Annotated in this window: 48 protein-coding genes (2 of these 48 cut by a window edge); 29 read left to right on the plus strand and 19 right to left on the minus strand. The window is 45.8% G+C overall.

Annotated elements, in window-relative coordinates; translation table 11 throughout:
* From L0659_RS00945 to L0659_RS00955, 3 genes are all read right to left on the minus strand, one after another.
* Nucleotides 1-94, minus strand: the 5' end (the start) of a protein-coding gene (locus L0659_RS00945) for a hypothetical protein (RefSeq protein ID WP_235123645.1). Its footprint begins 953 nt before the window's first position; the window shows 94 of its 1,047 coding nt (coding positions 1-94); the start codon lies at nt 92-94; the stop codon falls past the left edge of the window.
* Between the two features lie 34 nt (nt 95-128).
* The gene (locus tag L0659_RS00950; protein WP_235123646.1) at nt 129-1,283 is read right to left on the minus strand and encodes a hypothetical protein; all 1,155 of its coding nucleotides are present in this window, start codon (nt 1,281-1,283) and stop codon (nt 129-131) included.
* A gap of 223 nt (nt 1,284-1,506) precedes the next feature.
* Nucleotides 1,507-2,295, minus strand: coding sequence for an SDR family oxidoreductase (locus L0659_RS00955; protein ID WP_235123647.1), 789 nt, complete (start codon nt 2,293-2,295; stop codon nt 1,507-1,509).
* A 138-nt stretch (nt 2,296-2,433) separates the two neighbouring features.
* Here L0659_RS00955 and purH point away from each other — a divergent pair, with 138 nt between their 5' ends.
* The 3 genes from purH to L0659_RS00970 all read left to right on the plus strand — a co-directional run bounded on the left by purH (nt 2,434) and on the right by L0659_RS00970 (nt 6,857).
* On the plus strand, nt 2,434-3,969 hold the full coding sequence (purH, locus tag L0659_RS00960; protein WP_235123648.1) for a bifunctional phosphoribosylaminoimidazolecarboxamide formyltransferase/IMP cyclohydrolase: 1,536 nt from the start codon (nt 2,434-2,436) through the stop codon (nt 3,967-3,969).
* A gap of 231 nt (nt 3,970-4,200) precedes the next feature.
* A complete protein-coding gene (locus L0659_RS00965) occupies nt 4,201-5,076 on the plus strand; it encodes a hypothetical protein (RefSeq protein WP_235123649.1) in 876 nt (291 codons plus the stop codon).
* Nucleotides 5,077-5,237: 161 nt separating this feature from the next.
* Nucleotides 5,238-6,857, plus strand: a complete 1,620-nt coding sequence (locus L0659_RS00970) for a sodium:solute symporter family transporter (RefSeq protein ID WP_235123650.1) — start codon at nt 5,238-5,240, stop codon at nt 6,855-6,857.
* 69 nt (nt 6,858-6,926) lie between these two features.
* Here L0659_RS00970 and L0659_RS00975 read toward each other — a convergent pair whose 3' ends face one another.
* Together L0659_RS00975 and L0659_RS00980 are read right to left on the minus strand one after the other, a co-directional pair.
* On the minus strand, nt 6,927-7,370 hold the full coding sequence (locus tag L0659_RS00975) for a peptidylprolyl isomerase (protein ID WP_235123651.1): 444 nt from the start codon (nt 7,368-7,370) through the stop codon (nt 6,927-6,929).
* A gap of 130 nt (nt 7,371-7,500) precedes the next feature.
* Entirely contained in the window at nt 7,501-8,265 is a 765-nt protein-coding gene (locus tag L0659_RS00980; protein ID WP_235123652.1) for a lytic transglycosylase domain-containing protein, read from the minus strand.
* A 478-nt stretch (nt 8,266-8,743) separates the two neighbouring features.
* Between L0659_RS00980 and glp the strand changes: the two genes are divergently transcribed.
* From glp to L0659_RS01010, 6 genes are all read left to right on the plus strand, one after another.
* Nucleotides 8,744-9,934, plus strand: coding sequence for a gephyrin-like molybdotransferase Glp (gene glp, locus L0659_RS00985; RefSeq protein WP_235123653.1), 1,191 nt, complete (start codon nt 8,744-8,746; stop codon nt 9,932-9,934).
* A gap of 49 nt (nt 9,935-9,983) precedes the next feature.
* Nucleotides 9,984-10,223: a MoaD/ThiS family protein gene (locus tag L0659_RS00990; RefSeq protein ID WP_235123654.1), complete on the plus strand. Its 240-nt coding sequence runs from the start codon at nt 9,984-9,986 to the stop codon at nt 10,221-10,223.
* A 34-nt stretch (nt 10,224-10,257) separates the two neighbouring features.
* Nucleotides 10,258-10,707 (plus strand): molybdenum cofactor biosynthesis protein MoaE, encoded by a 450-nt coding sequence (locus L0659_RS00995; RefSeq protein WP_235123655.1) that lies wholly within the window; start codon nt 10,258-10,260, stop codon nt 10,705-10,707.
* A gap of 7 nt (nt 10,708-10,714) precedes the next feature.
* The gene (moaCB, locus tag L0659_RS01000) at nt 10,715-11,623 is read left to right on the plus strand and encodes a bifunctional molybdenum cofactor biosynthesis protein MoaC/MoaB (protein ID WP_235123656.1); all 909 of its coding nucleotides are present in this window, start codon (nt 10,715-10,717) and stop codon (nt 11,621-11,623) included.
* A 9-nt stretch (nt 11,624-11,632) separates the two neighbouring features.
* Entirely contained in the window at nt 11,633-12,625 is a 993-nt protein-coding gene (gene moaA / locus L0659_RS01005; RefSeq protein ID WP_235123657.1) for a GTP 3',8-cyclase MoaA, read from the plus strand.
* A 149-nt stretch (nt 12,626-12,774) separates the two neighbouring features.
* The gene (locus L0659_RS01010) at nt 12,775-13,188 is read left to right on the plus strand and encodes a hypothetical protein (RefSeq protein ID WP_235123658.1); all 414 of its coding nucleotides are present in this window, start codon (nt 12,775-12,777) and stop codon (nt 13,186-13,188) included.
* Nucleotides 13,189-13,242: 54 nt separating this feature from the next.
* Here the strand turns inward: L0659_RS01010 and L0659_RS01015 are convergent, their stop codons facing one another.
* From L0659_RS01015 to L0659_RS01035, 5 genes are all read right to left on the minus strand, one after another.
* The gene (locus L0659_RS01015; RefSeq protein ID WP_235123659.1) at nt 13,243-14,430 is read right to left on the minus strand and encodes a glycosyltransferase family 87 protein; all 1,188 of its coding nucleotides are present in this window, start codon (nt 14,428-14,430) and stop codon (nt 13,243-13,245) included.
* A 57-nt stretch (nt 14,431-14,487) separates the two neighbouring features.
* Entirely contained in the window at nt 14,488-14,937 is a 450-nt protein-coding gene (locus L0659_RS01020) for an RES family NAD+ phosphorylase (RefSeq protein ID WP_235123660.1), read from the minus strand.
* A 3-nt stretch (nt 14,938-14,940) separates the two neighbouring features.
* Nucleotides 14,941-15,372, minus strand: a complete 432-nt coding sequence (locus L0659_RS01025; RefSeq protein WP_235123661.1) for an antitoxin Xre/MbcA/ParS toxin-binding domain-containing protein — start codon at nt 15,370-15,372, stop codon at nt 14,941-14,943.
* 58 nt (nt 15,373-15,430) lie between these two features.
* A complete protein-coding gene (locus L0659_RS01030) occupies nt 15,431-16,360 on the minus strand; it encodes an alpha/beta hydrolase (RefSeq protein ID WP_235123662.1) in 930 nt (309 codons plus the stop codon).
* Nucleotides 16,361-16,428: 68 nt separating this feature from the next.
* The gene (locus L0659_RS01035; RefSeq protein WP_235123663.1) at nt 16,429-17,019 is read right to left on the minus strand and encodes a hypothetical protein; all 591 of its coding nucleotides are present in this window, start codon (nt 17,017-17,019) and stop codon (nt 16,429-16,431) included.
* Between the two features lie 106 nt (nt 17,020-17,125).
* Between L0659_RS01035 and L0659_RS01040 the strand changes: the two genes are divergently transcribed.
* Complete coding sequence (locus L0659_RS01040) at nt 17,126-20,209, plus strand: PVC-type heme-binding CxxCH protein (RefSeq protein WP_235123664.1); 3,084 nt, start codon at nt 17,126-17,128, stop codon at nt 20,207-20,209.
* A 55-nt stretch (nt 20,210-20,264) separates the two neighbouring features.
* Here the strand turns inward: L0659_RS01040 and L0659_RS01045 are convergent, their stop codons facing one another.
* Nucleotides 20,265-20,681 carry a hypothetical protein gene (locus L0659_RS01045; RefSeq protein WP_235123665.1) on the minus strand — a complete coding sequence of 139 codons (417 nt, stop codon included), beginning with the start codon at nt 20,679-20,681 and terminating at the stop codon, nt 20,265-20,267.
* A 372-nt stretch (nt 20,682-21,053) separates the two neighbouring features.
* Here L0659_RS01045 and L0659_RS01050 point away from each other — a divergent pair, with 372 nt between their 5' ends.
* Complete coding sequence (locus L0659_RS01050; protein ID WP_235123666.1) at nt 21,054-23,747, plus strand: PVC-type heme-binding CxxCH protein; 2,694 nt, start codon at nt 21,054-21,056, stop codon at nt 23,745-23,747.
* 78 nt (nt 23,748-23,825) lie between these two features.
* The gene (locus tag L0659_RS01055; RefSeq protein ID WP_235123667.1) at nt 23,826-24,746 is read left to right on the plus strand and encodes a hydroxypyruvate isomerase family protein; all 921 of its coding nucleotides are present in this window, start codon (nt 23,826-23,828) and stop codon (nt 24,744-24,746) included.
* A gap of 99 nt (nt 24,747-24,845) precedes the next feature.
* Here L0659_RS01055 and L0659_RS01060 read toward each other — a convergent pair whose 3' ends face one another.
* Both L0659_RS01060 and L0659_RS01065 read right to left on the minus strand, forming a co-directional pair.
* Nucleotides 24,846-25,157, minus strand: a complete 312-nt coding sequence (locus L0659_RS01060; protein ID WP_235123668.1) for an isoamylase early set domain-containing protein — start codon at nt 25,155-25,157, stop codon at nt 24,846-24,848.
* Between the two features lie 149 nt (nt 25,158-25,306).
* Nucleotides 25,307-27,568 (minus strand): TonB-dependent receptor, encoded by a 2,262-nt coding sequence (locus L0659_RS01065; RefSeq protein WP_235123669.1) that lies wholly within the window; start codon nt 27,566-27,568, stop codon nt 25,307-25,309.
* 193 nt (nt 27,569-27,761) lie between these two features.
* Between L0659_RS01065 and L0659_RS01070 the strand changes: the two genes are divergently transcribed.
* The gene (locus tag L0659_RS01070) at nt 27,762-28,172 is read left to right on the plus strand and encodes a DoxX family protein (protein ID WP_235123670.1); all 411 of its coding nucleotides are present in this window, start codon (nt 27,762-27,764) and stop codon (nt 28,170-28,172) included.
* A 40-nt stretch (nt 28,173-28,212) separates the two neighbouring features.
* On the opposite strand, the gene L0659_RS01075 is transcribed toward L0659_RS01070, so the two are convergent.
* On the minus strand, nt 28,213-29,184 hold the full coding sequence (locus L0659_RS01075) for an aldo/keto reductase (protein ID WP_235123671.1): 972 nt from the start codon (nt 29,182-29,184) through the stop codon (nt 28,213-28,215).
* 159 nt (nt 29,185-29,343) lie between these two features.
* Here L0659_RS01075 and L0659_RS01080 point away from each other — a divergent pair, with 159 nt between their 5' ends.
* The 5 genes from L0659_RS01080 (at nt 29,344) to L0659_RS01100 (ending at nt 33,777) form a co-directional block, all read left to right on the plus strand.
* A complete protein-coding gene (locus L0659_RS01080; protein WP_235123672.1) occupies nt 29,344-30,108 on the plus strand; it encodes a M23 family metallopeptidase in 765 nt (254 codons plus the stop codon).
* Nucleotides 30,109-30,175: 67 nt separating this feature from the next.
* Nucleotides 30,176-31,462: an aminotransferase class V-fold PLP-dependent enzyme gene (locus tag L0659_RS01085; RefSeq protein WP_235123673.1), complete on the plus strand. Its 1,287-nt coding sequence runs from the start codon at nt 30,176-30,178 to the stop codon at nt 31,460-31,462.
* 52 nt (nt 31,463-31,514) lie between these two features.
* Nucleotides 31,515-32,126, plus strand: coding sequence for a hypothetical protein (locus L0659_RS01090; RefSeq protein WP_235123674.1), 612 nt, complete (start codon nt 31,515-31,517; stop codon nt 32,124-32,126).
* Between the two features lie 10 nt (nt 32,127-32,136).
* Complete coding sequence (locus L0659_RS01095; protein WP_235125224.1) at nt 32,137-33,309, plus strand: glutathionylspermidine synthase family protein; 1,173 nt, start codon at nt 32,137-32,139, stop codon at nt 33,307-33,309.
* 135 nt (nt 33,310-33,444) lie between these two features.
* On the plus strand, nt 33,445-33,777 hold the full coding sequence (locus tag L0659_RS01100; RefSeq protein WP_235123675.1) for a hypothetical protein: 333 nt from the start codon (nt 33,445-33,447) through the stop codon (nt 33,775-33,777).
* 259 nt (nt 33,778-34,036) lie between these two features.
* Here the strand turns inward: L0659_RS01100 and L0659_RS01105 are convergent, their stop codons facing one another.
* Complete coding sequence (locus L0659_RS01105) at nt 34,037-34,375, minus strand: cupin domain-containing protein (protein WP_235123676.1); 339 nt, start codon at nt 34,373-34,375, stop codon at nt 34,037-34,039.
* 121 nt (nt 34,376-34,496) lie between these two features.
* Between L0659_RS01105 and L0659_RS01110 the strand changes: the two genes are divergently transcribed.
* From L0659_RS01110 to L0659_RS01155, 10 genes are all read left to right on the plus strand, one after another.
* The gene (locus L0659_RS01110; RefSeq protein ID WP_235123677.1) at nt 34,497-35,051 is read left to right on the plus strand and encodes a hypothetical protein; all 555 of its coding nucleotides are present in this window, start codon (nt 34,497-34,499) and stop codon (nt 35,049-35,051) included.
* A gap of 147 nt (nt 35,052-35,198) precedes the next feature.
* Nucleotides 35,199-35,756 carry a carboxymuconolactone decarboxylase family protein gene (locus L0659_RS01115; RefSeq protein WP_235123678.1) on the plus strand — a complete coding sequence of 186 codons (558 nt, stop codon included), beginning with the start codon at nt 35,199-35,201 and terminating at the stop codon, nt 35,754-35,756.
* A gap of 30 nt (nt 35,757-35,786) precedes the next feature.
* The gene (locus L0659_RS01120) at nt 35,787-36,362 is read left to right on the plus strand and encodes a carboxymuconolactone decarboxylase family protein (RefSeq protein WP_235123679.1); all 576 of its coding nucleotides are present in this window, start codon (nt 35,787-35,789) and stop codon (nt 36,360-36,362) included.
* Between the two features lie 13 nt (nt 36,363-36,375).
* The gene (locus tag L0659_RS01125) at nt 36,376-39,147 is read left to right on the plus strand and encodes a TonB-dependent receptor (RefSeq protein WP_235123680.1); all 2,772 of its coding nucleotides are present in this window, start codon (nt 36,376-36,378) and stop codon (nt 39,145-39,147) included.
* Nucleotides 39,128-40,384, plus strand: coding sequence for an MFS transporter (locus L0659_RS01130; protein ID WP_235123681.1), 1,257 nt, complete (start codon nt 39,128-39,130; stop codon nt 40,382-40,384). Before L0659_RS01125 ends, L0659_RS01130 begins: the two co-directional genes overlap by 20 nt.
* Before the next feature lie 108 nt (nt 40,385-40,492).
* Nucleotides 40,493-41,635 carry a DUF3179 domain-containing (seleno)protein gene (locus L0659_RS01135; protein ID WP_235123682.1) on the plus strand — a complete coding sequence of 381 codons (1,143 nt, stop codon included), beginning with the start codon at nt 40,493-40,495 and terminating at the stop codon, nt 41,633-41,635.
* Between the two features lie 21 nt (nt 41,636-41,656).
* Nucleotides 41,657-43,873: a TonB-dependent receptor domain-containing protein gene (locus L0659_RS01140; RefSeq protein ID WP_235123683.1), complete on the plus strand. Its 2,217-nt coding sequence runs from the start codon at nt 41,657-41,659 to the stop codon at nt 43,871-43,873.
* A 55-nt stretch (nt 43,874-43,928) separates the two neighbouring features.
* Nucleotides 43,929-44,345: a pyridoxamine 5'-phosphate oxidase family protein gene (locus tag L0659_RS01145; protein ID WP_235123684.1), complete on the plus strand. Its 417-nt coding sequence runs from the start codon at nt 43,929-43,931 to the stop codon at nt 44,343-44,345.
* 66 nt (nt 44,346-44,411) lie between these two features.
* Nucleotides 44,412-45,584, plus strand: a complete 1,173-nt coding sequence (locus L0659_RS01150; RefSeq protein WP_235123685.1) for an alpha/beta hydrolase — start codon at nt 44,412-44,414, stop codon at nt 45,582-45,584.
* Between the two features lie 48 nt (nt 45,585-45,632).
* Nucleotides 45,633-46,673, plus strand: coding sequence for an SDR family oxidoreductase (locus L0659_RS01155; RefSeq protein ID WP_235123686.1), 1,041 nt, complete (start codon nt 45,633-45,635; stop codon nt 46,671-46,673).
* Between the two features lie 6 nt (nt 46,674-46,679).
* Here L0659_RS01155 and L0659_RS01160 read toward each other — a convergent pair whose 3' ends face one another.
* From L0659_RS01160 to L0659_RS01175, 4 genes are all read right to left on the minus strand, one after another.
* On the minus strand, nt 46,680-48,260 hold the full coding sequence (locus L0659_RS01160; RefSeq protein WP_235123687.1) for a glycoside hydrolase family 43 protein: 1,581 nt from the start codon (nt 48,258-48,260) through the stop codon (nt 46,680-46,682).
* 129 nt (nt 48,261-48,389) lie between these two features.
* Entirely contained in the window at nt 48,390-50,210 is a 1,821-nt protein-coding gene (locus L0659_RS01165; RefSeq protein WP_235123688.1) for a sialate O-acetylesterase, read from the minus strand.
* Nucleotides 50,211-50,247: 37 nt separating this feature from the next.
* Complete coding sequence (locus tag L0659_RS01170; protein WP_235123689.1) at nt 50,248-51,639, minus strand: hypothetical protein; 1,392 nt, start codon at nt 51,637-51,639, stop codon at nt 50,248-50,250.
* A 23-nt stretch (nt 51,640-51,662) separates the two neighbouring features.
* Nucleotides 51,663-53,105, minus strand: a complete 1,443-nt coding sequence (locus tag L0659_RS01175; RefSeq protein ID WP_235123690.1) for a hypothetical protein — start codon at nt 53,103-53,105, stop codon at nt 51,663-51,665.
* A gap of 474 nt (nt 53,106-53,579) precedes the next feature.
* Between L0659_RS01175 and L0659_RS01180 the strand changes: the two genes are divergently transcribed.
* A protein-coding gene (locus L0659_RS01180) for a choice-of-anchor D domain-containing protein (protein WP_235123691.1) crosses the window boundary here: on the plus strand, nt 53,580-57,671 show its 5' portion. 594 nt of this gene lie beyond the right edge of the window; 4,092 of the gene's 4,686 nt are visible here — the first part of the coding sequence; the start codon lies at nt 53,580-53,582; its stop codon lies beyond the right edge, outside the window.

The following is a 57,671-nucleotide window of genomic DNA, read 5'->3' on the forward strand; positions in this document are numbered from 1 at the left end:
TGCATGATTTCGGTGTTGCATGGTCATCTTTTGAACAGGAAAACGATAGTGCCAAGGCTATCGCGGAGATTAATGTTGATTTGAGAAAGCGCATCGTGTCCTTATGATATTAAGTAAAGGATTTGGATTTACAATGTATAAGTTGCTGAGGTACCCACACTGACCATACGCAGATATTGGTCATAGGAATGCCAGAAGCTAGAATCAAACATTCCGAACCCGCTTTCAGGCATAGAAGTGTCATTTTGAGTTTTTGGGAGAAATGTTCGGTTACGAATTTTCGGATAAATGCCACCGGTGAATTTAGCAGAAGCATTTAATGTAATGCGCTTGGTGATAGCATAGTCGGCGGCTAAACCCGCATTGAGGCCTACCAGATATTTTTTTGAATCTAATTTAGACCATCTATGAAAATATGCCATTTCAGATTGCGGATCTTCTTGATAACCAATACCCTGTTTTATTTCGTTCCTAAGCATGATTGCAATGGTTGGGCCAGCAAATGCATAAGGCTTGAACTTGTTTCTTTCGTCACGATTCAGAACCACATTCATAGCCAGGTCAAAATGCATGGTACTGGATAAGAAACCAGTCGTTTTAAGGTCTGTATCATATTTTTTTGGGATAAGGATAGACTGCGGAAACGGGATACTATGAAAGCCGGTGTTTTCAAGGAAAATGTTTTCGGCCTTCGTTTTGTTAAAATAAGCCCCCAGCTCAATCCCGACTCTTTTAAAAAGATCCAGATCGATTCGAAGGCCAAGTGGAATGGACGAACTGCTATTAAATTCAGTTTTTCGATAGGCAACTCTTCCTTTGACAGTTCCAGCATTAATGTCAAAAGCAGTTTTATTAAAACCATAACCCACATACGGTCCAATTCGGACAGTGGTTTTGAATTGGTTCATGCTTTCCTCGAAAATGAAGGATTCTCCATTTGCGGCTTCGTTTGCGTAAACAGTCAGGTTTTTTAGATAACGCGCTGAATACAGCGGTCTGATATTTGATTTGATATAGTACGCTTGAACAAGCTCTTTTCCAAAGATGATCGGTAATGCGCGCTGGACATGCTTTGGCGCAATGACCAGCAAGGAATCGTTTTTCTCGATATAAAAAATCTTGGTATGGTCATTAAACAGCAGACTATTTGACCCTTTCACCAGTAATGTTAGCATTGCATCCCGGTTGCCAATTGTCCGGTTTATGAAGCGTTTCCCATTCTCATTCCTTATTTCCATCACATTGGCGAATGGAATGAGTTGCCTGCCTTTGACGCCAGACACAGAAACTTGCTGTTTTTTATAACTTAGGACAGTCTTCCCGATCAGAGGAGCTAATTGATTCTTAACAAAGACAGAATCTCTCTGCGCAATAGAAGTGAAAGAGATACATAATAAAGTAATGCAGAGAGCAGAACGAAGTATATGCACAAAAAAATACATTTGGAGTGGTCTCCAAATGTATCAAAGTAAACTCGATTTTACTTAATTTTTTATAAAATTAATACTACATACTCTCCGTCCTGCCACCATCCACCGGCAGGTTCACTCCGCTAATGCTTGCGGCGGCTGGCGAACACAAAAACGCGACTGCGGCTGCAACTTCTTTTGCCTCGCTAAACCGGCGGATGGGAATGCTGGATTGTAATTCCTGAGCAACTTCATCCTTTGATTTACCTGAATTTTTGCTGCGCATTTCCAAAACAGAATCCAGGCGCGATGTAACGGTGTAACCTGGCAAAATGTTATTGGAAGTGATCCCAAACTGGCCTAATTCCAATGATAATGTCTTTGACCAGCTGGCTACGGCTCCGCGGATGGTGTTGGATACGCCTAAACCAATGATCGGTTGCTTCACCGAAGTGCTGATAATGTTGACAATGCGGCCATAACCTGCTCTTTTCATGGACGGAACCACTGCCTGAGCCAGAAACTGGTTGTTGGTCAAATGCATTTGAAATGTTTTGAGAAACTGGTCGGGGTCGGCTTCAATGATCGGGCCGCCGGAGGGGCCGCCTGTGTTGTTGACGAGAATGTGGACGTCCGGTACGAGGCGGAGGTAATTATCAATGGCTTCCTTTACATTGTTATGGTCTGCAAAATCCGCGACGACGTAACGGTGAAGCTGCCCGACCGAGGTGTCGAGCGTGTCGACGGCTTCTCGCAATTTTTCTTCATTACGGGCTATTAATGTCACATTTGCGCCTAATAATGCGAGTTCAACGGCCGATGCAAGGCCAATTCCCTGTGTGCTTCCGCAAACCAATGCCGTTTTTCCACTTAAATCCAGATTCATCGCTTTTTATATTTAATGCTTATAATTCGTAAGTTATCTCCCCGATTTTAGCAGTTTCTGCTTCAAACTTCGTCGTTTTTTCGGCTATCTTTGCGGTTTATTTTTCAGTCAGAGAAATCATTAGTCTAACATTCCACAATGTCGAAAAAAATCCAATCCGCTCTTATATCTGTATATTATAAGGACGGACTTGAACCTTTGGTTCGCCTGCTGCACAACAACGGTGTCAAACTCTACTCCACCGGCGGCACTCAGACTTTCATTGAAAACCTGAACATTCCTGTAACTGCCGCGGAGGAACTGACCGGTTACCCTTCTATTTTCGGAGGACGGGTTAAAACGTTGCACCCTGCCATTATGGGCGGCATTCTTTATCGCCGCGATGATGCAGGTGATGTGGCGCAAGCGCAGCAATACAATATTCCTGCCATTGATCTGGTGGTTGTGGATCTTTATCCTTTTGAAGAAACCGTTGCTTCGGGCGCAGGCGAGGAGGATATTATTGAAAAAATCGACATTGGAGGCATTTCGCTGATTCGTGCTACTGCCAAAAATTTTAAAGACACGCTGATCGTTTCATCACGCAGCCAATATGCAGAGGTTGTGGAGTTGCTGACTGCAAAAGCAGGCGCGACAGACATTGAAGATCGTCGTTACTACGCTGGACAAGCATTTGCGGTTTCGTCACATTACGATGGCGCAATCAATCGCTTTTTCACAGCTGATAAAGAAAAAACAGATAAAGCGCTTTTTGACTTTACAAGCCTGGCTTCGCAAACATTGCGTTACGGCGAAAACCCGCACCAGAATGCCACTTACTACGGCGATCTGGAAGGGATTTTTGATAAACTGCATGGTAAGGAGCTTTCGTATAATAATTTAGTTGACGTTGATGCCTGCGTAAGTCTGATAGACGAATTCGCAGATGCGCAGCCAACATTCGCCATTATTAAGCATACAAATGCCTGCGGAATTGCAACTGCCCCAACAGCGAAGGAAGCTTACGACAATGCATTGGCCTGCGATCCGGTTTCGGCATTTGGTGGTGTGGTGATCACGAATACAAAAGTAGATCTTGCTACTGCTGAGGAACTTAATAAATTGTTCATGGAGATTCTGATCGCTCCGGAATATGATGAAGATGCGTTGCAATTATTAAAATCGAAGAAAAACAGGATTTTGCTAAAACGCAATGCAGTGGTTTTGCCACAAATTATGTTCAAAACCATTCTGAACGGCGTTTTAGTGCAGGATAAAGATCTTTCTACCGAAGTTCAGTCCCAATTTAAAACGGTTACAGAAAAGGCTCCTACCGCCAATGAGCTTACTGCGCTTGAATTTGCATTGAAAGTCTGCAAGCATACCAAATCCAACACAATCGTTCTAGCGAAAGAAAACCAACTTCTGGCCAGCGGAACCGGACAGACTTCCCGCGTGGACGCCTTGCGCCAGGCCATCGACAAAGCCAAAGCATTCGGCTTCGATCTGAACGGAGCAGTAATGGCCTCAGACGCATTCTTCCCTTTTGCCGACTGCGTTGAGATCGCGCATTTAGCTGGGATCACAGCAGTTGTGCAGCCGGGCGGTTCTATTCGTGATAAAGATTCTACGGATTACTGCAATGCGAATGGCGTGGCGATGGTAACTACTGGCGTGCGTCATTTTAAGCATTGAGGCTCGTCAGCAGTTGAATCCCCTTTCACGCTGAGCATGCAGTGTGCAATATTAACATCCCCTGTCACGCTGAGCGGAGTCGAAGCGGCGCGTCGACGTGGTGTGCGGCGCGGGGGCGCCCCGCCCCCGGGCACGCTACTCCTTGGTGAACGCCGCTTCGACTCCGCTCAGCGTGACAGGAGGCTTTGAAGTAACTGCTTCGCTCTTTAAACTTCAACCCAACCCAACCTTTTGAAACCCAACAACTCTTCCCAGCACCTCTATTTCAAGCTGGGAAAGCTGTTTGTTACCGGTTTTATCATTATCACTGCTAGCCTCTTCTTCCTATATCCCCAAATATTTTATTGTGAATTAATCCGTCTGTCTGACTTCCGTTCGGATAGTGGAAAAATTTATTTCAGCCAAGACGTTAAACCGGTTCATTACAAAAAGATTAAATCTATTATTCATCGCTCGGAGGCAAGAGTTGATTCATTTTTCAATGGTAAAAAATCCAATCCTACCATTATCGTTTGCAGCAATCCGCAGGAATATCAGAAATATTGCAGCAGTACGGAAGGGGCGGGGTGTAGTTTGGGGACGCCTTGGGGACATTCTTTTGTGATTTTGAATACACAGGGAATGAATGTGGATGTGATCAGCCATGAAATGAGCCATACCGAATTGCTTGCCCGATTGGGTTGGTGGACCATCGCAACAGAAATTCCGCAATGGTTCAACGAAGGCATCGCCCTCATGCTCGATCGGCGATTTGTCAATAATCCCGACAACATCGGCCGCTATTTCGATTATATGGACGAATGGCTCTACTACACAGGCGGCGGCCAGCAAATTCTGGAACTCCGGGATATGGCTTCTATCAAAGGATTTTTTAATGCCAGTCAAAAGCAGGTCATGCTTGCTTATATGTCGGCTGGGCTGGAAGTTTCTTATTGGCTTATCCTTTCAGAAGAGGATGGTTTGCAGCGCTTGATCGGTGAAATGAAAAATGGAAAATCATTTCAAGAGGCTTATGCGCTTGCAGAGGCCAAAAAACGCGCTTACTGGTTTAAGAAATTACCCACAAATCCGCTCAGATTTCAGGATTCAAAGAAAATATCGGAATAAATACATGTCGATTTAACACTTGTAACTATATTTATGAGCACAATAAAATTTTAGGACTATTATTCCCGTGTCCATTTTCATTTTGCACTATTTTCTGAAAATAATGTACCTTTCGATTTAAACTAATCAACTTCATACATTCATCTATTTTATTATTTGAAATGCAACAATTACAAAGCCTGGATTATATTGTTTTCTTCTTTTACTTCATTGTCGTCTCCGGTTACGGTTATTGGATTTATCAAAGGAAAAGGTCAACAGTTGAGTCAACCAAGGATTTCTTTTTAGCGGAAGGTTCGCTGACGTGGTGGGCGATCGGAGCGTCGTTAATTGCTTCCAATATTTCAGCAGAGCAGTTCATTGGAATGTCCGGAAACGGTTTTTCGATGGGTTTGGGTATTTCAACATATGAATGGATGGCGGCCGCAACACTCGTGATTGTAGCCGTTTTTTTTATGCCTATTTATCTCAAAAACAAGATTTACACGATGCCTCAGTTTCTGAGCCAGCGTTATAATCCGACGGTGAGCTTAATTATGGCCGTTTTCTGGCTGGCATTGTACATTCTTGTAAACCTTACTTCTATCCTTTATCTGGGAGCGCTGGCCGTTTCGGGTATTTCCGGGTTGGATTTCCAGTTTTGTATGATCGCACTGGCCGTTTTCGCGATCATTATCACGATTGGCGGTATGAAAGTGATTGGTTTTACGGATGTTATCCAGGTTTTCTTCCTGGTGATCGGTGGTCTTGCAACGACGTATCTGGCGATTAACCTGGTTTCGGGTGAGGCTGGAATCGACGGCGTAATGACAGGGATTAAAATGATGCGCGAAAATCATGACGACCACTTCCACATGATCTTCCCTAAAACAAGTCCATTTTACATGCAGTTGCCTGGTTTGACGGTGCTCCTTGGCGGGATGTGGATCGTGAACCTGAACTACTGGGGCTGTAATCAATACATTACCCAACGCGCTTTGGGCGCTGATCTGAAAACTGCCCGTAACGGGATCTTGTTCGCGGCGTTTCTGAAACTTTTAATGCCGGTTATCGTGGTTTTGCCGGGTATTGCAGCTTACGCATTGTATAGCAAAGGAATGTTCCAGGCAGAAATGCTTGATGCAGATGGCCAGATCAATGCAGATAAAGCTTATCCTGTGCTGCTGAATTTGCTTCCTGCGGGTTTGAAAGGGCTTTCTTTCGCAGCATTAACTGCCGCCGTTGTGGCTTCGTTGGCTGGTAAGGCAAATAGTATTTCAACAATTTTTACCTTGGATATTTTCAAAAATTATATCGGTAAAAACTCGGACGAGAAAACGCTCGTGCGCATCGGGCGTATCGTTGTTGTGGTTTCGATGATCCTGGCAATCGTCGTTTCTCCTTATATGGGCATTGATAAAAAAGGTGGTTTCCAATTCATTCAGGAAATGACTGGTTTACTTTCACCGGGTATTTTTGCATCATTTATCATGGGCTTTTTCTGGAAGCGCACCAACTCAGCCGGAGCATTATTCGCCATCGTAGGTGGTTTCCTTATCGCGTTGGCCATGCACAACAATTACTTCCCATTTGCCGACTGGACGCAAGTTCCGTTCCTGGATCGTATGGGCCTTGTATTCCTGATCTGCGTGGTGGTGATGGTAATTCTGGGATTGGTACTGCCTGATGAAAAGAAAGGTTTGGCAATCGACACAGCGATGTTCGTGCCGCACCGCAGCTTCATCGTTGGTGCAGTGATCGTAATTAGTATCATTACATTCTTATACGCTTACTTCTGGTAACACGGGAAGGGCAAAAAGAAAAGGCTTGGAGCGATCCAAGCCTTTTTGCGTTTAAAGATGATCAGGAGATTAAGCCTGTTCTTCGATAATGGTAATTTTCTGGATCTTGTCACCCTGGCGAAGCAAGTCAACTGTATCAACGCCATCCACCACTTTGCCGAAGCAAGTATGGTTTCCGTCCAAATGAGCCGTGTTATTGCGGCTGTGACAGATAAAAAACTGTGATCCGCCCGTGTTACGTCCTGCATGTGCCATGGAAAGCACGCCGCGGTCATGATATTGATTGCCGCCAGTAAGCTCGCAATCGATTTTGTAACCAGGGCCTCCGCGACCGGTTCCGGTTGGATCGCCGCCTTGCACCATGAAATCAGGTATAACCCTGTGAAAGATCAGTCCGTCGTAAAATCCTTTTTTTGAAAGATCAACAAAGTTTTTCACCGTTCCGGGTGCGTCCGCATCGTAAAACTCGATCAGCATCGTGCCTTTATCGGTGATCATTTCTGCTTTTGTCATATTGATTTTAAAGAGAATTTGAATAAAAATTGAAGTTGTTTCCAGTCAGTTGATCTGACGTTTCATAACAACACAAAGAAAAGGATAATGTATCCTTTTCTTCAACTTTATGCCAAATAAAATGATTGGATTAAGAATCAGCAGCCACTTTATCAGTTTGCTTAGCCAACTGAAGATCCGCTTTTTTCTGCTCCACCTTGAAGTCTGCCAAACGGTCAACCACGTCTCCGCTAACCCATTCTTTGCTTCTTTCAGGGTTGTTAAACCATTCTTTTACAGCCAGTAATTTATAAATGTAACGGGTGGTTTCTGAGTTTAAACGCAGCTTGAAATAATCGTCCTTGTTCTGGGCATCCAGTTTATTCTGAATGTGCGTTGGTCCTGCATTATAAGCAGCAGCAACGAGTGTCCATGAACCAAGCTGACGATATAGATTGCGCAGATATTTTCCTGCTGCATGCGTTGATTTGACGAGATGTTTGCGGTCGTCCCTGGTTTCATTCACAACCAGCCCAAGAGATTTGGCTGTTGCCGGCATCAGCTGCCAGTAGCCTCCTGCGCCGCGGTGCGATTTTGCGTCGTCACTCATTGCGCTCTCTATCAAAGGAAGATATTTAAAATCGGCTGGTACTCCGTACTTTTTAAGAATCGGTTCTATAATCTTGATTCTTTTTTGGGTCTTTGTCATCAGCTTACGAAAGGTGGGGTTGTCGTAATTTCTGATCATTTTTTGATACCGCTCAGCGATGCGAAGCTCTGATAATGGAATGGCCTCGCCACAGAAGTCAATAGCAAGAAGATCTGAATCTATAATTGTTGTCTCTTTCAGTTCCTTCTTTTCCACCCCCACCTCGCTCACTGGTTCGTTACCCATTATTGCGATTGAGAGGGCCATAAAGATAAGTTTAATCATTCATTTTTCATTTCGTGGAACATAGTATAAAGGCTTAAAGCCGGAGCAAAGATAACGGCATTTGAATTAAAAATATTTCATTCTTTTGTAAAACTTTGATTTATAGGCAATTATGTAACCGCTTTGTAGTATTAATTCAAGACATTCGCATTTGGTGTTTCACGATCATTTCCTAGGTTTGCTTTGTAAAAACGCACAAAATCAAAATTTATCCTTTGCTTAATAGTGAATAACCAAACGCCAAATCTTACAATTGATATAATTTAATATAGAAATAATTGTAAGAACATAATATGGATAGCTGATAATCAAAGTTTTACACGCAACATTCAGTCCATTATTTGACTTACTTATGTTGTGCCGGACTATTTTTAACAAATTCCTTGCCAATGGTATATTGTTTTAAACTTTCAGAATCACAGAAATAGTAACTTGCGTTTTTGCACTATTTTGCGAGATTATGGTCACAGTTAAGGAGGCGAAACAAAAGATCCTGGAAAATGTCAGTTCCCTGCCCGCCAATATTGTGGAGATGGGAAACGCTTTGGGGCATGTTTTGGCGGCGGATATCCTTGCGCCTTTGGCATTACCCTCATTCCGGCAGTCGTCCATGGACGGTTATGCAATCATACACAGCGACATACAGGAGGCGGGCACGATTCTCAAATTAGAAGGGGAATCAAAAGCGGGGCAAACTTCCACACCAGCATTAAGTCCGGGCTCGGCGATGCGCATTTTTACCGGAGCGCCAGTTCCCGAGGGTGCAACTGCTGTCATTATGCAGGAAAATACTTCGTCAGCAAACGGAAGTGTTACGATCCGGGAATTCCCGGTGCCACCAGGTAAAAATGTAAGGAACATTGGGCAGCAGATCCTGGAAGGCGCTGTTGCACTGGAACAAGGCACCTTTTTATCACCTGGGAGCATAGGCTTTTTGCAGGGAATGAATGTATGGGAGGTCAATGTTTACAAAAAACCAAAAGTCGGATTGCTGGTAACGGGCGATGAGTTGCTTCATAAGGGCGATCCGCTTGTGCATGGGAAAATCTTTGAATCCAATTCTGCTATGCTTGCCGCAGCATTACAGCAGGAGGGAATAGCAGGTCTTGAAATAAAATATGCCGCAGACGATCTGGAATCAACTATTCATGGCCTTAGCGAGCTGGCAGAAACGAATGACGTTGTGCTTGCTTCCGGCGGGATTTCGGTGGGCGATTATGATTTCGTAGGAAAAGCAGTTGCGGCATTAGGCGCAGAAACAGTGTTTTATAAAGTACGGCAGAAGCCCGGAAAACCATTGTTATTTGCAAAAAAGAATGACACGCTGTTTTTTGCATTGCCCGGAAATCCGGCATCCTCGCTGGTTTGCTATTATGAATATGTGCTGCCCGCTTTGAGGATTATGGCTGGTAAAAAAGACCCGTTTCTGACAACATTAAAAATGCCGGCAAAATATGCTTGTTCATTTAATGGCGAGCGCGACGAGTTCTTGAAAGGACTAATCATTAATGGCGAAGTGATACCGCTGGATGGACAGGAATCGTTTGCATTGCGCTCGTTTGCCATTGCTAATGCGATAATTTATCTGCCCGTGACGCAAAATGTAGTGGAAAAAGGAGATCTGGTTGAAGTGCATTTGTTGCCTTTCTGAATCGGATTTTGAAAAAATGTGTTAGCCTTTAAAACAGAAAATATAAGCAATGAGCATTCAGGTGTCATATTACGGAATGCTGGCAGAAATTACCGGCCAGGCGAACGAGGTTTGGGTTGCTGATCAAAATCTGACTGTTGGCGATTTTCGTAACCAGATTATCGAACGTTATCCGGCTATGCGGGAGAAAAAATTTAAAATTGCCGTGGATCAAAAGATTTCGCAAGATTACGTTTCCATTGATAACGCATCAGAAATCGCCTTGCTGCCGCCATTCGCAGGAGGCTGAGCCTTATATTGAGCCTAAATCCCAAGAACATTTCATGGAAAAAGAGCATAAGCATAAAAAAGTATTCGTTCAGGGACCTATTAGCCCTGATTTTGTTTCCAAATCGATAGCGAGCCATCAGTCTAAAACGACCATTGGTGCACACGCAATATTTTTAGGCCAGATCCGGGCAGACCAAAAAACGGATGGCGTCGTAACCGGAATCGATTATTCGGCTTACGAAGAAATGGCGGAAAAAGCATTTTACGAGATCAGGGAAGCGGCTTTTGAAAAATTCGAGCTGACATGCATGCACATTTACCACAGTCTGGGCATTGTCCCGACGGGTGAAATCAGCCTGTTTGTTTTCGTCTCCTCGCCCCATCGCCGCGCCGCTTTTGAAGCCTCGGAGTACATTGTCGAAGAAATTAAGGCAAATGTCCCGATCTTCGGAAAGGAACTGTTAGGCGAAGGAGGAAATTACGTCTGGAAAGAAAATAAATAAAATTCCATTGGTAGACATTACGCATAAAAGCAACACATTACGCATTGCCACTGCGCAGGCCATTGTGCAGGTAAGCAAAGCAGAAACCATCACGGCCATTCAGGAACGAAATGTTCCCAAGGGCGACGTTTTTGAGATGGCAAAAGCGGCCGGATTTCTGGCCGTGAAAAAAACACCGGACCTGCTGCCAGATTGCCATCCGATCCCGGTCGAATATACGGGCGTGAATTACCGCATTGAAGATCTGACCATCATCATTGAGCTGACCGTCAAGACGATATATAAAACGGGCGTCGAAGTGGAAGCCATGCACGGCGCGTCAGTGGTTGCGCTCACCATGTATGATATGCTTAAACCGATTGATAAAGGTGTCGAAATCAGGAACATCAGGTTATTGGAGAAAAAAGGAGGGAAGAGCGATCGGAAGGCGATACCTGAAAATCTTAAAACTGCTGTTATAGTTTGTTCAGACAGCATTTCAAATGGGATTGGTGGAGACAGGTCCGGAAAGAAAATTATCGAAAAACTGGAAGTGCTGAAAATTGTTGCCAGCGATTACAGCATTATCCCGGATGACAAAGCCAACATTCAGGAAAAGATCAGAAGCCTTTGCAATGCAGATTATCAGCTTATTTTAATCACAGGCGGAACCGGGTTGTCTCACAGGGATGTTACACCGGAAGCGGTATCGGAATTACTTGAAAAGGAGATTCCGGGAATTGCGGAAACGGCCAGGAATTATGGCCAGGACCGCATGCCGACAGCCATGTTATCAAGGTCCGTAGGCGGTTTAATTGGTGAAACACTGGTCATTACTATGCCGGGAAGCACAGGCGGAGTTTCAGAATATATGGATGCATTGTTCCCTCAGGTCCTGCATGTTTTTAGTGTTATAGAGGGAAAAAAACACGATTAAATTAGAATAATGTCCTTACCCATAGTTGATACATTCGGTCGCAAGCATACTTATCTGCGTATTTCGCTGACAGATAAGTGTAATTTGCGCTGCACCTATTGTATGCCGCAGGAGGACATGCAGTTTATGCCTTCCAAATGGCTTATGCAAGCCGATGAAATCAAAGCGCTTGCAGAGATTTTTGTGGAAATGGGTGTCGATAAAATCCGTCTGACCGGTGGAGAGCCATTGATTCGGAAGGATGTCGGGCAGATCGTTTCTGACCTGGGCAAGCTGCCGACCTCACTAACATTAACGACCAATGCTGTTTTCGTTGATCAGTTTATTGGTAATTTAAAAGAAGCCGGTGTTAATTCACTGAATGTAAGTCTGGATACATTGCGGGAGGATAGGTTCAGGGCCGTCACCAAGCGGGATCATTTTACAAAGACTCTGGACAACATCAGGTTGTTGCTTGCGGAAGGTTTTGTTGTAAAGATCAATATGGTGGTGATGAAGGGCATTAATGAAGATGAAGTCAATGATTTCGTCCGGATGACCCTGGAACAGCCGAATCTGCATGTTCGATTTATTGAATTCATGCCATTTAAAGGCAATCAGTGGGATATGTCCAAGATCGTTTCCTACAATGAGCTGCTTTCGGATATCAATAATGAATTTGATTTTCAGCAGTTAACAGGTGAATTACAAGATACGGCACATCGTTTCCAGGTAACGGGCGGTGCCGGGACATTCGGGATTATCGGCACAGTAACACATCCGTTCTGCTCCGGCTGCAACCGCATCAGGCTCACAGCCGACGGAAAGCTCAAAAATTGCCTCTTCGACACCTCCGAGGCAGATCTTCTAACGCCTCTTCGCGCAGGCCACGACGTCCGCGCTCTCATCCACGCCCACTTCCACAAAAAACACTTTGCCCACGGCGGCCACGTTAATTTCACCGAGAAACAAGCAAAATCAGATTACGAACAAAACCGGAATATGATTGCTATTGGTGGGTAGTCACGTCACCATTCCTTCCAATTAATATACTTAAAACCATTCAACACTAATTTCTGCCGTTTAAATAATGCGTGCAACATTGGCGGTTGCAAGGTTCTCATTGGTAAAAATCTTCAAAAATTATTTACTCAAAGTAACCTTCAAGAGCCATGAGAAACGTGATGAAAGCAATTGCCGCTGCCGCCTTTACCCTTCTGTTAATTAGTAATGTGTCCGCGGCACCGCGCCTAGTGCCAAAAGCGGAATGTAAAAATAACGCCTGCGAAAAGTTTAAAATCGGAATGTACAGGGTCAAGAATACGACTTCCATGAACCTGCTGATGGAAAAGGCAAAGGGCGAACGCATAGTCATCCGGCTGATGAACTCCAAAGGCAAAGTCCTTCACGAAGAATATGTGCCCAGGCACCTAAGCAAATATGGACGCAAACTGAATTTTGAAGAAATTAACGACGGTGTCTACACCTTGGAAGTTTCCAATGATTATGAGAAAATCGTCAAAAGCATTTACCTGGCCACCGATGAAATAAGGGAAGTCGAGCGAACTTTGGTTGGGGTAAATTAAGGTTCATTAATGTCGCGTTACAGGATTGCAGCCGCAGCATTCCTGTGACGCTTTTTATTTTTCCAACACTTCCTTTTCAATCCTGGGGGAAAGCTTCACAAACAGCAGATCATACGTTATTTTAGCCCAGATTAAAATGCAGGGAACGGCCTTAACCACGTAAGGTTTCATCCATTCGTTCCTGATGAATCTTGGGAAAAGATCAGTAGGGGATAATGCTGTAAAAATGAATGCAAGCACGAGCAACACATAATTCTCGGGCTTCTGCTGCTGCGCATAATACCAAATCGCAACGCCTGTAATGGCAATAATGAATGTGGGCGACTCAGCCCTGTGGTTAAAAATAACCACCCAGACCATAATCGAAGCCAGTAACAGCATCCTGAACGTAAAATTGCTGTATTGTTTGATCCTTAAAAGCGGAATGCAGAACAAGATTGCGCCCACAACGCTGACATAAGTCTTGTAGACATTTAGTCCGAACCAAGTTTTCAGCCAACCTATTACGGATAAACCATCTGAAATGGAATGGTCATTGGAAAGCAAATTCGCCCAGCTTTTATAAAGAAATACGAATTGATCCACATTCACTACCAGCAGCGGAAGCGCCGTAAAAACGATCACCCAAACGGCAGTTGTGTAGGTCAGTTTGAGTTTATTCGGGTATAAAAGAAACAGCGCAAGGCCTACGATGCCAAACAGTTTTATGAAAATCGTGGAGACAATGCAAAATGAAGCCATCCAGTATTTTCCGCGCTCCAAAAAACCAAAAGTAAATAGGAACAAACCCGCAATCAAAGCATTACTCTGCTCATTCTGGACGGATGTGAGCATTTCTACGATCACAAAAACAAGGATTAAACCTTTTGTCCGAAGATCAATACGCGGGAGAAAATAGACAGAGTAAAACAACACGGTAACATTCAAAATGTTCCATAATGAAAGCCCCAGCACATCTGGCAGGATCGCCAGTACGCTGAAAATCAATGCAAATGCAGGGCTATATTTAAAAAGATCACCCTGTTCCTCCACAAACGAAGCATACAAATCCTTGGATTCGATCAGGTGAAAAAACGACTGTTTAAATATAATGTAGTTGTTGTAAGTCGTGTACAGCCTGCCGCCTTCCACAAAACTTTTCAATCCCCCGAAATAAGACTGCAAACTGGCAAAGATCGCCACGCCCAAAAACAGGATCAGCAGATATTTTTGATTAACTAAAAAACGATTTACGGCACGCATCAGGGTCAGAAGTTCCTTTTTTGATTGTAAGCCAAAACTAGGGATAAATCAGGGGATTTATTTTAGTCTCTTATCGAAATACATTTCTTCAATGCGAATAATCTTAGCAAGCATGTGATCGGAATGTGCCGGGTTGAAGAGATAATTGAACTCCTTGGATGAATGGGCAGACGGGACTTTCATGATCCAGAATTTGCCTTCGTCGATCCATTGCTCCGTCAAATTTGCCAGCGCGTCGGGATAAGGAAAATGCCACCAGTTATCAGGAAGTAGTTCCTGCCCGATATCCAATATGGATGCATTGTCAGGAATTTCTATTGTTACTAATACCTGATTTTTTGGAATGAAGGAAGAATTGGCAAGAATTTCCAGCTTAGACAGCGATACGTGCTCAGATGTATACAGAATTTGTGTTCCCTTATAATGCCATCGGCCGCCCGAGTACAGGCAGCCCGTTCCCTGCAGATCGTTTGCATAGGCCCGGCTTGTAATGCGAAAAACGAGCATGGCTTACGAGTAAATGCCGTGTTCTATTCTAAAAAGCACATTAAGAACTTCTTCTCTGCCAATAGAGGATGATAGCAATTCGAGTGGTTTTTTATTTCCTAATGCCAGGATGGGACTGTTGAGCCAGGTATTAAAGTCATTTTCGTCCTCAAAAACGTCCATGCCCTTTGCTATTATCTTGGAAAAGTCGATCACCCGCTCGCTTTCAACAGGAGACAGCACCGATTTATTTTTAATCCGACGCTGGAAAGTGCTTTCCGACAGATTCAACATTTCGCCGAATTGCTTGTTGGACAAATTCATTTTCTTCTGAACCGTCTGCGCAACCGAAATAGGAATTCCTTGTTGGGTAACTTCTATAAAGGACAGAAAGCTGTCTATTTTTTGTTTGAAGGCCTTTTGCCCTCCCATGATATTAATTATCTGTGTATGCATACTGTCAAATGATTGAAATAATACATTCATTTGACAGTAAATATAAACTAAATGATCATCAATTCCTCACATAACCCAATGATTTCAACCATCCTTCCATCGCTGCCGGCCAGTTCGCTAGTGAGCCTTTTCCTTCGGTCCGCATGCCGTAGCCGTGGCCGCCTTTGGGGTATAGGTGCATTTCAGCGGGGATTTTTTGTTTTTTTAGCGCCAGATAGTAGGCAATGCTGTTTTCGGGAGGGACGCCGGTGTCGTCCATGGCGTGGACGAGGAACGCGGGTGGCGTTTGAACGCTTACTTGCAGCTCGTTAGAGTAATATTTGATCAGTTCATCGGATTTTTCGGAGCCCAGCAAGTTGTCGCGTGAGCCGCCGTGCGCTAATTCCGGGGTTAGCGAAATGACCGGGTAAATGAGGATTGAAAAATTAGGTTTCGCTTCCGGGGAGGCTTTTTCACCTTTATCAAAATGCGTCGATAATGTTGCAGCAAGATGCCCGCCCGCAGAAAAGCCCATCACACCAATCTTGTTGACATCAATGTTCCACTTCCCTGCACTTTGCCGGATCAGTTTCATGGCTTGCATAGCATCCATTAAGGGCACTTCGTGCTGATGCGTCATCGTTTTTTCGCTTGGCAACCTGTATTTCAGCACAAAAGCAGAGATTCCACGGTCATTAAACCATTTGGCAAAATCACTTCCTTCGTGAGAAGCGGCCAGGATCCCATAACCTCCGCCCGGACAAATCACCACTGCCGCGCCGCTCGATTTTTCTTTTGGAACAATAAACGCAGTCATCGTAGGAACCGAAACCCCGCTGATCCTGAGAATGTTGTCATCACCAGTTACCGACTTTTCTTCAACCGTATTCGCTTTGAAATTGGGAACCTTGCCTTCCGGCCACAAATTGATCGTTTCGTTTTGAGCCATAGATTTATCATGACCAGCGTACATCGCAAGTGCAAGTAAGAGACCGGTTAATTTTTTCATCGATTATATTTTTATCAATAAGACGGTCCCCGCACCGATATACCTTCTATTTGGATCCTAAAAAGTTGTCAGGGTTTAGCCGGATTGATCATGATATGCGCTCTGTGCGTTCCCGGATCCATGATCCACGGCATGCCCGGAACATCCGGTTTCAAAGGTAATCCAGTACTTTCGGCAGTTGCAAAGGGAATATAAACAACATAGCGCAAATAGCCGTTTTTCAGCTCTCCGGTTGCATTGTCATAATTGTCTTTCGTTCCCGACAATGCAAAAAGCGTGGAAGATTGCTTCGGCATCATCAGTTTGCCATCTTTCACTTCCTTTTCCCGAATGTCAAAAATCTCCTTCGGATTCTTGCCTTCTTTGGCCAGCACGCGGCCTCTTTCCATAAATGCATCCAGCCCAGCAAAATAGCAGGAAACACTTACATCTTCCTTTTTCGGATCGTCCGCAATGCAAACCATATCATTGTTCCCGGCTCGAAGGACTTTGAGAGAACCATCGGGCGCGTAACCGTAAACCTTTGCACCTTCACGCTTTTCGGCAGGAGCGGCCAGGACGGCTGTTTTAATTTGAATTTCAGGGGATAGAACGGCAGTTTGTCCCATTGCCTCGGCAGCCAGACATAGTGCAATTGCGGAAAAAAAAGTCTTGTTCATGGTAGTAAATGACAGGTGGTTTGTCTCTTATATGCTTAAAATTAGCAATCTTTATTCAAGATTTGTACAAATTTTTCCGCATTCCAGACTGTAATACATAAACTCCATGAACTTAAAAAAAACGCTGGCACTGTTTCCCGCAGGATGTTTGTTGGCAACCCTGATGGTCGCTTCCTACCAGCACGTTAACCCAAGTACTTTTCAGAGTTCGAAGCTCGACAGCCTATATAAAGACCTTACCGAATCCCAAAAGCGTTCGCCAAAATACGCAGTCGCAGGCCTTTCCGTAACCAATGGACTGGAAGCAACATTATTTGCGTCGGAACCCACCATTACCAATCCCACCAACATTGATGTAGACCATTTGGGCCGGGTTTGGGTTTGCGAAGCATACAATTACCGTCCCGCGATCAACGGTAACCCCACAAAAGATGAAGGCGACCGCATTCTGATCATGGAGGATACGGACAGTGACGGTAAATCAGATAAAACCACTGTTTTTTATCAGGGAAAAGAGATCAATTCTCCGCTTGGGATTTGGGTAATGGGCAATCGCGTGGTGGTTTCTCAAAGTCCTTATGTCTGGCTTTTTACGGATGAAAACAATGATGGAAAAGCTGATAAAAAGGAAGTGATCTTCGAAGGCGTCGGCGGTGAGCAGCACGACCACGGCATGCACGCATTCATTTTCGGGCCGGATGGAAAGTTGTATTTCAATTTTGGAAATGAGGGCGGGCATTTATTGGATGGAAAAGGAAATCCGGTGATTGGAAAAGATGGCCAGCCTATTGATTTCAAAAAACTAAGACAGGGAATGGTGTTCCGCTGCGATCCTGATTTTAAGAATATCGAGGTGTTGGGAAATAATTTCAGGAACAATTATGAAGTCGCGGTGGATAGTTACGGCACTATGTGGCAGTCAGACAATGATGATGACGGAAACAAAGGCGTTCGTATCAATTACGTAATGCAATATGGAAATTACGGCTATACAGATGAGGTTACCGGTGCAGGCTGGCGTGCAAACCGCACGAATATGGAAGATTCCATTCCATTCCGCCACTGGCATTTGAACGATCCGGGTGTGGTGCCGAATTTGTTGCAAACAGGCTCGGGATCGCCAACAGGGATGGTTTTGTACGAAGGCTCGCTTTTGCCCAAAGAATTTCAAAACCAAATGATCCATTGCGAGCCGGGGCATAATGTAGTCCGCTCTTATCCCGTCCAGAAATCCGGCGCAGGTTACACTGCCAAAATTGCGAATATAGTTGATGGCAAAAGGGACCAATGGTTCCGTCCATCCGACGTCTGCGTCGCCCCCGACGGTTCCCTCATCGTTTCCGACTGGTATGACCCGGGCGTTGGCGGACACCAGGCCGGTGATCAAAACCGGGGCCGTTTATACAGAATAGCACCCGCAAATACACCTTATCGCATTCCGAAAACAGACCTAACCACATCAGCCGGCGCCGTTGGAGCATTGCAAAGCCCTAATCTTTCGGTTCGTTACCAGGCGTGGATGGCTTTGAATCAGATGGGTGAAAAAGCGATTCCATCCTTGGAGAAGCTTTTTAAAGACAAGAAAGCAAATGACCGGATGCGGGCGCGGGCATTATGGGTATTAAGCAAATGGCCAGCTTCGGGCAAGAAAAATATTGATATAGCCATAAAGGATTCAAATCCTGATATGCGGATCGCAGCATTACGCGCCGCCAGCGAGTTGAAGGACGTGGACATTACCGACTACATTGGTTTATTGGTAAAAGACACTGAACCTCAGGTAAGGAGAGAATGCGCATTGATCCTGCATCACAACAAATCGCCAAAAGCACCCGCGATGTGGGCTGAGCTGGCATTGCAGTACGATGGAAAGGACCGTTGGTATCTGGAAGCATTAGGCATTGGTGCTGACGAGCAATGGGATACGTTTTTCAAAGCATGGCAGTCCAAAGTTGGGGCGAATGCCATAGCAACGCAGGCTGGTAAAGACATTGTCTGGCGTTCACGCGGTAAGGAATCCGTTCCATTGCTGGCTTCTCTTGCAGGGGATTCCAAAACGGATCTGAAAAGCAGGCTGCGCTATTTCCGGGCATTTGATTTTAACACCGCTGCAAATGAAAAATCGCTCGCCCTGTTGCAGATCATGAAGGGAACTTCGGCGGAACAGGCGCAGGTGAACGAACTGGCATTGAGGCATCTGGATCCGGCATTTGTAAAGCAAAACGCAGAAGCAATGGCCGCACTTAAAAAGTTGCTCGACTCGTCATTCGGATCGCCTGCCTATCTCGAATTGGTAAGTAAATATGAGCTTGAATCGGAAAATCCGCGGTTACTGGATATGGCCATCAGCCAGGCGTCAGGCCGGACGGGGCCGGCAGCAGCGATGCAATTGATGAAACAAGGAGGAGGGAAAATGGTTTGGGAAGTGATCAAAGGTTCTGACGTTTCCAAAAGTGAAGGAATTGTGTCAGCATTAAGGGGCGTAGGAAGCAAAGAATCATTGGAAATCTTGAAAACCGTTGCATTAGACGATAAATATCCGTCAAGCTTGCGCACAGTCGCTGCCAGGTCATTAGGTGGAACCATGAACGGCGAAGACCAGGTTTTGGTGTTGCTGAAAGAGGGCAAGCTAAGCGGTGAACAAAAAGCCGCAGCTGTAAAAGGATTAAGCGGCGCTTGGAGAAAATCGGTCAAACTGGAAGCGGCCAAATACACGGATGGAGGAACCGTAGCAGTTTCAAAACATCCGCAAGTGAAAGACCTGATTGGCATGACGGGCGATTTGTCTAAGGGAAAACAAGTATTTACATCCTACTGCTCGGTTTGCCATCAGGTAAACGGCGAAGGAATGGATTTTGGGCCCAAACTTTCTGAAATAGGAAGCAAGTTGCCCAAGGAAGCACAATATGCAGCGATTTTCGAGCCAAGCGCAGGAATTGGCTTTGGTTATGAAGGTTTTGAAGTAACATTAAAAGACGGCTCAACCATTTCCGGAATCGTCGCCAGCAAAACCGAAACCGATCTGATCCTCAAATTCCCGGGCGGCTCCACGCAGGAATACAAAATGTCACAAGTAAAATCCATCAAACAACTCAACGACTCCATGATGCCCGCCGGCTTGCAGGATGCCATGAGCACGGAGGAGCTGGTTAGTCTGGTTGATTATTTGAGTGGGTTGAAGAAGAAGTAGGTCGACTTAACGGATTGTAAAAGGAGCATAAGCAAGCGCATATGCTCCTTTTTGATCACTTGTAGGGAACAGCTTTAATGAGCCGAAGGTTGTTCAATTGGCTAATATTAAGGATATTCTCTTCTGGAATAATGTTTCTATTGATCCAGTTGTTGATGATCATGGTATTTTTCAAGCCAAACCGTCTGCAATATTCCTTCATCGTAACCCACTCGCTAAGCGGATACTTCTGACCGTTTATTTCAATGTTGACGTCTTTTGATTTGTGATATTCTGCAATTATAGCATCTGCTTTTTTTCGAGTTTCTCTGGATTTTGCGAGCAATTCTTCTGCCTCCTGAACCATGAACTTTCCAATCTCCTCCCGTTCCGCCTCTGTTGCGGTCTGAAAATACTCCAGGCACTCATTACTTGCAGCTTCATATTCAGCTAGACTGCCCGCTTCCCTCATTCGTTTAAGTATATGTTCCATATCGAGTATTCGTTGATTTTAAAGTGACTTATAGATGGCCTCCAATTGTTGAATTTTCTGATTGACGTCCAATAGTTCGTCAAGAACAATATTTTGTAACTCATCTGAAGGACTTGTCATAGTGCTCAAATTTTTTAGCCTGATTTTTAATTCGCCTCTACGGATTAAATGCTCAACTATAAGCTGTTTAATTATATGCTTCACTATTTATAGGGTGTATAGTAAGTTAAAAATGCAGACCTAGTGTGTTTTGTAATATAACAAAACAAAGTTAATAATATCTTTTATTCTTTCAAACTTCATTTCCTAATTCAGGAAACATCAGGTAATTTTATACGTTATTTGAGTCAACTGCATCACCCAATTTTTGTTTTGAAACAATCCAATTTTACTAAGTCTGCATTGCTAATTGCAGTTCAATTCGTTCTTCTTCACTTTTCTGGTCTTTGTCAACTTCCTGATTCACTAGTAGTTAATGATCCTGATAGCCTTTATAGAACCCTATCGGATGCTGAGAAGCGATTTTCACGAAACGCGGTCCTCGGACTGAAAGTAGCCGATGGCTTGCAGGCAACGCTGTTTGCTTCGGAACCGGACGTGATCAACCCAATTAACATTGATGTGGACCATCGCGGGAGAGTTTGGGCTTGCGAGGCTTACAACTACCGCCCGGCTGTAAATGGCAAATCGGAGTTGGGACAGGGCGATCGCATTGTGATCATGGAGGATAAGGATGGTGATGGAAAGTCGGATGTTACCAAGGTTTTTTACCAGGGGCCGGAGCTGAATTCGCCTTTGGGGATTTGGGTGATGGGAAATAAAGCGGTGGTTTCGCAAAGCCCGTATGTGTGGCTTTTTACCGATACAAATGGCGATGATAAGGCCGATAAAAAGGAGATCTTATTCAAAGGGATCGGCGGCTCACAGAATGATGCGGGTGTTCATGCATTCGTTTTCGGGCCGGATGGGAAATTCTATTTCAACTTCGGAAATGCCGGAAGGCAGCTTGTGGATGGCCAGGACAGGCCATTACTGGATAAATACGAAAGGCCGATCGATTTCAGGCAGTTCAAACAGGGCGTTGTTTTCAGGTGTGATCAGGATTTTACCAAAGTTGAAATATTAGCACAAAATTTCCGGATCGGCTTTGAAGTTGCTGTGGACAGTTTCGGGACCATGTGGCAGTCGGACCAGGAAGAGCCTGGCAATGGGGGCGACAGGGTTTCCTATGTGATGGAAAACGGGAATTTTGGTTACATCGATGAAATGACCGGCGCGAGCTGGCGTTTGAACCGTACGAACCTGGAAGACGAAATCCCCCGCAGACATTGGCACCAAAATGACCCTGGCGTAGTGCCTAACCTTATTGAAACGGGCTCCGGTTTTCCAATGGGCATGACGGTGTATGAAGGCACTTTACTGCCCCGACGTTACTGGGAGCAGGTTTTGCTTGCCGATGCAGGTCAGCAGAATGTGAGTGGTTTTCCGGTTGTGAATGATGGTGCAGGATATAAATCGACGGGCATATTGCCGATCATTGAAGGAACCCGCGACAAATGGTTCCGGCCTACGGATGTGTGCGTGGCGCCGGATGGTTCGCTGATCATTTCGGACTGGTATGATCCCATCATCGGTTCGCATAAAATGAAGGATAAAAGCCGTGGCCGGATATTCCGCGTTGCGCCGAAGGACTCATTATATAAAATCCCCGTTTTCGACCTTACTATTCCTGAACAGGCGGTAAAAGCATTGCAAAGCCCCAATTTGTCCATGCGTTATATGGCTTGGAATGCCTGTGTGAAGCATGGCTGGCAAGCTGAACCTTACCTGGAAGAGCTTTTCAGGTCAATTGCCGTGAGCCCGAGGATAAGAGCACGTGCCTTGTGGGTTTTGAACCGGATAGAAGGTTTTAATTATCGCAGCCTCGACATTGCATTCAGGGAAATGAACCCGAATTTGCGCATCACAGCTTTGCGCGCAGTAAGGCAGCGAAACAGCGACCCAACTGAATACATTAAAAGGCTCACCGCGGATCCTGACCCGCAAGTAAGGAGAGAATGTGCGCTGGCGATTAATCACAACCATACTTATGAGGCGTTGGACGTTTGGCTGCAACTTGCAAGGCAATACAAAGGCAATGACCGCTGGTCGGTGGAGGCGTTAAGCATTGGTGCTTTTGACCAATGGGAGCGAATTTTCCCTGCTTGGCTGGCCCAGGCTGGCGCTAATCCTGTGGCGACAAGTGCCGGAAAAGACATTGTGTGGCTGGCCAGAACGCGGCAAGCTATTCCCTATCTGACTACCGCAGCTTCGGATACAAGTGTGAATTTTAAAAGCAGGCTTCGCTATTTCCGTGCATTTGACTTCTTTCATGCAGGTTATGAGAAATCACAGGCATTGCTGAATGTGATGAATGTGAATTCGTCTGACCGTATTGAAGTGAGCAAATTGGCACTGCTGCATTTGGATAAATCATTTGTTACCAATTCCCAGCAAGGGTTAACCGCATTAAACAAGCTCCTCGACGAAACTTATGGAACCGAGCATTACATTGACCTGATGACCCGCTATGAGCTTGATTCGGAAATGGACCGGCTGTTTAAAATGGCTTTGGATAAATCGGATGAAGTTGTCGGCCGGGACGCAGGTGCATTGTTACTGGAACAAGCGGGTATTTCTTATGTTACGCAAAAGCTAGCAAATCTGAATGAATCCAAAAAGTCTTCACTTCTGGCGTCGATACAAACAGTAGGAAGTCCGGAATCAGTTTATTTACTGCGTAATACGGCATTGGATCCTAATGAACCAGCTTCGGTCCGTAAAAATGCCGCTAAATATCTGGGCGCGAGCTGGCCGGGCGAAGAGGCAGTTGTAAAATTGCTTCGGGAAGACAGGGTGGCTGGCGATGTGAAGGAAGCAGCTTTATTAGGAGTGAAAAATGCTTTCAGGGAAGAGATTAAAGTCCAGCTCGCACCCTATTTGCCTCAGCCTGAATTGGAAAAAAATATCGATCCGACAAAATCAGAAAGTAAGAAAGAGAAGAAGAGAAGGAGGAGAAGAAGCTAGAAATACAAGTTTGCGGCCTGATTTGCGGTATATTTAATCGCGTGGCAGCTTTACATTGCTAAACATAACTTAAAGAATATGCTCCGCAGAAATTTTGTAAAATCTTCCCTTGGTCTGGCTGGTGCAGCAATTGCAGCAGGAGATGCTTTCGCAACGGCGCCAACGGCTAAAAATAAATTCAAGCTTAAATACGCTTCCCACTTTGGCATGTTTCAGAACAGCGCCGGAAAAGATGTGATCGATCAGCTGAAATTTATGGCTGACCAGGGTTTTATGGCAATTGAAGATAATGGCATGATGGGCCGTCCGAAGGAGCAACAGGAAGCCATTGCCAAAGAAATGACGCGCCTGGGCATGGAAATGGGCGTTTTTGTGGTGGATAAGGGTGGAAACGGAGCCAATACATTAGCGGCAGGCAAGCAGGAATACATTGATATTTTCTTAAATGGCTGCAAAAAAGCAGTGGAAACAGCCAAGCGCGTGAATGCGAAGTGGATGACGGTTGTGCCAGGCGATTTTGAAAGAAATTTACCAATCGGCGTGCAAACAGGTCACGTGATCGATGCATTGCGCCGTGGTGCTGAAATCCTTGAACCACACGGGTTGGTAATGGTTTTAGAGCCGCTGAGCGATTCGCCGAACCTCTTCCTGAGAACTTCCGACCAGACCTACGAAATCTGCCGCGGGGTGAACAGCAAATCCTGCAAGATCCTTTACGATATTTACCACATGCAGAAAAACGAAGGCCGGCTGCTTTACAACATTGACCGGACTTGGAGTGAAATCGATTATTTCCAGATAGGGGACGAGCCGGGCCGCAAGGAGCCAACAACGGGCGAGATCAATTACAAGAACATTTTCAAATACATTTACGACCGCAGCAAAAAGGAAAACAAATCTTTCATCATGGGCATGGAACATGGCAATTTCTCTCCGGGTAAGGAGGGAGAAGAAGCGCTGATCAAAGCTTATGTGGAGAGCGACAGCTTTACGATCTAATGTTTCCGAGAGCGGTTTTTAATTTGATATAAAAACAAAAAAACACCGTAAAGTAGCGATACTTTACGGTGTTTTTTTGTGCCCGGGAGCAATAGTAAATTACAATACGACAACTGAATTTTCAGCCGTTGCGTCAACGCCGGCAGCTACGTATTTGTCTGCTTCCCAGTCGTTTTCCCATTTCTCGTCGTCAAGGATATAACGGAACTGATACTCACCTGAAGCAAGTTCGAGACTTGTTTTGAATGAGCCGTCTTTTTGCTTTTTCAATGCGATTGCTTCCTCAGGATTCCATCCGTTGAACTCACCAACCAACGCAACTTTTTTAACTTCAACTGCTGCTTCTGCGGGAACTGTAAATGTTACTTTGTAAACTGACTTACTCTTTACAAATTGCTTTGTTAATGCCATGATTATGTAGTGTTAAATAGTTGATGGGACAAATATACAATCAAAAATTATTCAAATCAATGAATATCAATATTATAAAGGAATTTCATCTTTGAATAATCATAATTAAACGTCCTAATGCCCGTATTTATTTCCCATTTACCTCATATTTAACGCAACGTATAGCGCATCCCGAGAAAGCCTCTGATGCCTTGGTTAGGCGCAAAAACGTAAGACGGATCAAACGTCAAACGGTAAGGATTTTCCGGGGTTGCAATCACCTGGCCGTTGCCATCAAACTTCACATTTTTGTCAAACGGATCATTTGATCTTGCAATGGAATTGGCCGGTGGCGTGAAATTGAGCAGGTTTTTTACTCCGCCGTAGATTTCCAACCCATTGTCAAACTTTTTGGTAACCTGGATATTTTGTAAAGACCAAACCGGTGAAACCCGCGCCCGCGGATCCTCTTCGCTCAGCATAGGCAGGCGCATAGGGCCGTAAATATTTCCGGTATAATCCAATGATATGCCCGACTTTTGAAATTCATACGAAACAGACCAGACACCCGTATATTTCTCCGTCAGCACAGGCCGGAACCGGACGCCGTTCTCCTTCTGAAAATTTTCCATATAAGTGGCTCCCGCAATAATCTTCAATGGATAAGGGAAATTGAAATCCAGATTCAGGTTGATGCCTTTTGAAACCGCATAACCATCCAAATTATCATAAATGATCTCATTCGGATTCGTATCGTAATCGGGCAGGATGCGGTTTGTGAAATGTGTATAGAAAACAGATGCGTCCAGGCCGATAAAAGAACTTCCCGTCACGATCTTTTTTACATAATTCACATTCACATTCCAGCTTTGCTCAGGATTAAGCGCTTCTTTCACAATTACTTGGCGCGAACCCGTAAGCGCCGCGTGATCCTCCGTGAACAGGTTTACAATGCGGAACCCGCGACCAATGTTCAACCGCACGACATCGGTTTGGTTGAATTTGTATTTATAAGCAAGTCTGGGTGTAAAAATGCTTCCGTGGCGGCTGTTATAATCGTATCGGGCGCCCAGCAACAATGCATGAGGTCCGGATTTGATCTCATCTTGAACAAAAATTCCGGGCAGCAGAATTTTGTCGGGATGATCTTTTCCGTCAAGGAATCGCGTTGCAGTAGTGTTATCATTATAATAAGTGTAGCGGAAGGGCGTTCCGAAAAGCAGGTTATGCCTGCCAATTTCTTTATCCCACAAAAGCTGCGCAAATGCTATTTTCTGGTCTGCATTAAACATGACATGGCCATAAGTCGAGTTCTGGTTATGCGAGCTGAAAGAATATTGCAAAGTGACTTTCTCGGACATAGGGAGCTGATAAGTGCCCAGGACTTCGAAGCGTTTGGTGTAAATGCTCTCTCCATAGACCTCCGTTCCCCCGCGATAGGTTTTGTTCCAGTTCATCTGCCCGCCCCAGCGGTCTTCGTAGTAGTAACGCGCTGCAATGCTAGCCTGCCGATTGTTTTTCCGGTTAAATGACCATTTGTTAAAAACAGAAATGCGGTTTTGTAAGGTCAGGTCAGTAAAGCCGTCCTTGTTGTTGTCGATAGGGTTTTGGTAATTAAAATAGCTGACACCCAGCAGCGAGCTTGCCTTGGAACCGGCGGTAAATTTTACGCCGAGATCAATGTTGTAATCCAGCCACGATGTACTGAATGCATCCGCAGAGAAAACGGGCGCTTTTGAAGGATTTTTCGTGATAATGTTGATCAATCCGCCCACGGCCTCTGAGCCGTAAAGCGTTGAAGCTGGTCCTTTTACGATTTCAACCCGTTCAATCAGGCTGTTTGGGATTCCGGACAGACCGTAGACGGTTGAAAGTCCGCTTACCATGGGCATGCCGTCAATGAGCACCATTGTGTAAGGGCCTTCGAGGCCGTTAATGTGGATATCGCCTGTGCTGCACACATTGCAATTGAGCTGCGGACGCACGCCGTTGACGTAGCTTAGTCCTTCAAAAATACTGGGAACGGGGTTTTTGTAAATAAATTTTGCGGTGATAATGTCCACCGGGACGGGGCTGTCAAGTTTAGAAACCTCTTTCATCGTGCCTGTGACCACCACTTCATCCAATGCATTGGCACCGGACTTCAATACAAAATCACGCTTTAAGTCTTTCTCAATGCGCACATTCTTTTCGTTGATATTAGGCATCGAAATGAAACTGACCCGAAGGGAATAGCTTCCTTTTGGTATGCCGGGGATATGATAATGTCCCAGGGAATCGGCAGTTGCACCGATTTTTAATTCATCAATATAAACAGATGCGCCAAATGCCGGGCTGTTTCCCTCTTCCAGAATGATCTTACCCGAAAGAGAATGTTGGGCCAATGCTGGCAAGCTGAGTGTGCATAACAGCAGGAGTATGAGTGACTTCATATATACTTAATCCTATATTTAACTAATCCTGAATATTAATTTAGACAAATCTAAAAATTAAACTTGATAAACAACAACTATTAATTTGATGGGCAGAAAAAATTATTGAAACTAACTATACGTTTTTTAGGGTTAGGAAGATTACACCGGATGAATTGGTTTTCAGCCGGCTATGGATAACCTCTAAATGATTATGCTGAAAAAATTTTTGAAACCAATCAAGCTTCCGGCGTCAGCCGACTGGGGCGTGCTGATTTTACGGGTAGGCATTTCGTTGCTCATGCTCACGCATGGTTATGCGAAGCTGCAAAACCTTTTAAAAGGTGACCATTCATTTGCCGATCCGATCGGGATTGGAGAGGAGTTATCGCTTTATCTGACGATTGGCGCTGAGTTTGTTTGCTCAATTTTGGTGATTCTCGGTCTGTTCACCAGGGCGGCACTCATTCCGTTGATCATCACCATGACCGTGGTTTTCTTTATTGTACACGGCCCGGATCCGCTGGCCGACAAGGAACATGCATTGACATTTCTGATTGTGTACGTTACATTATTTCTGACCGGCCCCGGCAAGATGTCTGTGGATAGCGGTCTTTATAAATAAATAAAAAAGGCGTTTCCTGTTCTGGAAACGCCTTTTTTTGCTATTGTGACCATTGGGTTGGAGATCGGTCCCAGCGGTGTTCTTTCAGCTTTTCTGCAAGTTTTGGATCGAGCAACTGGCCGTCGCTGGCCGAGATGTTTGATCTCACGTGCGGCAGTTTGCGCATACCCGGGATCGTGGTATGCACGTCCGGATTGTTCAATATAAACCTTAATGCGAGCTCTGGCATTGTCATTCCTTCCGGAATATCTGCTTTCAAGGCTTCGGCGTGTTCCACACTTGAATTCAGGTTTTCCGGTACGAAATAGGTCGAGCGCCAGTCATCGGCAGGGAAAGTTGTTTCCTTTGTCAATGTGCCTGTTAATGTTCCTTCATCAAACGGAACGCGGGAAATGACACCGATATCCAGCTTTTTGCAAAGGGGAAAGAGATTGTCTTCCGGCGCCTGGTCGAAAATATTGTAGATGACCTGAACGGCATCTATTAAGCCAGTTTCTAGTGTTTTTAAGACATTATCCGGCTCCCAGCGGTTCACGCTGATGCCCCAACGTTCGACTTTTCCTTCCTGCGTCAGCTTCTGAATGGCTTCTTTCCACTCGTCTTCCTGCGCCCAGCTGTCTTCCCACACATGGAACTGAAGCAATTCAATTCGTCCCGTGCCTAGGTTTTTAAGGCTTTTCTCTGTGTACTCAACAATGTAATCCGCAGGGAAAACATCCTTTAATGATGAGTCCGGCTTGGACGGCCATTGGCGGTTTTTTGGTGGGATTTTGGTGGCCGCATATAATTTACGGTCCGGATAACGGCGGATCAGGTCGCCGAGGATGCGCTCGCTGAGGCCTTCGCCATATCCCCAGGCCGTGTCAAAGAAATTGACGCCTGATTCAACTGCCAGGTTCAGCGAGTCATCCGTTTCCTTACGGTCGGAGCCTGTCCAGCCTGCAAGTCCCCACATTCCATAACCTATTTCGCTGATCTGCCAGCCACTGCGCCCAAAACGACGGTTCTGCATTGTTACTAAATTTAGTGTTCGTGGATTAAAGCCCGGGATTGTGTCTTTTTAATGTATTAGAAATACATTTGTAAGATTTTAAGTTCAGAAAAACTCATAGCACGTTCTTCAATTAACTGATAGGTGAGAGATAAAGGGTTGATGGTAAAAGCATTGTTGATGACAGTAAAAAGAATCGCCGGAATTGTCCTGATCCTCAGCATTTGCGGCTGGGTCAACGAGGACGAGCCTTCGGAAAAAATGAAAGAATACTGCGCCACATTCAACCAGATCCAGCTGGATATCCGGGACAATGTGATCTCCCCCGATTCCGGGCGGCTGGCTTTCCGCACAGTAATGCAGCAGATCAGAAGTGAATTCAAAAGGGACACCTGCCGCGTTGTTGACTCGTCATATTTTGCTTATCCTATCAAAGGTTACACGCCGCGTGAATCCATAGGCGGCCGCGGAAGAGGCTACCGCGACGAAGGTTTTGACCTTTTTGATAACAATGCGCGCGGCAGCCATCCCGCACATGACCTTTTTGTGAAGGATAAAGACCAGGATAATTTGGACGACAGGACCTGGCAACCTGTTGATGTTCTTTCATTTACAGCCGGAATTGTGCTCGCAACCGAAACGGGCTGGAAATATAACAGCGAATTCCGCGGCGGAAACTGGATATGGATTTACGATCCCTGCCTCGACGGCCTGTTTTACTACGCCCATAACAATATGATTGAAGTGCAGCCCGGGCAATGGGTGAATGCGGGTGATAAAATTGCGGAAATGGGCCGCTCCGGCTATAATGCTTATCAAAAACGCTCTCCAACACATCTGCATTTAATGTATCTGCAATTGGACGAATACGCTATGCCGCTTCCAGTAAACACTTACGAATGGTTGCTCATGGCCACGGTAAAGGATGGTTACGTTCTGGAATGATTGGGATTGATGCTATTAATTAATAAATTGTAGCTCACTCGATTACTATTCCTATAAACCATTTTTTATGAACAATCGCCGGTCCTTTTTCCGAAAGAGCGCGGCCATCGGCTTTGGTGCCTTCGGCCTGAACAGTCTTTTTAATGAACTCCACGCCGAAAGTTTCAGCGAAGCTGAGAAACTTTGGAATGACAACAGTGCCGACAATGAAGATTACTGGTCCGTAATCCAGGATGCTTATACGGCGAGCAAAAGCGACATTATCATCCTCAATAACGGTGGCGTCTCGCCTTCGCCTATTGCCGTACAGGAAGCCTTGGAAAAATACAACAAAGCGGCTGCGCAGGGACCATCTTACTATATGTGGCGGATTATGGATAAAGGCCGCGAGCCGCTCCGGCAGCGTCTGGCGAAACTGGGCGGCTGCGATGCAGAGGAAATTGCCATTAACCGGAATGCCACGGAAGCCTTAAACACCATTATTTTTGGTTTACCACTCGAAAAGGGTGACGAAATCATTGGCACCATTCAGGATTATCCCAACATGATCCAGGCCTGGAAGCAACGCGAAATGCGTGACGGGCTGGTTTACAAACAATTATCATTTGATTTCCCAATAGAAAACGACGACCAGATTGTAAAAGCATTTGCCGACGCCGTCACTCCCAAAACCAAGATCATTCACGTAACCCACATTATCAACTGGGTAGGGCAGATTATGCTGGTGAAAAAGATCTGCGATATGGCGCATTCCAAAGGCATTGAAGTGGTTGTGGATGGCGCGCATACATTCGGTTTGCTGGATTACAAAATCCCAGATCTGGATTGCGATTATTTCGGAACGAGTTTGCACAAGTTTTTGAGCGCGCCCGTAGGAAGCGGGATGATGTGGATTAAGAAAGATAAAATTGAAAAAATATGGCCGCTGCTATGCAACAGTCAGCCCAAAAGCAAGGATATCCGCAAGTTCGAAACATTGGGAACACGCAGTTTTTGCATTGAGCAGGCGATAGGTGAAGCCATTAATTTCCAGGAAGGCATCGGTTCCAAAAGAAAGCAGGAAAGGGTGCATTATCTCAAGAAATACTGGGCCGAAAAAGCACTGCAAATTCCTGGCGTCAAAATCCATACATCACTGAAACCCGAATATTCCTGCGCCATTGCAGGCGTGAGCATCGACGGGATGAAACCCGAGGAACTGGATAGCAAGCTCATGAAAGATTACCAGATCCACACCGTGGGAATCAACTGGGAAAACATTCATTGTGTGCGGGTTACGCCTCATGTTTATACCAAAATAAGTGACCTGGACAAGCTTGTAGGAGCATTGGAAAAGATCGCCAAAAAAGCCTGATAAAAGGATTTTTGCGTTATCTTTAAGATCATCAGCTTAAAAACCTAATCACATGACCCAGTTAAGAAAGGGCTCTTTCCTCAAAAGGGCCAAAGATATAAGCATTAGCAGCGCATTGGCAATCACCATCTTATCATCCGGAATCGGGATGATAGGATGCGGTTCCAATGAAGACGAAGAGGCTTACAGTTACGAAGAAACCAATTACTCCAAAGGCATCCGCTCACACATTAAGGAGGTCAAACCCGGAGAATTCAAGATTACTGACGAAGAAAGCGTCGATGCAGATAAATCCGTAGCCATTGTTACTTACCTCGACGGCCACACCGATTCCCTGAGCACAGCCGCTGCAAAAGCATTGATCGATGACGAGATCCGCAACAACCAATCTTCTGTGGGACACCATAGCGGCTTGTCTACCATGCTTTTATACGGTGGGATGGGGTATATGCTAGGAAGAAGTTCCAACAATGCATATATGAACAACTATCGTGGAAATGGCAGCGCAGCCCGGGGTTTTTACAGCGATCCGAATGTGTATAACAAGTCGCAAAGCGCTGTTCAGCAAGCAAATGCTTCCCGTACAACGCGCACGGTGACATCCCGCCCCAAAGGTGGCAGAAATGGTTTCTTCGGACGTTCCGCAGGCAGAAGCGGAGGTTAACATTATCATCATGATTCAATTAAAATCGCTCGCCAATCATCCTGAAAAAGCACTTCAAAACGTAGGCTGGGACTGGATGCTCGGCGCCGACACGGCTCCTTATGTGGTCAGTGACGTTGTAATTGTCACCGAAGAGCAGGCCGTTCAATATTATGAGGCGGCCGGCACATTATACGAAATGCTGATCGAGGCCGGGCAGTATGCGATTGATAATCTGCTTTTTAAGGAGATGGGCATTCCGGAGAACCTCGTTGAAATGATTAAGTTATCCTGGGAGGACGACCGCCATATTCACCTGTACGGCCGCTTTGACCTTGCTGGCGGAATTGATGGTGAACCAGTTAAACTCATCGAGTTTAATGCGGACACCGCAACCTGCATTCCCGAAACAGCTGTTGTGCAATGGGCGCATCTGCGTATGAACGGGCTCGATGAATCGCAGCAGTTCAACACCCTCTACGAAACGCTCGTTAATCAATTCCGTTATCTGAAAGAGGCAAACAGCGACCTGGATGCGTCTATTCTTTTCTCCTCAATGCGCGGTTATCCGGAAGACGACACCAATGTTGCCATACTGACCGAGGCGGCGCGAGAGGCCGGTTTTGATACGGATTTCGCTCATGTTGAGGAAGTTGAGTTTTCCAATGGTGAAGGCATTTTCAAAATGGTGCCCGATTCCAATGACTTTCTGCGGTTTGATTTCTGGTTCAAACTCGTGCCCTGGGAATATATCGGGAATGATGAGCCGGAACTGGCCGGAATGCTGACAGATATCGTGAAGAACCGCAAAGCCGTTATTCTGAATCCTGCATATACATTGTTGTTTCAGTCAAAATATATACTGAAAGTCTTGTGGGACCTTTATCCCTATCATCCGCTGTTGCTGCAAACGGAGCGCTATGCATTGTCTCATAAAAAGTCTGTGCGGAAAGTGCTTTTCGGGCGTGAGGGTGCCAATGTTTCTATTTTGGAAAAAGGCGGTGAAGTGCTGGAAACGGTTGAGGGCGAGTACGATGAGCAGCCAAAGATCTACCAGGAATATTTTGATTTCCCTACGGATGGTGCCGGTAATTCATACCAGGCTGGTGTCTTTTATGCAGGTGAAGCTTGTGCGCTGGGCTTCCGACGGGGCGGCAGGATCCTGGATAACAAGGCGCAGTTTGTAGGTCATTTGGTAGGCTAATCCATTGAAAATGACCGCACGCTAACGGAATCTACCGTTTGCTAATCATTATGTGTAAATATCGTTTTGTCTGACAAAGTTTGTGAAATCGTTAAAGCAGCGTCAGCACATTCCGACAATTAAACAAAACCCGTAATGATACACGAGAAAATTTTTCAACTAAAAAGTGGACGAGAGGTCAAAGTCATAGTAAAAGGTTATTTCCTGCACGACAATCCACAACGCAGCACAGAATACGAAATATTGATCCGGGAGCCGAAAGACAAATACTTCCGCACACCGATCGGGATTAATCATCCGCAGTTTTGGAAACTAAAAAGATTATCGGCTCAGCAAGCGAAATTGCTTGTCTTAGAATATAGCGGTATCTCGCAAAGGCAGGTAAATCGGGCAATCACAGAGTTTAATAGCGTATTGAGTTTTCCTGCGGCAGAAATAGGCCTTCAATTTGAAAGAGAATTGGTTTAAGTCGCAATTATATTTTTAGATTTGTAAAACAACATAGTTTGCAAATCAACTTCACATCGGATTTTCACTTATAAAGCGGGCGAATAACTATCATTAAAATGAGGTTATTTTGTCCGCTTTTATATTTTTAGTCGTTCCGATTATACATTATCAAGATAGTCTCCCGCTTTTTACAATCTGTCTCTCTATTTGTGCTGCATGTTAATTAATTAGGTTAAAAAGCACACTCAAATCGCTTTTAATGCAGGCTCAGGGCCAATTACTGATTTTTTTCAAGCTCAATAAAATCTTCGCGAACGGGCGTAAAGCAATCAATCACTTTGCATTGCGTATGGGCCACAGCGGAATGCGGTGCGTGGGAGGGAATGTAAGCCGTCATCCCTTTGGTAAGTAGCATTTTTTCACCATTGATATCAAATTCAAGTTCGCCTTCCAGAATGTGGCACCATTGTTCGTGATGATGGCTGTGCTCAGGAAGGATTGTGCCATTATCGATGGTGAAATGGCCAAAAGTCATCTTGTCTGAATGTGAGAGCGTTCCGTGAATGCCGTCCCAGATTTTCACGTGTTTATTGGTATTGAAATTAACGAAAGGCATAATAATGTTTGGGTAAGCTTGAAATGTGAATTTAAAAATAATGAAAACGCTTTGAGCTATTTGCTATTCCTTTTGCTTTTTATACATTTGCATATTCCGACCGAATTTTAATATTACAACATTGCGCAGGATTTTATCCATATTGCTTTTGGGGTTGCTGCTTTACAACATGGTAGGCTATTCGATAGTTTACTTGTCGGAAGAAACGCACACCATTAGTGCACGCGGAAAAGACCTGGTTCAGCAGTCGGAAAACTCGCTGGACATTGTAATTAAAGTGCCGGTGGCCGTTCCTTATCAGACCAACTGGGACGCGCCGGAGCAGGTCGAAGGGCAACTTTTGCATGAAGGGCAGTATTATCAGATGAAAAGCCGCCAGCTGATCAATGACACCATGTATGTGCATTGCGAATATGACCAGACTGCGCGGGAAAAGTTCAGCGACCTTGCTTCAAAAATTAATGATCAGGTTACGGGCAATGCCAGTGACCAGCGGAAAGATCAGCATTCCAATATTCTCAAAAACTTTGTAAAAGAATACATGTCCCAAGACCGGAAACATGTGTTTTATTTGCTTGAATGGGCGCCAGTCCAGGAAGTTGCCCTTTCTCAGGTGCAGCTTCATTTTTCCGAAATACAATTTACAATTCCCTCGCCGCCACCCGATCTGGCTTAGTAACATCATTTCAATTTCTCCTTTTTGAGTGCGTTTCATTAGAAATATCACTCTTGTAATGAACTGAAAATCAGCGCATGTTTGCTGTTTTTTGTTCAGACTCAAAAAGGGGAAGAAATCTTTTACTAACGACAGATTTTTTTCAAAATGGCGCATATCACATTGCCAGACGAATCACTTCCGGGGATCGTTGGCTTGTTCAATTTCCGTCCCGAAACAGCTTCTTCCCTTCGCTGGCTTGCGGACACCTTGCTACGGGGCGAATCTCCGCTCACCAGCGGCGAACGCGAACTTATTGCCGCTTACGTCTCCCATCTGAATGATTGCACATTCTGCCACATGTCGCACGCTTCGGCTGCAATGGCGCATTTGTCTTGTGACCTGGATCAGATCGCAGACATCCGAAATGGCTTTCAGGAAATTCCAGTCACCCCAAAACTGCGTGCGTTGCTCAATATCGCAGCCAAAGTGCAGAAAAGCGGGAAGGAAGTTTCCGAAGAAGACGTCGCTGCGGCACGAGCCGAAGGGGCCATTGACCGCGAAATTCATGACACGGTTTTGATCGCAGCGTCATTCTGCATGTTCAACCGATATGTGGATGGACTGGGCACGTGGGCGCCCCAGGAAAACGAGGATTACCGCGCAATGGGACAACGTATGGCCTTCAAGGGTTACATTCCTCCGGTTGAGCAAACTGTTGAATAATTTTTCAAAAATCATTTCCACTCAATAGCAATGCCACATATATCATTGCCGGAACATTTGCCGGGAATAACAGGTCTGCTCGAATACAACAAGGAAACCGCCGCGCCGATCCGCGAGCTGACGCAATTCCTTTTGCGTGGTGAATCCACATTAACACCCGGAGAAAGGGAGCTGATCGCGACCATCGTTTCACACAACAATGCATGCAAGTTTTGCACTGCTGCACACACTGCCGCCGCCGACCTGCTGATAGGCAACACCGAAACCTGCGAAATCATGAAGCAGGACATTGATGCCGCGCCGGTAAGCGACAAAATGAAAGCTTTACTGAAAATCGCCAAGCAAGTTCAGGTGCTCGGGAAAGCGGTTACCAAAGAAGCCATCGCAGAAGCAAAAAATAATGGCGCAACCGACATTGAAATTCATGATACAGTGCTGATAGCCGCCCTGTTTTGCCTTTACAACCGCTACGTGGACGGAATGGCCACCATTGCACCATCCAATCCTGAATTCTATCAAGGCCTCGGCCAACGTCTTGTTGACAACGGTTACAACAGACTGGCCAACGGTTACGATCATTTGAAACAACAAAAACAACGCTCATAAATTCAACTCCTCTATGAAAAGAACTCTACTTTTAATGTTTTCAATCGTCTGCGTTTTGTTTATGCAAAATGCAAAGGCGCAATCCACACAACTTTCCGGGCACATTACAGATAATGACACTCAAAAGCCGCTTTCAGGTGTTTCTGTGTCGGTTAAGGGAAAAAATACAGGTGCAGTTACCAATGCAGAAGGTTATTTTGAATTAAAAACGAACATTCCTGCCACGCTGGTGATTTCGCTGATCGGTTATGCGCGCCAGGAAGTGGAAGTTGCTTCTGGTCAGGCGATTAATGTGAATCTTGTTCCGGCTGCGGAAGAGCTTAACCAGGTTGTGGTTTCGGCATCGCGGGTGGAAGAGAGCATTTTACGTTCACCGGTGAGCATTGAAAAAATGGATTCCCGCGCGGTTCAGCAAACACCTTCTGCCAATTATTTTGATGGATTGGTGAATATGAAATCGCTGGATATGGTCACCAGCAGCCTTACTTATAAGCAAATTAACACAAGGGGATTTAACACCACGGGAAACAGCCGCTTCCTGCAATTGGTGGATGGGGTTGATAATCAACCTTCCGGACTTGGTTTTGCGATGGGAAATCTTTTCGGGCCCCATGATATTGATGTAGAAAGCGCAGAGCTGATCCCAGGCGCGGCCTCGGCATTATATGGCCCGATCGCTTTTAACGGAATGCTTAATACACGCACCAAAAATCCTTATGAATACCAGGGATTAAGCGCACAAACCAAATTCGGCGTCAACCACATTGGCGACGGAACGGGCATGGGCGCGAAACCTATGTATGATCTCGCTGTTCGTTATGCCAAAGCATTTAACAACAAGTTTGCTTTCAAAGCCGCAGCAAGTTATCTCAAAGGAACCGACTGGTATGCAAATGATTACACCGACATTGATCCAAACACACCAGCAGCCAACCGCGGCCCGAACAACCCTGGCAGAAATGCACTGAACATTTACGGCGACGAAGTCGCACAGACCATTCCAAGCATCGGCCGCGTTTCACGCACAGGTTATGAAGAAAAGGATCTTGCGACTTACGGCGTTTACAGCTTGAAACTGCTGGGCGCATTGCATTACCGCATCACGGACAAGCTGGAAGCCATCTATCAGGGGAATTTTAATCAGGGAACAGCGCAGTATACAGGCAGTAACCGCTTCGTTATCAATGATTTCAAATTCATTCAACATCGGTTAGAGCTGAGAGGCAGCAACTTTTATGTGCGCGCTTACTCCAATCAGGAGCGCTCGACAAACTCTTACAACACCCGTGCGTTGGGCCAGCACATTAACAGGACCTGGGTTAAAGATTTAGCGGGAAACACCGTTTCACCGGATAAAGCGGATGCAACGTGGTTTGAAAGATATACAGCTGCTTACAATGGTGCCATTGCCTCAGTAGGAAGCAAAGATCATTCACTAGCCCGCGCTTTTGCGGATCAGGGAAGGATTTTACCCGGATCCAGCGAATACGAAACAGCCAAAGATCGCCTGATCCAGACGCGCGGACTGGCCGGAGCGGGCATCCTCAGCGAATGCAGCCTGCGTCACGTGGAAGGAATGTATGATTTCAGTTCTGCGTTGAAATTCATCAACCTGCAAGTGGGTGGGAATTTTCGTAAATATTACTTAAACACAGGCGGGACGCTTTTTGATGATAAAGACAAAAACCTGACGAATGAAGAGTATGGTGCTTTCGCCCAAGCTTCAAAGTCGTTTTGGAAAGATGTTTTAAAGTTGACGGTTTCAGGTCGTTTTGATAAAAATGAGAACTTTGACGGCCGTTTTACACCACGTGCTTCGGCGGTTATTTCTCCCAATGAAAACCACCATTTCCGCGCATCTTACCAAACCGGTTTCCGCAACCCAACCATTGGAGATCAATACATTAAGCTGAATGTAGGCCCGATCATCATTCTGGGTGGTGCGCCGGTAAACTCTGCCGGTTTGAATGCGTATGAAAACTCGGTTACCATCGCTTCTTTCGGTGCATTTGCCAGCGCATTTGGTGCGGATATGGCAAAAGGAACGCCATTTCCGCAAGCTGTTGCCAACAACAAAGACAAGTTGGTGAAATCAAATGTGCCTTATATCAAATCAGAAAAAGTGAAGAGCTACGAAGTTGGTTACAAAGGAATTATCGCCAAAAAGCTCTTGTTCGACGTCAATTATTATTACAGCCAATACACTGATTTCATGATCAACACCGTGGTGGCGAGAGCGAAATCCAACATTCTCTTGGCAGATGGAAAAGTGAATCCAGCCGCAGCTGCCGAATTGCTGGGAGCCGACAGACAGCTTTTCCAACTTTATACCAATGCTGCTGACAAAGTTTCTATCCAGGGCGTTAGCGCAGGACTGACTTATTCGCTTCCTAAAAACTACAAGATCAGCGCGAACACGACCTGGATCGATTTCAACATTGGCGATGCAGATCAAAACAATGTTCCGGCCTTTAACACGCCTGAATGGAAAACCAACCTGATCTTCGGAAATGCAAGATTAACCGACAAAATCGGGTTCAATGTGGCGTGGCACTGGCAGAGCAGCTTCGACTGGTATGGTACATTCACTGAGAATGCGCCCGGAAAAGTGAAAAGCTACAACTTGCTGGACGCACAGGTTAGTTATCGCATTCCAAGCCTGAAAACGATCGTGAAACTGGGTGCGTCGAATTTGACAAACCAATACATTGTCCAGGCATATGGTTCTCCGGCAGTGGGTGGATTGTATTATGTGAGTCTCAATTTTGATCAGCTTTTCAGATAACATCAGCTTCAAAAAGCACATGGAAACATTGGAACTAACCAATCTGGAAGAAAAGAAAACCAGCTCGAAATGGCTCGCATTTGGCTTGTGTGTAGTGAGTTACATGCTGAGCGGTACGGTTTCCACATTAATGTCGGTTTACCTGCCGGTTGCGATTCCTGAGCTGAAAGGACAGGCCGTTTCTCAGGCTGAGCTGGGCGAGATCGGTGCTTATGTAAATGCGATATTTCTTTATGGCTGGATGGTGGGCGGACTTTTGTTCGGCGTGGTCAGCGACCGCATCGGGCGCGTCAAATCATTGACATTAGTGATCGGGCTTTATGGCGTTTCCACTTGTTTGGTCACCATTGTACCGGACTGGTATAGTTTGCTGGCGCTGCGATTTTTCGCAGGCATGGGCATAGGAGGCGTTTTGCTGATCACAACCGTTTACATTTCTGAGATTTGGCAAGACAAAAATAAAGCCGTTATGCTCGGAATTCTGGCTGTTTTCTTTCCGGTTGGGATTGTGACAACGGGGAGTCTGAACCTGATCTTTTCGGATTGGAGAAGCGCTTTTGCGGTGGGTTTCATTCCGGTTATCATTGCCGTGCTCGTTTTTTTCCTTCTTCCCGAATCTGACAAATGGCGCGTAACCAAGACGCATACCACTAAGCCCGAAGGGTTGTTTGTTGAAAGTAACCGCGCAAATCTGATTTCAGGTTCGCTGATTTTCGGCTCGGTGCTCATCGGACTTTGGGGGATTTTTTCCTGGTTACCGACTTGGGTGCAAACATTACTTGCAACGGGCCAGGACGGTCAGAAGGAGCGGGGATTGGTTATGATTTTGCTGGGCATGGGAGGAATTACAGGAGGCATTTTTTCCGGAATATTGATCAATAAATTTGGTAAAAAGGCCACATTAATGGCCACTTTCGGCACTTGCCTGGTGATGTGCTGCATTCTGTTTTTGACCAACAGCACTTTTTCCAGCATCATTTACATTGAAACAGCCGCGCTGGCTTTCTGTTTTGGGATTAGTCAGGGCGCGTTGTCAAGTTATATTCCAGAGCTGTTCCCGGTTTCGATCCGGGGAACGGCGACGGGCTTTTGCTTTAATGTGGGACGGTTTTTTACGGCCACAGCGGTGTTTTTTATCGGCTCGCTCGTGGCGGTTTTGGGAGGATTCGGGAATGCGTTGCTCGTGTTCACGATCCCGTTCCTGGTGGCGCTAATTGTCACAGCCAGAAGCAAATAGGAAAAGTATATTATCATAGGTTAATAATTAGGCAAACGGGTTTGCCATCTGGCGAACCCGTTTCTTTTTCATTTTATTCAAAATTGAGCTAATAGGGTTGACTTATATATGAGAAAATTTCTTTACCTGGGCGTTGCCGGCATCATTCTCTACGAGATTGCAAAAGTGTATTTCATCATGCCTATGCCTGGCAGCCAGCAGATGAACAGCATTGACATTGCCTATTTTTTGCATACCTGGCGATGGGCTTTCCGGATCGTTTTCTGGCTAATGATCATTGCAGGCTTCACGACGGTTTTATCCGATAAAAGAAAATGGATTGCAATAATCTTGCTCTTTATTGCAGGCGCTGTTACTTACGGCACAAACTACGAAATGGCGGCGGACACGATGTTTTATCAGCCATCCCAAGTCATTTTACACAATGCTTCCCAAAATAAAGTAAAAGACGACCGGCTTGTGATAGGCGTCGAGGCGAATGGTGAGGCCAAAGCTTACCCCATTCAATTTATCGGTTATCATCACCAGGTGCGCGATGTGCTCGGCGGAAAGCCCGTAATCGTAACATATTGCACTGTTTGCCGCACCGGAAGGGTTTTTGAGCCGATCGTGGAAGGTAAGCCGGATGAGTTCAGACTCGTTGGTATGGACCATTTCAATGCCATGTTTGAGGATAAAAACACAGGAAGCTGGTGGCGGCAGGCGAATGGTGAAGCCATTGCCGGACCATTGAAAGGCCGGATGTTGCCCGAACTTCCAACCACGCAAACCACCGTTTCACAGTGGCTAAAAATGCACCCAAACAGCCAAATCATGCAACCCGACCCAATGTATCAGGCCAAATATGATTCCATGAGCCGCTATGAATCCGGAAAGGGAAAATCAACGCTTACCAAAACGGATACAGCGGCCTGGAAAGACAAATCCTGGGTTGTGGGCGTGCAGGCGGGGAAGGATAGCAAAGCATTTGACTGGAATAAGCTGGTTAAGCAGCGGGTTATTAATGATCGGGTGGGAGCGACGCCGGTGGCCGTTGTTCTGGCAGCTGATAACAAGAGTTTTTTTGCATTTCAAAAGGCAGGCGAGCAGGAGATTGCCGTTCGGAATGACACTTTATACGCACAAAATACAGCTTACAATCTGCTCGGAAAGCGCCTCGCAGGCGACGGTCCGGATTTGAAAAGAGTGAATGCATATCAGGAATTTTGGCATAGCTGGCGTACATTTCACCCTGATACACAACAATATTGAATTTTTGAATTAGTATATTAAATGATGAATATTAAATCTACGCTTATCACGCTGGTTGTGCTTTCGGGATCTTTGGGAGTGGCAAAGGCGCAGGAAAATCAAAACAAAAAACAGGACGCAGACAAAGTTCTGGACTTGAATGAAGTCACTATTGAAGAACGCAAAAATGTAATCCATACCGAGCGCCTTCCTGATGTTCAAAATACTTACATTCATGCAGGGAAGAAAAGCGAGGTCATTCAGTTGGGCGGCGTGAATGGCAACATTGTTGAGAAAACCGGCCGCCAGATTTTTGCCAAAATTCCAGGTGTTTTTGTCTATGATATGGACGGAAGCGGCAATCAGATCAACATTTCTACGCGCGGCCTGGATCCGCACCGTTCCTGGGAATACAACATTCGCCAAAACGGCGTTATCACCAATTCCGACATGTACGGCTATCCGGCCAGCCATTACAGTCCGGCCATGGAATCCATCGAGCGCATTGAGCTGGTAAGGGGAACGTCATCGTTGCAGTATGGCGCGCAATTTGGCGGGATGATCAATTATGTGACCAAAGCACCGGATACAACCAAATTATTTTCATTCGAAAGCATTAATTCAGTGGGGTCGTTCGGGCTTTTCAGCTCTTATAATGCCATTGGCGGGAAAGTTGGGAAGCTCGTTTACTCAGCCTATTATCAAAAGCGACATTCAAACGGATACAGGAAGAATGCGAAATCAGATGCAGAATCGCAATTTATAAGTCTGGCTTATGAATTTAACAAGTCATTGCGCATCAAGGCTGAATTGGGACGCTCTTCCTACGTTTACCAAATTCCCGGCCCATTAACCGACGCCATGTTCGCTGCCGATCCGCGACAATCCACCCGTTCCAGAAATTATTTCAATCCCGACATTTACATTCCTTCCATTGTTCTGGATTGGAAAATCAGCCCCGAAACACAGGTTAAGTTTACCAATTCCGGCGTTTATGGAGCCAGGAACAGCGTGATGTTTGATGCATTTGCCAATGTTCCTGACACGATTAATCCGGCTACAAAATCTTACAAAGCGCGTCAGGTAGACATTGATAATTTCAAGAGTTTCACCTCCGAGCTGCGGATTTTGCATCATTATGACATTGCAGGCTTCAAAAATGTGCTTTCCGGCGGCGTGCAGATCATGCATAATAAGCTGCGCAGGAGGCAATTGGGTAAAGGCACAACCGGCAGCGATTTCGATCTCACATTAACTGATCCTGCATTTGGCCGCGATCTTTATATGAAGACAAACAATGTGGCGGTGTTTTTGGAAAACATGATTTACCTCACGCCAAAATGGACCGTTTCGCCCGGAATGCGTTACGAAAACGGCGCGACGGATATGACTGGAACGATCAGTTACTACGATCCGGGAGACCTTCCAAACAAGATCAAGCACAATTTTCCGCTTTTCGGGATAAGCACACAGTACAGACTGGACGCCCAAAACCGCATTTATGGGGGCATTTCACAAGCTTACCGGCCGGTTGTTTTCAAAGACATTATCCCGGGATCCGTTTTGGAAAAAGTGGATAAAAATCTGAAAGATGCCTATGGTTACAATGTGGAAGCAGGCGTCAGCGGCGGCACCAGGAACCTGCGTTACGACATTGGGGTTTTCCAGGTTTTGATCAACAATAGAATGGGAACTGTTTCCATGCGGGAAGGCGCAAATGCGTACATTCTGCGCACAGTAACGGGTGACACGCGTACACGAGGCGTGGAAGCATACATTGAGTACATTCCGTTTCGAATCAACACATCTTCAACGCCTACCGAGCTTTCGATTTTTACCTCAACATCGTATTTCGACGCAAGTTATATCAAAGGAAATGCGGTTGTCAATGGCGAAAATACGAGCGTAGCAGGCAACACAGTAGAAGGTGTCCCAACCTGGATCTCACGGAATGGCGTGCAGTTTTTGTATAAAAAATTATCCGTAACCTGCCAGTACAGCTACGTAAGCGCCAATTTTGCCAATCCATTGAACACCGTTGAGCCATCTGCAAACGGCACGATTGGCAAAGTGCCGGGTTACGGGCTCCTCGATCTGAATGCAACATGGCATATTAACGGAAATTACACATTGCGTGCAGGGGTAAACAACATCACCGACAAGCAATATTTCACCAAACGCCCTACCATGTATCCGGGCGCCGGTGTATGGACTTCCGATGGAAGGAGCTTCGGGCTTTCATTCGGGATCAAGATTTAAGTTCTTTTGCCTGGCATTATTTTAATATCTGCTATTACAAAAACGACAAACGATCATGGCAGATAAAACATTGAAAGACGTAAGTGAAGTAATGAAGGATATAGACCTTTGTATGCTTACAACCACAACAACCGATGGCGCGCTGGCTTCAAGGCCGATGAGTAACAACGGAGAAGTGGAATACGATGGGAATTCCTATTTTTTTACATGGGAAGGCTCCCGGATGGTAAGCGACATTGAGCTCGATAGCAGAGTGAACCTTACATTTCAAGGACAAAAAGACATTTGGATCTCTGTTTCAGGTAAAGCTGAGGTAAGCCGTGAACGTGAAGATATGGAAGAGCACTGGGTAAGCGACCTGGATCAATGGTTCGAAGATGGACTTGATACGCCGGGCATTGCTATGATTACGGTAAAAGCTAAAAGAATAAAATACTGGCAGGGAGAGGAAGAGGGAGAAGTAAAGCTGTAATTTTATATAAATGCCTTAATTTGTGGATCATGTCGAACACCGGCATGATCCATTTTTTTTGTCCCTATGAAACAAATACTGACTGCATTGCTCCTGCTCGTGTGCCTTACGAATTCAACGGCGCAGAATTACGACGAGGCCAAAGTCCCGGCTTACGTGCTTCCGGAAGTGCTGAAAACGGCCGCCGGTAAGGAAGTTAAAAGCAGGAAAATGTGGGAAGATGTAAGACGGCCGGAAATTCTCAGGCTTTTCGAGGATAACATTTACGGGCAGATGCCAAAAGATTATGACAGCATTCGCTATACAATAAAAAACGAGGACAAGGGTGCTATGAATGGCAAAGCCAGATTGAAAGAAGTGGCGATCAATGTTTACAGGAACAGGAAATCAGTTGAGATAAATGTTGTTTTATTTGTTCCTAATCATTCAAAAAAGCCCGCGCCGGTTTTGCTATTAATCAACAACCGGGGGACAGAAAATACCGATCCGACCAGGAAAGTGAAAAGCGGTTTCTGGCCGGCCGAAATGGTCATTGACAGCGGTTATGCCGTCGCCGCTTTCCACGTAAGCGACCTCGCGCCCGATAACAAGGACACATTTATGAACGGTGTTGTGCAGCTCTATCCCGAGCAGCTGGAAGCCGATAACGGCATGCGGGCCATTGGTGCGTGGGCCTGGGGCGCATCGCGTGTGATGGATTACTTTGAAAAAGATAAGGACATTGATGCCGGAAATGTGGCCGTAGTCGGTCATTCGCGGGGTGGAAAGGCCTCTTTATGGGCAGCGGCGCAGGATCAGCGATTTGCTGTTTGCGTTACAAATTGTTCGGGAAATACGGGCGCGGCTTTGGCCCGGCGGCAGTTTGGTGAGAGAATTACCCGCATCAACACCACCTTTCCACATTGGTTTAACAATAATTACAAAAAATTTAACGACAAGGAAAACGACCTGCCCGTAGACCAGCATATGCTCATTGCCCTGATCGCTCCGCGGCCTTTATACGCCACCAATGCGTCCAAAGACCTTTGGGCCGATCCGACAGGAACATTTCTGGCGCTGAAAAAAGCAGAAAAAACATATGCACTTTATGGCTTAAAATCGAAGTTGCCAGCGAACCCGCCGGGCATTAATGCGCCTATTCCAAGTTCGCCGCTGGCCTATCACAACCGCGAAGGCGAGCACGATCTGACGGCTTATGACTGGGGCAACTTTATCAGATTAATGAAATCCCGTCCGTAAAGGCACAAGATTTTTAGCCTTGCATAATCACATTAGAACCTACTGATTATGAAAAATAACAGCAATCAAGGACTCTTTTCAGGAAAGACTGCATTGTGGGCAGCCGCCGGACTGGGCTTATATGCCGCAGCGAAACATTTCTATAAAGAGATGATCAAGTTTGATTTTCAGGATAAAGTGGTGGTTATCACCGGCGGAGCGCGTGGGCTGGGCTTACTGCTGGCCAGAGAATTGGCGGCAAAAGGAGCGAACCTGGTAATATGTTCAAGAAACGCCGAGCAGATTGAAGTCGCCGAGCAGGAACTCCGGCAAATGGGCTCGATCGTGCTGGGATTGAAAGCAGACGTGAGCGACCAGCGGGATGCGTCACGCGTAATCGAAGCCACAATTTCTCAGTTTGGAAGGATTGACCTATTGATAAATAATGCCGGAGTAATGCTCGTTGGTCCGGAAAATGTGATGGATGTGGAGGATTATAAAACGGCCATGGATACCAATTTCTGGGCTGCATTGTACATGATCAAAGCTGCATTGCCGCACTTTCATGAACAGAAGGAAGGCCGGATCGCCAACATTTGTTCCATTGGCGGAAAGGTCGCCGTCCCGCATTTGCTGCCTTATAGCGTGAGTAAATTTGCGATGGTTGCTTTGTCGGAAGGGTTGCATTCCGAGCTGAAAAAGGACAACATTCATGTTACCACCGTGATCCCGAACCTCATGCGGACGGGAAGCCCGAGAAATGTATCCTTAAAAGGCGATCATGAGGCAGAATATGCCTGGTTCAAAATAGCAGGCTCGTCACCGCTGCTTTCGCAAGATGCGGCGCAGGCGGCTGCGGACATTGTTAACGCCATCGCTTACCAGGAAACAGAAATTATTCTGACCAATACGGCGAAACTGGCCGTTGCATTCCAAGGCGCCAACCCAAGCCTCGTATCACTGGTAACATCTATCGCCAACAGGTTTTTGCCGAAATCAGGCCCGGAAGGCGCTGTAATCCGCAAAGGTTATGAAAGTGAATCAGAAAAGTCGAAAGGGAAAGTGGCCTCCATCAGCGACCGTGCTGCTTTGGAAAATAATGAAACGTAATTAATCTCACTCATATTTCATCTGCACAGCCCGGATCTCACTCTTGCCGGAAGCATTGCCAGCCACATTAACCCCAACTCTCGGTGCACGGTCCCATCTCGGCAGCCAGGGCGCTTCTATTTGCGTTGCACTGGTGAGGGAGTCGATTTTCTGGCCTTTTACATCCCACCGAAATTCGTAAAATCGGCCGTAACGGCTATGTAGACTCAATTTGATGTCTTTATATTTATCAGGGATCTCCTGTGATTTAATCACTTCCTGAACCCCATCTTTAACCTGCCATAATGTGATGTGATTGTCCCGCACGCCGTATCCAAGCGCGTTTCTGGCGTCACCATAAACCAGGATGTTCTGCGTCAAGTCCTTTTTGGCTGTGACTTCGGTCGTGAATGTATAGCTGCCGTTTTTAATGGTCAAGCCTAGAAAATTCCCGGTATTGGTGCGGTTATCGTTCTCGATTCGGAGCGCGCCGTTTTGTACTTCAAAATTTGGTTTTGCAAAACTCACATCATAAACCCACGGCGCTTTTAGCGTGTCCCTGTTGTAATTAATGGAAAAATTATGGTTCACCAGCGCACCCATAGCAATAGGCGCTTCTGCCTGTGCGGGTGTTGTTTTCCCATATCTGAAAGCAGGCCATTTGGTAACCTCGTCCCAAACCAGTTCGCTCAGGACGCCCTGCCTACCCGAGAATGTAAAATCAACACCGTTATAGGCGTGATGCAAGTAAAAATAGCGGTTATCAGCCGTCACCACCACGGTTCCGTGACCCGGGCATTTCCATTTATGATCACCAAAAAGTGCCGGGTTACCTGCATATTTTGTCCAGGGTCCCTGCAAATTTTCAGCCCGCGCGAACCCCACCTGATAATCACAATTTGCTCCGCAGCAAGCATTGCCGGAGTACAGCATATACCAGTATTTTCCGCGTTTGAAGATCGATTGTCCTTCCGCCCCGCCAGCTTCCCAGCCGGTAAGGTCTGCTTTCATCAGACTAAATTCTTTGCCAACCACTTTCAACCCATCGGGAGCCAGTTCTGCACCCAAAATTTCGATTCCACGGTCTTTATCCAGTCCATATGCCTTCCATGTTATGAAAAGTTTACCTTCATCCTCCACTACGAATGCATCGATCGCTTCTTTTGTCCATTCAATGATGATGCCGTGGTCTTTGAAGCCTTCTTTCAAATCTTTGGTGCTTGCTACGCCGATGAATGATTGTTTATCCGATTTTCGTCTGGCTGTGTAGTAACAATAAAAAGTGCCATTCCGAAAGAACAGTTCCGGTGCCCAGTAACTGCCCATAGTCCATTCCGGCAAGTCGCTAAATACCGGCCCGACATATTCCCAGTCCACCAGATTTTTCGAGCTGTAAATAGGATAAGCCGGTCCCCATTCCGAAGAAGTCCCCGCAGCATAATAGGTATCACCCACACGAATCACCGAAGGATCCGCAAAATCGCCTGCAATAACCGGGTTTCTGTAAGTGACAACGAGGGCCGGGGCAGGTTTAGGCTTTGGTTTTTGTGCGAAAGCCTGGGCAGTTGAAATGAGTATCAGGAAGAAAAGAAAGGATATAGGCTTCATTTTGCAGTCATTGGTTGTTCCGGCTAAGGAAATGATTTTATTTCAACTTAGGAAACCAAATCGATATTCTGTCTGCGTGAAATCTATATTCTATCGGCTTGAATGAGGCTTAAAGTTTCGTCTACCCAATTATTTCGTCAGTTGTACCAACTTCCTGATCGTGAAATGCTCATTGATTTTTAGTCTGCAAAACAAAATCTCACTTGAACGGTCGGGCAAATTTCGCACTTCATAAAGCCATTTTCCTTTTGCGTGGGGATTGTCTACAACCGTTTTCACTATTTCCCCCTTCGTGTTTACAATCTCCAACCTGACCTGGCTGTTGTTCTCAGGAACCTCAAATGCAATTGTAAAATGCGCTGTAAAAGGATTTGGATAGGCGTTCAATTCAAAACCAGGTTCTTCACTTTCTTGCGTTTCCTCGTCATAATCCGCCGCTATGCGCTGATTGTTATACTTCCCTACATTGATCGCAGGCGATACATGCCAGTTGCCGTTCGCATCCTTCATGTAACAACGGATCCCCAAATATTGCTCATCCGTCGTATACACACTCGCATTGCCACCGGGCACGGCCGGACCATTGATACCCACTTTACTCCACATATACTGAACCGCTGCTCCTTGCGCGGTAAGTGTCCGCCAATCAGCATTTTTCGAATAAGTCAGTTGCGGCACCCAGCCCGCCGCAACCGGATTAGCTAACGCGCCAATGGTCGAAAACCATTTATTCGCCAGCCAGGTAAGGCCTTTGATTGATCCAGCGCCCTCGTAAAAGTGGGTGCTGTCGCTGCGATATTCATCGCCACCGTCGCTTGCGGTAGTAGTGCCGGAATTTCCACTTACATAATCTGTTTCGGAGCCGTTTAGGTTGGGTAAGCCTGTTGCGACGTTGCCCTGCCCGGTTCTAACCGTAGAATTGAGAGGTCCGAATTTGCTGATGGATGCTTTCGATACATACCACGTAAGATTTGGGGCTCCGAAATCAGCGCGGGATTTGGCAATAACGGCTTGCAGTTTGGTTTGATAATCTACCGAACTGGTTGCTTTGTAACTTGGATTAACATTTAAATCTGCATCCGCTTCTCCTTGGTGCCAAAGAATAGCTCGCACGCCAAATAGCGCACCATAAAAGTTTAGAGCGTTTTTTAAAGTTGTGTATGGAAGGCCATAATAATCTGAAGGGTTCACTGAACCTCCCGCATAACCTAAACATACCTGTGCTCCTGTATAGGGATGTTTTGCTTCAATGCCTTCACTGCCTTGTTTCCATTCCGTAACGCTCGATCCGGCTGTTGCTGCATTAAAGAATGCCACGGGCATTCCGCCATTTGCATCTGAAACCAGCTTGCCCAACATGGCGTAAGCCCAAATGCCATTGCCCGACGGCCCTAATCTACCATGTCGTTTTGCTTCATCAGGCGTATTTAACGAAAACATGCTCGTGAATGAAGCAGGGAAGGTTTTTTTACAAGTCCTATCCTCTGAAGTACCAATAATCCATTCTGGGATACCCGCGCTCGAAGGGAGTGAATAGGCAGTGTTTCCGTATCCTTGCGCATTGGATTGGCCGGCGATAATAAATACATCGCCGACACCAAATTTCCCCGAAGCATACACGACTCCGTTCAACATTATTTCACATATATACCAGCCCTTATTCATTACCAGTGAAGTATAAAACATGCCGTTTGATGCCAAACTTAGGTTTGTGGTAGGCCCAGCCGCACCAACGACGCCTTTGGCACTGACCGTCCGGACCCTATAACTCAGCGTGACTGCAAGGCTGGTGTGTATAAGCTGTCCCGCAATGGTTGCTGTCGCCTTGTCAAGTGTATTCCGCTGAAGCACAGAATTGTTGATCGGATAGGATAGCGATACGGTTTGCGCATTGCAGATATGGGCTAGAAGGTATGTGCATACGAATATCCACTTTGTAATAGTTTTCATACTAGAAATTGGTTGCTAATTAAATTGCTGACAATAGCTATTTTTTGAATTCAATTTTCTTGGCAAAACCAGCGATATCAATCGTTGGAATTTTTGCGCCGTAATGATTATTAATCGCTTTGATAACCTCATTTGCAATGACAGCCTGTCCAAGTGGGGTAGGATAAATTCCGTCCGATGAGAAGAAATTTCCGTAAGCAGTTCCATCTACTAATACACCATCATCCGTTTTGTATCCTCCTTGATGAATGCGTTGATACAAGTCGAAAAGGTCAACAACTGCCAGGTCTTTTTCTGCTGCGTAATCCCTGATCTTCTGGTTATAATAGAGCCGAGGGTCGGAAAGATAGCTTTCTCCTGAATCGATCACTTCAATGTCATCCAAATTGGCCATAAAAGCTTGATCTTTAAATCTTTTACAAAGGTTATGCAGTTTGGCTGTCGGGATTAGCGAAAATGGCTTGGCGATATTTATGACCTCATCCGCTACACCGTTTCGGTCGAAGGTAATGTATGCATTCCCAAATTCTTTCATTGAATACCAGTTCATATAGGGCAAATCCTGGTAGCGTGGAATAGTAAAGATTACACCTTTTTTGCCATGGAGGACGTAATTGATCGAATAGTCAGTTATTCTTCCCGAGTTCATAATCGAGCCGTTAAAGCTTGCATCAAACAGCCCAATCTGTCGTGTTGTCTTTATGCCAAACATCCAGCGATCGAAAAATTCCTCGATAACGATAAAATTATACGGTATTTCTGCTGGTTGATGCCCATTGAACCGCGACTTAAGGAGCTTTGTCAAGTCGCAGTTTTCGCAGGCCCAGCTTGGGACATACCATTCGGTACTCCCTTCGTAAAGTCCGTAATTCGAAATCTTCCCTTTGTACTCCGGCATTGTCGGCGGGCTGCCGGGTGAGATAGGAATGGTGTTATTCACGACCCGGTCCCATTGCGGATATCCGTTATCCGTATGACGGTATACGTAATAACCTGTTCCATTGAAATGTTCTTTTTCAAACAGCGGCATGGCGAAGTTTTTGATCCCCATCTGGTGCGCCAGCAGGTTGGTGTAATTGGTTTGCTGGCTTTCTCTGGTAATGCCGCCATTCATAACTCCGGCAGTTAACCCGCCGCCAAATGCGACCATTTCCATTTCTTGTCCCGGTTTCAGGATCCGGCCAAAATCAGCTAACGGCACGGTTGCAGAGAGCCATTCTTCTATTTTAAGCGTTGGTTGTCGTTCGAGGTTATCGTGAATCATTTCGGGATATTGTCCCATCGGATGAATCCGCATGAATGGCCCGGACGTTCTGGCGGAATCTTCGGCGCTGGGAATAAAGACCGGCTCGACGGGCTTCGGATCGGGCCATCGGGGCGTGGGTGGATTACATGCAACGAGTGCAACGAGGCATAGCAACTTCTTCATGGTAATTTGTTTAAGATGAAACATTACTTGTTAAGTCCAATTGACTTTTCAAAGCCTGCAATGTCAATCAATGGTATTTTGGCATTATAATGTTGATTGACAGCCTTGATAACCTCATTTGCAATGACAGCCTGTCCAAGTGGGGTGGGATAAATTCCGTCCGATGAGAAGAAATTTCCGTAAGCAGTTCCATCTACTAATACACCATCATCCGTTTTGTATCCTCCTTGATGAATTCGTTGATACAAGTCAAAAAGATCAACTACGGCAAGGTCTTTCTTCGACGCGTACTCCTTTATTTTCTGATTATAATAAAGCGCCGGATCGGACATATTGCATTCGCCCTCGTCTAGCACCTCTCTGTCTTCAAGATTTGCCCTAAAAGCTTCACCATCATTAAAGTTTTCAAAAAGTCTGTGGAGTTTCGCTGTTGGGATCAGCGAAAACGGCTTTGCTCCATTTATCAGTCCATCTCCTATGTTGTTTTGGTTAAAGGTAATGTATACTTCCGATGCTCTTTTATTTAACTCATGCGTCGAATACCATTTCATATAAGCGAGATCCTGGAAACGTGGAATAGTGAAAATAACACCTTTCTGAACCTTATTTAATATGTTGTTAATTGCTGAGTCAGTAATCCTTCCAGTATTCATAATCGATCCATTGAAGCAGTATTCCCATAGGCCGACCCGGCTTACAGTTTGTATTCCGTACATCCATCGATCGAAAAATTCCTCAATGATCACGAAGTTATAGGGTATTTCAGATTTGATTTCGTCAAATGCTTCTGACAGATATGGGCGCCGATAATGATTGAATCGCGAAAGAAAAAGTTTATTTAAGTCACAGTTTACGCAATCATTGCCCATCATAAACCTTTCTGCGCTACCGTCTGGCAATGCAAAGTTGGAAATCTTCCCGTTATATTCCGGCATTGCCGGTAGGCTGCCGGGTGAGATAAGAATGGTGTTATTCACGACCCGGTCCCATTGCGGATATCCGTTATCCGTATGACGGTATACGTAATAGCCTGTGCCGTTATAATGTTCTTTTTCAAACAGGGGCATGGCGAAGTTTTTGATCCCCATCTGGTGCGCCAGCAGGTTGGTGTAATTGGTTTGCTGGCTTTCTCTGGTAATGCCGCCATTCATAACTCCGGCAGTTAACCCACCGCCAAATGCGACCATTTCCATTTCTTGTCCCGGTTTCAGGATCCGGCCGAAATCAGCTAGTGGCACGGTCGCCGAGAGCCATTCTTCTATTTTAAGCGTTGGTTGTCGTTCGAGGTTATCGTGAATCATCTCGGGATACTGTCCCATCGGATGAATCCGCATGAATGGCCCGGACGTCCTGGCGGAATCTTCGGCGCTGGGAATAAAGACCGGCTCGACTGGCTTAGGATCGGGCCATCGGGGCGTGGGTGGATTACATGCAACGAGGGCAATCAAGCATAGAAATTTTTTCATGGCCATTTTGTTTGAGGTAAGGTTATGTCCAGGTAAGTGAAACTTTATCTGGTAATCGTGCTATAATGATAGCGTATTTAGTTCTGCTGATAGCATGGAAAACGTGCGGCACTGTCCCACCGGCGAATGGCAATTATTTAACGGAGAATGTATGTTGGTTGCAAGAGATCCGGCAAACATTACCATTCATATGCAGCTGCAAGAAGATGATTGTAAAAAATTCAAATATTTATCTTATTTGATAATCAGATACTTATGTGGCTTTGTGCTCGGCTGTCTACGCTTTGTCCACCCCCTGCTTTTGGAGGTTTGAAATTAAATTAATTCCTTTCGATTAATTATAAACGCACCCGTTCAGCGCGCGTCGCTTACCCTTTACATTTCTTCCATCTTGCTTTCGCTTCCAATGCAACAGCTGCCCTGCGCAAGGTGGAGGAGCTGCGGCCATTCAACTACGTAAATCCTTTAATATCAATGAATAAAATCTCTACTTTTTGCAAACAGTGTTCACTGTTTTTGCTGATTATCCTATGCGCTTTCAGCGCCCCTCTTTTCGCCCAGCAAGTGACCTGGACCGGGAATGTCGACTCCGATTGGGCAACCGCCGAAAACTGGAGTGCCGGGCTCGTACCCACAAGCGTCGACGATGTTGTAATTCCGGCAGCAGCCAACAGACCTGCCATCAATGGAACAGCGGTTCAGGTTAATACCATCGAAGTTTTAAGTGGGGGTATTCTGCATATCGCCGCAGGTGGCATTCTGACCGCAGCAGGCCAGAAAGCATTTAATGGCGCTGATGTGGCTTCACTTTATAATCTGGGTGTGGTCGAGAACAATGGAAAGGTGACACTGGGAAGTACGGCCGAGCCTGCGACAAACGGATTATGGAACAACGGCAATTTCAGCAACAACGCTTGCGCCACGCTGCTGGTACGAAACAATCTCCACGTAGGCGTATGGGCTAGCATGGACAATAAGGGTTTGATAGCGGTACAGCAATCGTTCAAAGTGCGGGGGACTTTTACCAACAAGGGCGCGCTGGTCAATGAAAAATTCCCGGACAATCTCCTTCAGTACAGCAATGGGGATTTTCTCTTGATTTACAATAATTCAAACACAATCTTCGGTGCCGGATACAGGTTTAACGGCACGTTGATTGGTATTTTCAAGGATCAGGAAGGCACCCAGTCTGCCGGGAATTTTGTGTCACAGTATGATTTTACACCTGAAAATCTCCCAATTGGTACACAAACACTTTATGCCAAGTTTACGCTATCAGAAGGTTCCTGCGAATATCTTGCACCATTCTCCTACCAATATATTGTATCGCCTACCATAGAAGTTTCGGCCAATGGTGTGCGCATTGAAAACGGAAGCGCTACGCCTTCGACAGAAAACGTTACGGATTTTGGCTCACACGACGTAGGTGTGGGTTCTCGGCAAGAATCATATCTAATAGAAAATATCGGAAGGGAAGAACTGCTGCTGACGGGCGCGCCGACCGTTGCTTTGACGGGGTCGACAGATTTTACGATCACGCGACAGCCCGGTGGAAGTTTGGTTTACGGGACTGGTGATAATGTTGATATCAGGTTTCGTCCCATGTCAGCTGGCGTGAAAACGGCTGTTGTCAGCATTGCCAGCAATGACCCCAGCCAGAACCCATTCACTTTCACTTTGCGCGGTGAAGGAAATGCCACGGAATGCACACCGACTGAGACTCCGGACGGCCTCATCACATGGATCGGTTTGGAGAGCGACGACTGGAACACACCGTGTAACTGGTCACCTGCCAGTGTTCCCGGGGCCGGCAACAACGTTTTGATCCTGGGAGGCGCAACGCATTCACCTGCGATCCCTGCTGGCACAAATACATCTGTTTTCCACCTGGAAATAGAAAGCAATGCTACATTGCAGATTTCAGAGCAGGCCACGCTGGCTATTGTAGGGCGCGCGGGTGGACAGGGTGGTCATGCGCTTTCCAACTCCGGTACGCTTGAAAATCGCGGAAAGCTGCTTATCGGAAATGCTGGCTTTGTTGGTGAAGGCCTGATTAATATCGGGGATCTTCAAAATTACAGCACAGGCGAGATCGAAATTGACGCTGCTACCAGGCAGTTTTTCACAAATTACGGCACTGTTATCAATGCCGGAAAAATCACTACCGGAGCTGGCGCCCTTTCGGCAAATTACACCCGTTTTCTTTCCAACGGAATCCATAATGAAGCCACCTTTAATAACACTGCTTCCGGGATACTTATCATTGAAAACAATGGAAGGATTGGTCTGGTAAACACCTCTAATTTTACAAATGAAGGGATAATCCGGATCGGGGTAAATGGTGGCGTGCGTGTAGGGGCCGGAAATTATGGTGGAAATTTTTCCAATAGGAGTGGCGCATCAATGTCCATAGACGGTTTTACTACGACAGGACTCGAAAACGCTGCTGGAACCTTCAATAATGCTGGCGTTGCAACCATAGGCGGCAGCAGAAGCACAGGCGGGAACGGGATAACCAATGATGATACTTTCAACAATGAAGCCTGTGGTAAAATAGATCTGCTCTCCGGCACATTTGTTAACAATGCAGAGAAAACGGTGACGAATGCGGGCCTGATTCGCATTGTAGGCAAGCTCGAAAATGCCGGGATATTCGACGATAAGGGCGCTCTTGTTATAGGCACATTCTCCGGTACGGATGTTGTCCATCACCACGGAAATTTTCTGTGGATCAACAATAATTCAAGCATGATCTTTGGTCCCGGGTTTAACTTTCAAGGCACCTTGATGGGTATTTTCAAGGATCAGGAAGGCACTCAGTCCGCGGGGACTTTCGTGTCACAAAACGATTTTACGCCTGAAAATTTGCCTGTCGGTGCGCAGACACTTTATGCTAAATTCACGCTTTCTCCGGGTTCATGCGAATATATTGCACCGTTCTCGTATGAATATTTTTTAGACCCTACTATTAAGGTGACTGCCGATGGTGTGCGCATTGAGAATGGAAGCGATACACCTTCGACAGAAAACTTTACAGATTTTGGCTCTCACGAGATAGGCATCGGTTCACGGCAGCAACAATATAATATAGAGAACATCGGAAGGGAAGAGTTGCTGCTGACAGGCACACCGGCTGTTACCCTGACTGGCTCCACAGACTTTGCAATCACGCGGCAGCTCGGAGAGACTGTTCCTTATGGCGGTATTGAAGGTTTGGAAATCAGATTTCGTCCCATGTCGGCTGGCGTGAAAACGGCTGTTGTCAGCATTGCCAGCAATGACCCCAGCCAAAATCCATTCACTTTCACTTTGCGCGGTGAAGGAAACGCCACGGAATGCACACCGACTGAAACTCCGGACGGCCTCATCACATGGATCGGGCAGGAAAGTTCTGATTGGAACACACCATGTAACTGGTCACCTGCCAGTGTTCCCGGGGCCGGCAACAACGTTCTGATCCTGGGAGGCGCAACGCATTCACCTGTGATCCCTGCCGGCACGAATACATCTGTTTTCTACTTGGAAATAGAAAGCAATGCTACATTGCAGATTTCAGAGCAGGCCACGCTGGCTATTGTAGGGCGCGCGGGTGGACAGGGTGGTCATGCACTTTCCAACTCCGGTTCGCTTGAAAATCGCGGAAAGCTGCTTATTGGAAATGCTGGCTTTGTTGGTGAAGGCCTGATTAATATCGGGGATCTTCAAAATTACAGCACCGGCGAAATCGAAATTGACGCTGCTACCAGGCAGTTTTTCACAAATTACGGCACTGTTACCAATGCTGGCAAGATCACTACCGGCGCTGGCGCCCTTTCGACAAATTACACCCGTTTTCTTTCGAACGGAATCCATAATGAAGCCACCTTTAATAACACTGCTTCCGGGATACTTATCATTGAAAACAATGGCAGGATTGGTCTGGTAAACACCTCTAATTTTACAAATGAAGGGATAATCTGGATCGGGGTAAATGGAGGCGTGCGTGTAGGGGCCGGAAATTATGGTGGAAATTTTTCCAATAGGAGTGGCGCATCAATGTCCATTGACGGTTTTAGCACGACAGGACTCGAAAACGCTGCTGGAACCTTCAATAATGCGGGCGTTGTAACCATAGGCGGCAGCAGAAGCACAGGCGGGAACGGGATAACCAATGATGATACTTTTAATAATGAAGCCTGCGGAACGGTGACTGTGCTTAGCGGGACATTTGTAAACAATGCTGAAAAAACGACTACAAATACAGGATTGATCCGCATTGTGGGCAACCTCGAAAATGCCGGGATCTTTACCAATTATGGTGTGTTCAAATACAAGGAAAACACAGGTAGTGAGTCCGTTAGCAACAACACTGATGCATCCGTCATTGTCAATGACGGTCCGGCAGCCAAGATTTTTACCTTCGGGGGCACCTACAATGGTACGATCAGCGGAATTTATAAAGACGAGAATGCGACTTTGCCAGCTGGTACCATTACTACTGCGACCAACACATTCTTGCCGAAAGATCTGACGGCTGAAATCCATGCCCTTTATGTCAAAATAATTCCCGCCGGATCGGCCTGCGAG

This window comes from Dyadobacter sp. CY347, from assembly GCF_021502655.1.
In the GTDB taxonomy this organism is placed as follows: Bacteria; Bacteroidota; Bacteroidia; order Cytophagales; family Spirosomataceae; genus Dyadobacter.

What these genes read in the sequence shown, in the direction of transcription:
- L0659_RS00955 (WP_235123647.1), bottom strand. Translation starts at nt 2,295, where the DNA reads ATGAATCTGGATTTAAGTGGAAAAACGGCATTGGTTTGCGGAAGCACA.
- purH (WP_235123648.1), top strand. Translation starts at nt 2,434, where the DNA reads ATGTCGAAAAAAATCCAATCCGCTCTTATATCTGTATATTATAAGGAC.
- L0659_RS00970 (WP_235123650.1), top strand. Translation starts at nt 5,238, where the DNA reads ATGCAACAATTACAAAGCCTGGATTATATTGTTTTCTTCTTTTACTTC.
- L0659_RS00975 (WP_235123651.1), bottom strand. Translation starts at nt 7,370, where the DNA reads ATGACAAAAGCAGAAATGATCACCGATAAAGGCACGATGCTGATCGAG.
- L0659_RS00980 (WP_235123652.1), bottom strand. Translation starts at nt 8,265, where the DNA reads ATGGCCCTCTCAATCGCAATAATGGGTAACGAACCAGTGAGCGAGGTG.
- glp (WP_235123653.1), top strand. Translation starts at nt 8,744, where the DNA reads ATGGTCACAGTTAAGGAGGCGAAACAAAAGATCCTGGAAAATGTCAGT.
- L0659_RS00990 (WP_235123654.1), top strand. Translation starts at nt 9,984, where the DNA reads ATGAGCATTCAGGTGTCATATTACGGAATGCTGGCAGAAATTACCGGC.
- L0659_RS00995 (WP_235123655.1), top strand. Translation starts at nt 10,258, where the DNA reads ATGGAAAAAGAGCATAAGCATAAAAAAGTATTCGTTCAGGGACCTATT.
- moaA (WP_235123657.1), top strand. Translation starts at nt 11,633, where the DNA reads ATGTCCTTACCCATAGTTGATACATTCGGTCGCAAGCATACTTATCTG.
- L0659_RS01010 (WP_235123658.1), top strand. Translation starts at nt 12,775, where the DNA reads ATGAGAAACGTGATGAAAGCAATTGCCGCTGCCGCCTTTACCCTTCTG.
- L0659_RS01015 (WP_235123659.1), bottom strand. Translation starts at nt 14,430, where the DNA reads ATGCGTGCCGTAAATCGTTTTTTAGTTAATCAAAAATATCTGCTGATC.
- L0659_RS01020 (WP_235123660.1), bottom strand. Translation starts at nt 14,937, where the DNA reads ATGCTCGTTTTTCGCATTACAAGCCGGGCCTATGCAAACGATCTGCAG.
- L0659_RS01025 (WP_235123661.1), bottom strand. Translation starts at nt 15,372, where the DNA reads ATGCATACACAGATAATTAATATCATGGGAGGGCAAAAGGCCTTCAAA.
- L0659_RS01030 (WP_235123662.1), bottom strand. Translation starts at nt 16,360, where the DNA reads ATGAAAAAATTAACCGGTCTCTTACTTGCACTTGCGATGTACGCTGGT.
- L0659_RS01035 (WP_235123663.1), bottom strand. Translation starts at nt 17,019, where the DNA reads ATGAACAAGACTTTTTTTTCCGCAATTGCACTATGTCTGGCTGCCGAG.
- L0659_RS01040 (WP_235123664.1), top strand. Translation starts at nt 17,126, where the DNA reads ATGAACTTAAAAAAAACGCTGGCACTGTTTCCCGCAGGATGTTTGTTG.
- L0659_RS01045 (WP_235123665.1), bottom strand. Translation starts at nt 20,681, where the DNA reads ATGGAACATATACTTAAACGAATGAGGGAAGCGGGCAGTCTAGCTGAA.
- L0659_RS01055 (WP_235123667.1), top strand. Translation starts at nt 23,826, where the DNA reads ATGCTCCGCAGAAATTTTGTAAAATCTTCCCTTGGTCTGGCTGGTGCA.
- L0659_RS01060 (WP_235123668.1), bottom strand. Translation starts at nt 25,157, where the DNA reads ATGGCATTAACAAAGCAATTTGTAAAGAGTAAGTCAGTTTACAAAGTA.
- L0659_RS01065 (WP_235123669.1), bottom strand. Translation starts at nt 27,568, where the DNA reads ATGAAGTCACTCATACTCCTGCTGTTATGCACACTCAGCTTGCCAGCA.
- L0659_RS01070 (WP_235123670.1), top strand. Translation starts at nt 27,762, where the DNA reads ATGCTGAAAAAATTTTTGAAACCAATCAAGCTTCCGGCGTCAGCCGAC.
- L0659_RS01075 (WP_235123671.1), bottom strand. Translation starts at nt 29,184, where the DNA reads ATGCAGAACCGTCGTTTTGGGCGCAGTGGCTGGCAGATCAGCGAAATA.
- L0659_RS01080 (WP_235123672.1), top strand. Translation starts at nt 29,344, where the DNA reads ATGACAGTAAAAAGAATCGCCGGAATTGTCCTGATCCTCAGCATTTGC.
- L0659_RS01085 (WP_235123673.1), top strand. Translation starts at nt 30,176, where the DNA reads ATGAACAATCGCCGGTCCTTTTTCCGAAAGAGCGCGGCCATCGGCTTT.
- L0659_RS01090 (WP_235123674.1), top strand. Translation starts at nt 31,515, where the DNA reads ATGACCCAGTTAAGAAAGGGCTCTTTCCTCAAAAGGGCCAAAGATATA.
- L0659_RS01095 (WP_235125224.1), top strand. Translation starts at nt 32,137, where the DNA reads ATGATTCAATTAAAATCGCTCGCCAATCATCCTGAAAAAGCACTTCAA.
- L0659_RS01100 (WP_235123675.1), top strand. Translation starts at nt 33,445, where the DNA reads ATGATACACGAGAAAATTTTTCAACTAAAAAGTGGACGAGAGGTCAAA.
- L0659_RS01105 (WP_235123676.1), bottom strand. Translation starts at nt 34,375, where the DNA reads ATGCCTTTCGTTAATTTCAATACCAATAAACACGTGAAAATCTGGGAC.
- L0659_RS01115 (WP_235123678.1), top strand. Translation starts at nt 35,199, where the DNA reads ATGGCGCATATCACATTGCCAGACGAATCACTTCCGGGGATCGTTGGC.
- L0659_RS01120 (WP_235123679.1), top strand. Translation starts at nt 35,787, where the DNA reads ATGCCACATATATCATTGCCGGAACATTTGCCGGGAATAACAGGTCTG.
- L0659_RS01125 (WP_235123680.1), top strand. Translation starts at nt 36,376, where the DNA reads ATGAAAAGAACTCTACTTTTAATGTTTTCAATCGTCTGCGTTTTGTTT.
- L0659_RS01135 (WP_235123682.1), top strand. Translation starts at nt 40,493, where the DNA reads ATGAGAAAATTTCTTTACCTGGGCGTTGCCGGCATCATTCTCTACGAG.
- L0659_RS01140 (WP_235123683.1), top strand. Translation starts at nt 41,657, where the DNA reads ATGATGAATATTAAATCTACGCTTATCACGCTGGTTGTGCTTTCGGGA.
- L0659_RS01145 (WP_235123684.1), top strand. Translation starts at nt 43,929, where the DNA reads ATGGCAGATAAAACATTGAAAGACGTAAGTGAAGTAATGAAGGATATA.
- L0659_RS01150 (WP_235123685.1), top strand. Translation starts at nt 44,412, where the DNA reads ATGAAACAAATACTGACTGCATTGCTCCTGCTCGTGTGCCTTACGAAT.
- L0659_RS01155 (WP_235123686.1), top strand. Translation starts at nt 45,633, where the DNA reads ATGAAAAATAACAGCAATCAAGGACTCTTTTCAGGAAAGACTGCATTG.
- L0659_RS01160 (WP_235123687.1), bottom strand. Translation starts at nt 48,260, where the DNA reads ATGAAGCCTATATCCTTTCTTTTCTTCCTGATACTCATTTCAACTGCC.
- L0659_RS01165 (WP_235123688.1), bottom strand. Translation starts at nt 50,210, where the DNA reads ATGAAAACTATTACAAAGTGGATATTCGTATGCACATACCTTCTAGCC.
- L0659_RS01170 (WP_235123689.1), bottom strand. Translation starts at nt 51,639, where the DNA reads ATGAAGAAGTTGCTATGCCTCGTTGCACTCGTTGCATGTAATCCACCC.
- L0659_RS01175 (WP_235123690.1), bottom strand. Translation starts at nt 53,105, where the DNA reads ATGAAAAAATTTCTATGCTTGATTGCCCTCGTTGCATGTAATCCACCC.